Origin of the sequence: uncultured Ilumatobacter sp. (genome assembly GCF_963980585.1) — a bacterium.
Lineage (GTDB): Bacteria > Actinomycetota > Acidimicrobiia > Acidimicrobiales > Ilumatobacteraceae > Ilumatobacter_A.
Genome location: NZ_CAXCAM010000004.1, coordinates 1 through 56,296, shown reverse-complemented (window position 1 = coordinate 56,296; position 56,296 = coordinate 1). Strand labels below are relative to the sequence as shown.

At 63.4% G+C, this 56,296-nt stretch carries 58 protein-coding genes and 1 tRNA gene (1 of these 59 cut by a window edge); 28 read left to right on the top strand and 31 right to left on the bottom strand.

Annotated elements, in window-relative coordinates:
* Positions 1-541, bottom strand: partial view of a homoserine dehydrogenase gene (locus ACH2DW_RS02375; RefSeq protein WP_394928108.1) — the beginning only. It extends 932 nt beyond the left edge of the window; the window shows 541 of its 1,473 coding nt (coding positions 1-541); it begins with the start codon at positions 539-541; its stop codon lies off the left edge, out of view.
* On the opposite strand from ACH2DW_RS02375, the gene ACH2DW_RS02370 reads away from it, so the two are divergent.
* On the top strand, positions 480-1,070 hold the full coding sequence (locus ACH2DW_RS02370) for a TIGR03086 family metal-binding protein (RefSeq protein WP_394928107.1): 591 nt from the start codon (positions 480-482) through the stop codon (positions 1,068-1,070). The genes ACH2DW_RS02375 and ACH2DW_RS02370 overlap by 62 nt on opposite strands.
* 21 nt (positions 1,071-1,091) lie before the next feature.
* Here ACH2DW_RS02370 and ACH2DW_RS02365 read toward each other — a convergent pair whose 3' ends face one another.
* The 4 genes from ACH2DW_RS02365 to argS all read right to left on the bottom strand — a co-directional run bounded on the left by ACH2DW_RS02365 (position 1,092) and on the right by argS (position 5,301).
* On the bottom strand, positions 1,092-1,655 hold the full coding sequence (locus ACH2DW_RS02365) for a TIGR03086 family metal-binding protein (protein ID WP_394928106.1): 564 nt from the start codon (positions 1,653-1,655) through the stop codon (positions 1,092-1,094).
* Between the two features lie 52 nt (positions 1,656-1,707).
* On the bottom strand, positions 1,708-2,199 hold the full coding sequence (locus ACH2DW_RS02360; RefSeq protein WP_394928105.1) for a type II toxin-antitoxin system PemK/MazF family toxin: 492 nt from the start codon (positions 2,197-2,199) through the stop codon (positions 1,708-1,710).
* A gap of 29 nt (positions 2,200-2,228) precedes the next feature.
* Positions 2,229-3,506 (bottom strand): diaminopimelate decarboxylase, encoded by a 1,278-nt coding sequence (lysA, locus tag ACH2DW_RS02355; RefSeq protein ID WP_394928104.1) that lies wholly within the window; start codon positions 3,504-3,506, stop codon positions 2,229-2,231.
* Positions 3,507-3,570: 64 nt separating this feature from the next.
* The gene (gene argS, locus ACH2DW_RS02350) at positions 3,571-5,301 is read right to left on the bottom strand and encodes an arginine--tRNA ligase (protein ID WP_394928103.1); all 1,731 of its coding nucleotides are present in this window, start codon (positions 5,299-5,301) and stop codon (positions 3,571-3,573) included.
* A 146-nt stretch (positions 5,302-5,447) separates the two neighbouring features.
* Here argS and ACH2DW_RS02345 point away from each other — a divergent pair, with 146 nt between their 5' ends.
* Both ACH2DW_RS02345 and ACH2DW_RS02340 read left to right on the top strand, forming a co-directional pair.
* Positions 5,448-6,476 carry a potassium channel family protein gene (locus tag ACH2DW_RS02345; RefSeq protein WP_394928168.1) on the top strand — a complete coding sequence of 343 codons (1,029 nt, stop codon included), beginning with the start codon at positions 5,448-5,450 and terminating at the stop codon, positions 6,474-6,476.
* A gap of 76 nt (positions 6,477-6,552) precedes the next feature.
* A tRNA-Arg gene (locus tag ACH2DW_RS02340) sits at positions 6,553-6,625 on the top strand.
* 73 nt (positions 6,626-6,698) lie between these two features.
* On the opposite strand, the gene deoC is transcribed toward ACH2DW_RS02340, so the two are convergent.
* Positions 6,699-7,430, bottom strand: coding sequence for a deoxyribose-phosphate aldolase (gene deoC, locus ACH2DW_RS02335; RefSeq protein WP_394928102.1), 732 nt, complete (start codon positions 7,428-7,430; stop codon positions 6,699-6,701).
* A gap of 88 nt (positions 7,431-7,518) precedes the next feature.
* Here deoC and ACH2DW_RS02330 point away from each other — a divergent pair, with 88 nt between their 5' ends.
* The 6 genes from ACH2DW_RS02330 (at position 7,519) to ACH2DW_RS02305 (ending at position 15,525) form a co-directional block, all read left to right on the top strand.
* On the top strand, positions 7,519-8,601 hold the full coding sequence (locus ACH2DW_RS02330) for a LacI family DNA-binding transcriptional regulator (protein WP_394928101.1): 1,083 nt from the start codon (positions 7,519-7,521) through the stop codon (positions 8,599-8,601).
* A gap of 104 nt (positions 8,602-8,705) precedes the next feature.
* A complete protein-coding gene (locus ACH2DW_RS02325) occupies positions 8,706-10,058 on the top strand; it encodes an ABC transporter substrate-binding protein (RefSeq protein WP_394928100.1) in 1,353 nt (450 codons plus the stop codon).
* 150 nt (positions 10,059-10,208) lie between these two features.
* Positions 10,209-12,455, top strand: a complete 2,247-nt coding sequence (locus ACH2DW_RS02320; RefSeq protein WP_394928099.1) for a carbohydrate ABC transporter permease — start codon at positions 10,209-10,211, stop codon at positions 12,453-12,455.
* Position 12,456: 1 nt separating this feature from the next.
* Positions 12,457-13,425, top strand: a complete 969-nt coding sequence (locus ACH2DW_RS02315; protein ID WP_394928098.1) for a carbohydrate ABC transporter permease — start codon at positions 12,457-12,459, stop codon at positions 13,423-13,425.
* A gap of 109 nt (positions 13,426-13,534) precedes the next feature.
* Positions 13,535-14,437 carry an aldo/keto reductase family oxidoreductase gene (locus ACH2DW_RS02310; RefSeq protein ID WP_394928097.1) on the top strand — a complete coding sequence of 301 codons (903 nt, stop codon included), beginning with the start codon at positions 13,535-13,537 and terminating at the stop codon, positions 14,435-14,437.
* Positions 14,434-15,525 (top strand): LLM class flavin-dependent oxidoreductase, encoded by a 1,092-nt coding sequence (locus ACH2DW_RS02305; RefSeq protein ID WP_394928096.1) that lies wholly within the window; start codon positions 14,434-14,436, stop codon positions 15,523-15,525. The genes ACH2DW_RS02310 and ACH2DW_RS02305 overlap by 4 nt, the downstream gene beginning before the upstream one ends.
* Positions 15,526-15,605: 80 nt before the next feature.
* Here ACH2DW_RS02305 and ACH2DW_RS02300 read toward each other — a convergent pair whose 3' ends face one another.
* On the bottom strand, positions 15,606-16,778 hold the full coding sequence (locus ACH2DW_RS02300; protein WP_394928095.1) for an ABC transporter ATP-binding protein: 1,173 nt from the start codon (positions 16,776-16,778) through the stop codon (positions 15,606-15,608).
* Between the two features lie 218 nt (positions 16,779-16,996).
* On the opposite strand from ACH2DW_RS02300, the gene ACH2DW_RS02295 reads away from it, so the two are divergent.
* Positions 16,997-17,590, top strand: coding sequence for a hypothetical protein (locus tag ACH2DW_RS02295; RefSeq protein WP_394928094.1), 594 nt, complete (start codon positions 16,997-16,999; stop codon positions 17,588-17,590).
* 37 nt (positions 17,591-17,627) lie between these two features.
* Here ACH2DW_RS02295 and ACH2DW_RS02290 read toward each other — a convergent pair whose 3' ends face one another.
* The 6 genes from ACH2DW_RS02290 to ACH2DW_RS02265 form a co-directional block, all read right to left on the bottom strand.
* Positions 17,628-18,605: an aldo/keto reductase gene (locus ACH2DW_RS02290; RefSeq protein WP_394928093.1), complete on the bottom strand. Its 978-nt coding sequence runs from the start codon at positions 18,603-18,605 to the stop codon at positions 17,628-17,630.
* Positions 18,606-18,782: 177 nt separating this feature from the next.
* Positions 18,783-19,295: a methylated-DNA--[protein]-cysteine S-methyltransferase gene (locus ACH2DW_RS02285; protein ID WP_394928092.1), complete on the bottom strand. Its 513-nt coding sequence runs from the start codon at positions 19,293-19,295 to the stop codon at positions 18,783-18,785.
* The gene (locus ACH2DW_RS02280; RefSeq protein ID WP_394928091.1) at positions 19,292-20,812 is read right to left on the bottom strand and encodes an Ada metal-binding domain-containing protein; all 1,521 of its coding nucleotides are present in this window, start codon (positions 20,810-20,812) and stop codon (positions 19,292-19,294) included. Before ACH2DW_RS02280 ends, ACH2DW_RS02285 begins: the two co-directional genes overlap by 4 nt.
* Positions 20,813-20,889: 77 nt before the next feature.
* Positions 20,890-22,164, bottom strand: coding sequence for an MFS transporter (locus ACH2DW_RS02275; RefSeq protein WP_394928090.1), 1,275 nt, complete (start codon positions 22,162-22,164; stop codon positions 20,890-20,892).
* A 141-nt stretch (positions 22,165-22,305) separates the two neighbouring features.
* Entirely contained in the window at positions 22,306-23,253 is a 948-nt protein-coding gene (locus tag ACH2DW_RS02270) for a Gfo/Idh/MocA family protein (RefSeq protein ID WP_394928089.1), read from the bottom strand.
* A gap of 22 nt (positions 23,254-23,275) precedes the next feature.
* A complete protein-coding gene (locus tag ACH2DW_RS02265) occupies positions 23,276-24,520 on the bottom strand; it encodes an acyl-CoA dehydrogenase family protein (protein WP_394928088.1) in 1,245 nt (414 codons plus the stop codon).
* A 532-nt stretch (positions 24,521-25,052) separates the two neighbouring features.
* Here ACH2DW_RS02265 and ACH2DW_RS02260 point away from each other — a divergent pair.
* From ACH2DW_RS02260 to ACH2DW_RS02245, 4 genes are all read left to right on the top strand, one after another.
* On the top strand, positions 25,053-26,441 hold the full coding sequence (locus tag ACH2DW_RS02260) for an ammonium transporter (RefSeq protein ID WP_394928087.1): 1,389 nt from the start codon (positions 25,053-25,055) through the stop codon (positions 26,439-26,441).
* A 29-nt stretch (positions 26,442-26,470) separates the two neighbouring features.
* On the top strand, positions 26,471-26,809 hold the full coding sequence (locus tag ACH2DW_RS02255) for a P-II family nitrogen regulator (RefSeq protein WP_394928086.1): 339 nt from the start codon (positions 26,471-26,473) through the stop codon (positions 26,807-26,809).
* A 247-nt stretch (positions 26,810-27,056) separates the two neighbouring features.
* A complete protein-coding gene (locus ACH2DW_RS02250) occupies positions 27,057-28,265 on the top strand; it encodes an ammonium transporter (protein ID WP_394928085.1) in 1,209 nt (402 codons plus the stop codon).
* A 65-nt stretch (positions 28,266-28,330) separates the two neighbouring features.
* Positions 28,331-28,669, top strand: a complete 339-nt coding sequence (locus ACH2DW_RS02245; RefSeq protein WP_394928084.1) for a P-II family nitrogen regulator — start codon at positions 28,331-28,333, stop codon at positions 28,667-28,669.
* 310 nt (positions 28,670-28,979) lie between these two features.
* On the opposite strand, the gene ACH2DW_RS02240 is transcribed toward ACH2DW_RS02245, so the two are convergent.
* The 4 genes from ACH2DW_RS02240 to ACH2DW_RS02225 all read right to left on the bottom strand — a co-directional run bounded on the left by ACH2DW_RS02240 (position 28,980) and on the right by ACH2DW_RS02225 (position 32,825).
* Positions 28,980-29,963 carry a 3-hydroxyacyl-CoA dehydrogenase NAD-binding domain-containing protein gene (locus ACH2DW_RS02240; protein ID WP_394928083.1) on the bottom strand — a complete coding sequence of 328 codons (984 nt, stop codon included), beginning with the start codon at positions 29,961-29,963 and terminating at the stop codon, positions 28,980-28,982.
* Entirely contained in the window at positions 29,956-30,846 is an 891-nt protein-coding gene (locus ACH2DW_RS02235; protein WP_394928082.1) for a 3-keto-5-aminohexanoate cleavage protein, read from the bottom strand. Before ACH2DW_RS02235 ends, ACH2DW_RS02240 begins: the two co-directional genes overlap by 8 nt.
* An 82-nt stretch (positions 30,847-30,928) precedes the next feature.
* Entirely contained in the window at positions 30,929-32,092 is a 1,164-nt protein-coding gene (locus tag ACH2DW_RS02230) for a clavaminate synthase family protein (RefSeq protein ID WP_394928081.1), read from the bottom strand.
* 40 nt (positions 32,093-32,132) lie between these two features.
* Complete coding sequence (locus ACH2DW_RS02225; RefSeq protein WP_394928080.1) at positions 32,133-32,825, bottom strand: sterol desaturase family protein; 693 nt, start codon at positions 32,823-32,825, stop codon at positions 32,133-32,135.
* Between the two features lie 104 nt (positions 32,826-32,929).
* Here ACH2DW_RS02225 and ACH2DW_RS02220 point away from each other — a divergent pair, with 104 nt between their 5' ends.
* Positions 32,930-34,159 (top strand): Coenzyme F420 hydrogenase/dehydrogenase, beta subunit C-terminal domain, encoded by a 1,230-nt coding sequence (locus ACH2DW_RS02220; RefSeq protein WP_394928079.1) that lies wholly within the window; start codon positions 32,930-32,932, stop codon positions 34,157-34,159.
* A 31-nt stretch (positions 34,160-34,190) separates the two neighbouring features.
* Here ACH2DW_RS02220 and ACH2DW_RS02215 read toward each other — a convergent pair whose 3' ends face one another.
* Positions 34,191-34,514, bottom strand: coding sequence for a hypothetical protein (locus ACH2DW_RS02215; protein WP_394928078.1), 324 nt, complete (start codon positions 34,512-34,514; stop codon positions 34,191-34,193).
* A 31-nt stretch (positions 34,515-34,545) separates the two neighbouring features.
* On the opposite strand from ACH2DW_RS02215, the gene ACH2DW_RS02210 reads away from it, so the two are divergent.
* Complete coding sequence (locus tag ACH2DW_RS02210) at positions 34,546-35,505, top strand: alpha/beta hydrolase (RefSeq protein ID WP_394928077.1); 960 nt, start codon at positions 34,546-34,548, stop codon at positions 35,503-35,505.
* A gap of 14 nt (positions 35,506-35,519) precedes the next feature.
* Here the strand turns inward: ACH2DW_RS02210 and ACH2DW_RS02205 are convergent, their stop codons facing one another.
* Complete coding sequence (locus tag ACH2DW_RS02205) at positions 35,520-36,218, bottom strand: uracil-DNA glycosylase (protein WP_394928167.1); 699 nt, start codon at positions 36,216-36,218, stop codon at positions 35,520-35,522.
* A gap of 236 nt (positions 36,219-36,454) precedes the next feature.
* Here ACH2DW_RS02205 and ACH2DW_RS02200 point away from each other — a divergent pair, with 236 nt between their 5' ends.
* From ACH2DW_RS02200 to ACH2DW_RS02185, 4 genes are read left to right on the top strand one after another with little or no spacing between them, the layout of a single operon-like run.
* Positions 36,455-37,057: an MSMEG_4193 family putative phosphomutase gene (locus ACH2DW_RS02200; protein WP_394928166.1), complete on the top strand. Its 603-nt coding sequence runs from the start codon at positions 36,455-36,457 to the stop codon at positions 37,055-37,057.
* A complete protein-coding gene (locus ACH2DW_RS02195) occupies positions 37,057-37,560 on the top strand; it encodes a DUF3090 family protein (RefSeq protein ID WP_394928076.1) in 504 nt (167 codons plus the stop codon). Before ACH2DW_RS02200 ends, ACH2DW_RS02195 begins: the two co-directional genes overlap by 1 nt.
* A 5-nt stretch (positions 37,561-37,565) precedes the next feature.
* Entirely contained in the window at positions 37,566-38,387 is an 822-nt protein-coding gene (locus ACH2DW_RS02190) for an SCO1664 family protein (protein ID WP_394928075.1), read from the top strand.
* 55 nt (positions 38,388-38,442) lie between these two features.
* On the top strand, positions 38,443-39,426 hold the full coding sequence (locus ACH2DW_RS02185) for a hypothetical protein (protein WP_394928074.1): 984 nt from the start codon (positions 38,443-38,445) through the stop codon (positions 39,424-39,426).
* Between the two features lie 76 nt (positions 39,427-39,502).
* Here the strand turns inward: ACH2DW_RS02185 and ACH2DW_RS02180 are convergent, their stop codons facing one another.
* From ACH2DW_RS02180 to ACH2DW_RS02170, 3 genes are all read right to left on the bottom strand, one after another.
* On the bottom strand, positions 39,503-39,817 hold the full coding sequence (locus ACH2DW_RS02180) for a ferredoxin (RefSeq protein ID WP_394928073.1): 315 nt from the start codon (positions 39,815-39,817) through the stop codon (positions 39,503-39,505).
* Between the two features lie 97 nt (positions 39,818-39,914).
* Positions 39,915-40,883, bottom strand: coding sequence for an electron transfer flavoprotein subunit alpha/FixB family protein (locus tag ACH2DW_RS02175; protein ID WP_394928072.1), 969 nt, complete (start codon positions 40,881-40,883; stop codon positions 39,915-39,917).
* Between the two features lie 12 nt (positions 40,884-40,895).
* A complete protein-coding gene (locus ACH2DW_RS02170) occupies positions 40,896-41,663 on the bottom strand; it encodes an electron transfer flavoprotein subunit beta/FixA family protein (protein WP_394928071.1) in 768 nt (255 codons plus the stop codon).
* A 200-nt stretch (positions 41,664-41,863) separates the two neighbouring features.
* Here ACH2DW_RS02170 and ACH2DW_RS02165 point away from each other — a divergent pair, with 200 nt between their 5' ends.
* The gene (locus ACH2DW_RS02165; RefSeq protein WP_394928070.1) at positions 41,864-42,805 is read left to right on the top strand and encodes a diacylglycerol/lipid kinase family protein; all 942 of its coding nucleotides are present in this window, start codon (positions 41,864-41,866) and stop codon (positions 42,803-42,805) included.
* On the opposite strand, the gene ACH2DW_RS02160 is transcribed toward ACH2DW_RS02165, so the two are convergent.
* Positions 42,768-43,454 carry a glycerophosphodiester phosphodiesterase gene (locus tag ACH2DW_RS02160; protein ID WP_394928069.1) on the bottom strand — a complete coding sequence of 229 codons (687 nt, stop codon included), beginning with the start codon at positions 43,452-43,454 and terminating at the stop codon, positions 42,768-42,770. The genes ACH2DW_RS02165 and ACH2DW_RS02160 overlap by 38 nt on opposite strands.
* Before the next feature lie 213 nt (positions 43,455-43,667).
* On the opposite strand from ACH2DW_RS02160, the gene ACH2DW_RS02155 reads away from it, so the two are divergent.
* Positions 43,668-43,973 (top strand): WhiB family transcriptional regulator, encoded by a 306-nt coding sequence (locus ACH2DW_RS02155; protein ID WP_394928068.1) that lies wholly within the window; start codon positions 43,668-43,670, stop codon positions 43,971-43,973.
* 45 nt (positions 43,974-44,018) lie between these two features.
* On the opposite strand, the gene ACH2DW_RS02150 is transcribed toward ACH2DW_RS02155, so the two are convergent.
* From ACH2DW_RS02150 to ACH2DW_RS02135, 4 genes are all read right to left on the bottom strand, one after another.
* A complete protein-coding gene (locus ACH2DW_RS02150; RefSeq protein WP_394928067.1) occupies positions 44,019-45,560 on the bottom strand; it encodes a sensor histidine kinase in 1,542 nt (513 codons plus the stop codon).
* A 61-nt stretch (positions 45,561-45,621) separates the two neighbouring features.
* A complete protein-coding gene (locus ACH2DW_RS02145; RefSeq protein ID WP_394928066.1) occupies positions 45,622-46,791 on the bottom strand; it encodes an ArsA family ATPase in 1,170 nt (389 codons plus the stop codon).
* Positions 46,792-46,801: 10 nt separating this feature from the next.
* A complete protein-coding gene (locus tag ACH2DW_RS02140) occupies positions 46,802-47,767 on the bottom strand; it encodes an ArsA family ATPase (protein ID WP_394928065.1) in 966 nt (321 codons plus the stop codon).
* 79 nt (positions 47,768-47,846) lie between these two features.
* Positions 47,847-48,080, bottom strand: a complete 234-nt coding sequence (locus ACH2DW_RS02135; RefSeq protein WP_394928064.1) for a DUF3107 domain-containing protein — start codon at positions 48,078-48,080, stop codon at positions 47,847-47,849.
* A 113-nt stretch (positions 48,081-48,193) separates the two neighbouring features.
* Between ACH2DW_RS02135 and ACH2DW_RS02130 the strand changes: the two genes are divergently transcribed.
* On the top strand, positions 48,194-48,832 hold the full coding sequence (locus ACH2DW_RS02130) for a DJ-1/PfpI family protein (RefSeq protein ID WP_394928165.1): 639 nt from the start codon (positions 48,194-48,196) through the stop codon (positions 48,830-48,832).
* An 81-nt stretch (positions 48,833-48,913) separates the two neighbouring features.
* Here the strand turns inward: ACH2DW_RS02130 and ACH2DW_RS02125 are convergent, their stop codons facing one another.
* Positions 48,914-49,666, bottom strand: coding sequence for a helix-turn-helix transcriptional regulator (locus ACH2DW_RS02125; protein ID WP_394928063.1), 753 nt, complete (start codon positions 49,664-49,666; stop codon positions 48,914-48,916).
* 61 nt (positions 49,667-49,727) lie between these two features.
* On the opposite strand from ACH2DW_RS02125, the gene ACH2DW_RS02120 reads away from it, so the two are divergent.
* The 5 genes from ACH2DW_RS02120 to ACH2DW_RS02100 all read left to right on the top strand — a co-directional run bounded on the left by ACH2DW_RS02120 (position 49,728) and on the right by ACH2DW_RS02100 (position 54,441).
* Positions 49,728-50,882, top strand: coding sequence for an Mrp/NBP35 family ATP-binding protein (locus tag ACH2DW_RS02120; protein ID WP_394928062.1), 1,155 nt, complete (start codon positions 49,728-49,730; stop codon positions 50,880-50,882).
* 14 nt (positions 50,883-50,896) lie between these two features.
* Positions 50,897-51,235 carry a metallopeptidase family protein gene (locus ACH2DW_RS02115; RefSeq protein ID WP_394928061.1) on the top strand — a complete coding sequence of 113 codons (339 nt, stop codon included), beginning with the start codon at positions 50,897-50,899 and terminating at the stop codon, positions 51,233-51,235.
* A gap of 32 nt (positions 51,236-51,267) precedes the next feature.
* Complete coding sequence (locus ACH2DW_RS02110) at positions 51,268-53,016, top strand: DNA polymerase (RefSeq protein ID WP_394928060.1); 1,749 nt, start codon at positions 51,268-51,270, stop codon at positions 53,014-53,016.
* 87 nt (positions 53,017-53,103) lie between these two features.
* Positions 53,104-53,934 (top strand): DUF4328 domain-containing protein, encoded by an 831-nt coding sequence (locus tag ACH2DW_RS02105; protein ID WP_394928059.1) that lies wholly within the window; start codon positions 53,104-53,106, stop codon positions 53,932-53,934.
* Between the two features lie 12 nt (positions 53,935-53,946).
* Positions 53,947-54,441: a SixA phosphatase family protein gene (locus ACH2DW_RS02100; RefSeq protein WP_394928058.1), complete on the top strand. Its 495-nt coding sequence runs from the start codon at positions 53,947-53,949 to the stop codon at positions 54,439-54,441.
* Positions 54,442-54,466: 25 nt separating this feature from the next.
* On the opposite strand, the gene ACH2DW_RS02095 is transcribed toward ACH2DW_RS02100, so the two are convergent.
* From ACH2DW_RS02095 to ACH2DW_RS02085, 3 genes are all read right to left on the bottom strand, one after another.
* The gene (locus tag ACH2DW_RS02095) at positions 54,467-54,868 is read right to left on the bottom strand and encodes a DUF4190 domain-containing protein (RefSeq protein WP_394928057.1); all 402 of its coding nucleotides are present in this window, start codon (positions 54,866-54,868) and stop codon (positions 54,467-54,469) included.
* 73 nt (positions 54,869-54,941) lie between these two features.
* On the bottom strand, positions 54,942-55,766 hold the full coding sequence (locus ACH2DW_RS02090; protein WP_394928056.1) for a hypothetical protein: 825 nt from the start codon (positions 55,764-55,766) through the stop codon (positions 54,942-54,944).
* The coding region (locus ACH2DW_RS02085; RefSeq protein WP_394928055.1) for a cytochrome c-type biogenesis protein CcmH at positions 55,763-56,296 on the bottom strand (534 nt) is incomplete at its 5' end. The genes ACH2DW_RS02085 and ACH2DW_RS02090, both read right to left, overlap by 4 nt.

The following is a 56,296-nucleotide window of genomic DNA, read 5'->3' as shown; positions in this document are numbered from 1 at the left end:
CCGCTGCGTCGGCGGCGGTGTAGAGCTCGGCACCGACGTTTGCAAGCAGTTCCTTGTTGGCAGTCACCACCGGTTTGCCGTGCGCAAGTGCCGCGAGGATCAACTCGCGGGCCGGCTCGATGCCGCCGATCGATTCCACAACGATGTCGACATCCGGATCGGTGACCACGGCCATGGCATCGCGTGTCAGGACACCCTCGGCGAGGTCGACGTCACGCGGCGCGGACATGTTGCGCACTGCGACTCGCGTGACTTCGAGGTCAATGCCCGTGCGCTCGAACACGCTCACGCGCTGGGTGGCGACGAGGTCGACGAGGGCAGCGCCCACGTTGCCGCAGCCGAGCACCCCGATCTTGAAAGACGTTGCTTCGCTGGTCACGGGCCTGAGGCTACTGGCTGCGATCGATCCGATCAGGGTGCGTTGCCGAACGGCGCACGCCACATCGGCGTGCCCTGCCAATGCCGGTACCGTGCCACCGATGACGAGCGCGTCCGACCTGCTCCAGACGGTCAGCAACGAGTTTCGCGATGTCGTCAGCATCGTGACGCCTGAGCAGTGGAACCTTCCGACTCCCTGCCCCGACTGGACGGTGCTCGAACTCATCGGACATGTGGTCGGTGGCAGTCAGATGGCAACGTCGCTGGTCGGGGGCGCCTCACGCATTGAGGCGATTGGCCTCCTTGCCACCGACTTCGTTGGCACCGACCCGCTGGGCGCGGTCGACGCCGCTTTGGCCGCGCAGCGCGAAGCGTTCGACGAGGTCGATCTCGAGAACCTCACCTGTCAGCACCCTGCAGGCGACATGCCCGCAGAGCAGCTGCTGGGCCTCCGAATTGGCGACCTCCTCATTCACCGCTGGGACCTCGCCCGCGCGATCGGTGCCGACGAGCAGCTGCCCGCCGATGCGGTGCAACGCGTCTGGGACGACACTGCCCCGATGGCCCCGATCATTGCGCAGCTCGGCGTCTTTGGAGACGGCCCCAGCGGCACCGTCCACGATGACGCGCCGCTCGCTGAACGACTGCTCGACTTGATGGGCAGGCGCGGCATCAAACCGAGGTCGGCCTAACCCGCGGAGCGGGGCATCGCGTCAGGCGACGTCGCGACCGAGGAATGCTGCAAGCTGGTCCGCGGCGCTTGCACCGTCGGGGCACTCGCGCTCAAGACCAAACGGTGCCGATCCCTCTTCGCCTCGGAAGCCTTCCCGGATCGACGACTTCGCCTGATCGAGAATCTGAGCGGCAAGCTCGGGCGCGATATCGGTCGACTGACCGGTCGCCTTGGCGAGGTCCCACCCATGCGTGAAGGTGTCGTTCATCGCCAGGCCCATCACGGCCGCCGCCGGCATTTCACCGAATGGCATCTTGACCGTGCTCTGCATGACGCCGTCTGCTTCGAAGCAGGCAACGAGCGCAGCGGTGGCCTCGTCGTACGCGGCAAGGTAGTCACCCGCCGCAAAGTCGCTGTCGGCGCCAATCGGAGGCTGGCCCTTAATGCCAGCAGCAAAGAAGTGCTGGGCACCAACGAGGTGGTTGATCAGACCGGCGACGTCCCAGGACGCACACGGGGTCGGGTTCTGCATCTGATCGGACGTGACGTCAGCGAGGACGCTCCGAGTGGACGCGTTGACTTGCTGCAGGGGTCGTGTACTCATGTCCGCAACCTAGTTGGGGACCGATGGATCGCCGACGTCGCCGGCAACAACCTCAGCGCCGCACGATGTCGTGATACTTGTCGACGTTGCCGACGACGTCGTTGAAGCGGTTCTCGTCGAGGACCGCTCCTTCCCGACGCACGTCGTCCGGGTCGATGGTGAGCAGCCGATCCACCTTCGCGAAACTCGGACGCCGCTTCGGGTCCCAGGCGCCGCTGCCAACGGCAATGTGTTCACCCCGCTGCTTGTCTTTTGAGGTCAACTGCACGCCAGCCAGGTCGTCACCGATCCGTCCGATGATGACGACTGGCCGATCCTTGCCCTGATTCGGATCGTCCTCGTAGGGCACCCAGGTCCACACGACCTCACCCGGGTCGGGATCGCCGTCGAGGTCGGGCGAGTACTCGATACGAACGTCTGGCTCGACCCGCCGAGTCCGAGGCGCCGGCTTCCGGACCGTTTTACCCGTTCCTCGCTCGCGCTCCTTCTGCGCTGTTTGGATCTGCTTGAGCAGGTTGAGGATGGTGTTGATCCACTTCGTCATGCTGATTCCAATTTTCGGGGAGGGGCGTTTTAGCCGATGTCCGCGCGGAGCAGATCGTCGTAGGTCTCGCGACGCACGACAAGGCGCGCATCGCCGTTGGCCGCGAATACGACTGGCGGGCGCGTGATCTTGTTGTAGTTGGAGCCCATCGAGTGGCCGTAGGCACCAGTGACCGGCATGGCGAGGAGGTCACCCACTGCGGTGTCGGCCGGCAACTGCGCCGCGAACGATAAGACATCGCCAGATTCGCAGTGCTTGCCGACCAATCGAGCGGTCATGGCCCGCTCGTCGGTGACGGCTCGGGGCAGGAAGGACTCGTAGCCGGATCCGTACAAGACGGGTCGGGGGTTGTCGCTCATCCCGCCGTCGACCGAGATGTAGGTGCGGACACCTGGGATGTGTTTGACGGTGCCGACGCTGTACACGGTCATCGCCGCGGCTGCGGCAATCGCTCGGCCTGGTTCCACGCTGACTTTCGAGCGCACGCCAAGTGCCTGGCAGGCATCGAGCAGCACGTTGCCCCAGTGCGCGATCGTTGGCGCTTCTTCGCCCTCGATGTATGCGACGCCGAGGCCACCACCGAGCACCAGCTCGGGAAGGTCGAGCGGGACGGCGAAATCGGCCATGACTGCCGCTGCCTTCGCAAACGATGACGCCTCGAACACGTTCGAACCGATGTGACAGTGCACACCGACGAGTTCGACTGACGTCGATCGACGCGCTCGGTCGACGGCTTTGAGCGCATCGCCGTTGCCGAGGTTGAAGCCAAACTTCGAGTCGTCTTGACCGGTCGCGATGAATTCGTGCGTGTGCGCCGACACGCCAGGGGTGATCCGCAGCAGCACCTTCGGAACCGGTCCCAACTGTTCGGCAGCAAGGACGTCGAGGCGGTCGAGTTCGTCAAACGAGTCGACGATGATGTGCCGCACTCCTGCCGTGATCGCCTCGCGCAGTTCCGTCATCGACTTGTTGTTGCCGTGCAGTGTGCACACGTTGGCGGGCACACCGGCAGCCAGTACGACGGCCAGTTCGCCACCCGACGCAACGTCGAGCAGGAGCCCCTCGTCGTACACGAGCCGAGCCATTGCTTTGCACAGGAACGCCTTAGTGGCGTACACGACCTGTTGGTGACCGAACGCGGCAACCGCCTGTTGGCAACGAGCCCGAAGGTGCGCTTCGTCGTACACGAACACTGGCGTGCCGTACTCCGCAGCGATCTCCGCGATCGAACATCCCCCGACGCTCAAGTTTCCGTCGGGGCCGACCGTCGCGTTATCGGACAGCAACTGCATCGGAATCGCGCTCATCGTCGATCCCCGCGCGCGCGAACGACCTGATGACGTTGTCCCGTGTGGGTGGGGGTGAAGATCATCACATCTGCTCCGGAGCGGTGATGCCGAGCAGGCCGAGTGAGTGTTCGAGCACTCGTGCCGTGAGGTCAGCGAGGGCCAGGCGACTTGTGCGCACCGGCTCATCCGACTTGAGGATCGGGCACTCCTGGTAAAACGACGAGAAGTCGGACGCCAGCTCGTACACGTACGTGCAGAGTTTGTGCGGGCTATACGAGTCGAGCGTGGTGTCGATCGCCGACGGATAGGCGAGCAGGCGCATCGCCAGCGCTCGCTCCTGCGGCTGGTCCAGGGTGATGTGTGCCGACCGCACCGATGCCCGGTCGATGCCGGCACGGCGGAAGATCGAACAGATCCGAGCATGCGCGTACTGCAGGTACGGGCCGGTGTTGCCCTCGAAGGCGAGCATCCGATCCCAGTCGAACACGTAGTCCTTGATGCGTTCGGTGGACAGGTCGGCGTACTTCAAGGCTCCGATACCGACCATGTTGGCCACGACGAGCCGCTCCTCGGGCACGATGTCGGGGTTCTTCTCAGCGATCGCGGCTGCGGCGCGCTCGACCGCCTCATCGAGCAGGTCGGCGAGCTTGACCGAGTCGCCGGCCCGGCTGCGCATCATCTTTCGGTCCTCGCCCAACACATTGCCGAACCCGACGTGCACCGCTTCGGTCGGCTCCGTCAACCAGCCAGCCATTCGACACACCTCGAACACCATCTGCAAGTGCTGTGCCTGCGGTGTTCCGATGACATACAACATCAGATCGGCGTCGAGCCGCTCGACACGATCGACCACACACGCCAGGTCGCTGGTCGCATACATGAACGCACCGGTCTGCGACTTCGCAATCATCGGAAGTGGGTCGCCATCGCGGTTCTTGAAGCCCGGTGGGTACACCACCATCGCACCGGCGTCTTCGTGCAGCAAGCCGGCGGTCTCGAGTCGTCCGTACACACCTTCCATCAGTGGCTGGTAACGACTCTCCCCCGCCAGATCGTCGTCGGTGAGGAGGACATCAAGCTTGGTGTACACCCGGTTGAAGTAGGCGTTGGACATCTCGACAAGGCGACGCCACAGCACCAGCGTTGCTTCGTCGCCCCCTTGCAGCAGCACCACCCTGGCCCGGGCGCGCTCCTGAAATTCTTCAGAGTCCTTGAACTTCGCATTGGCCTCTTTGTAGAAGCCATCGAGATCGCCCTGCGACAACCCGTCGCTCGCCACGTCCTCGCCGAGGTCAAGCAGGTGTTCGATGAGCATGCCGAACGGCCGGCCCCAGTCGCCGATGTGGTTCTCGCGGATCACTGTGTGCCCGAGAAACTCGTGGAGCCGAACGAGCGAGTCACCGATCACGGTCGAACGCAAGTGGCCGACGTGCATCTCCTTCGCGACGTTCGGCGCCGAGTAGTCGACGACCACGATCTTCGAGTCGGAGGCAGGCTCGACGCCAAGCCGGCCGTCGCCGACCACTGCTGCGAGCTGTGACTCGAGAAAGGACGACGAGAAGGTGACATTGATGAAGCCCGGACCTGCCACCTCGAGGTCGGTGGCGACATCGGTCAGGACGCCCGAGTCGACGACCTGTTGCGCCAGATCACGCGGGTTCGCCCCCAACCGCTTCGCCAACGCGAGCGCGCCGTTGATTTGGGCGTCGGCTCGGTCAGACGGTCGCACGGTTGGATCAGCAGGTGCACCGCCATTGAGATCGGCGAACAACGGTGCAAGCAGCGTCGAGAGTGAGGCGAGTGGATCGGACATGCGCCGTCCATTGTGCCCGATGCAAGCCGCTCGTCCCCTGATCATTCGGCGCGGAATGCTCAGTCGACGGATCCCATCGCAGACTCGTGCTGGCTCTGCGATCCTTGACGGGCACTAGCCTCGTCGGTGATGAGTCGGTGTCCACGATGAGGTTCGGTCGCGGTTCCGCTCGGGATCCGGTCGACTTGGTTCGACTGCCCTCATCCCCGCGAGCACCGCTCGCCGCCATCGGACGGCGAATCGGATTTGCCCTCGGGCTCCTGGTCTTCATTGCGATGGTCGTCCTGATCGGCCGCAACGGCTACACCGATTCTGCAGGCGGCGAATTGGGCCTGATCGACGCGCTGTACTACGCGTCGGTCACCGTCACAACCACCGGCTACGGCGACATCAGCGCCGTCACACCCTCAACTCGCCTGGCGGCCCTACTCCTGATCACCCCCGCCCGCATCCTCTTCCTGATCCTCGTCGTCGGCACGACCGTCGAAGTGCTGACCGAGCGGTCACGCACGCTGCTGCAGACCCAACAATGGAGACGAACCGTGAACCATCACCACCTGATCTGCGGATACGGATCGACGGGACGCGCCGCCGCACGCGCGCTCGTCGCGCAAGGCGTCAAGATGATCGAGATTGCGGTGGTCGACATCGACGAGCAGGCGCTTGCGTTGGCCAGCCAGGACGGCTTCATCGCGATTACCGGCAACGCCTCCAAAGTGTCGGTGCTCAAGCAGGCCGCAATCGATCGCGTCGAGTCCGTGGTCGTCACCCCGAATCGAGATGACACCGCGGTGCTGATCACGCTGACCGCGCGCGAACTCAACCCGAACGCGCGGATCGTCGCCACGGTGCGCGATCGCGAGAACCTCCACCTGCTCCGTCAGAGCGGCGCCGACTCAGCCATCGACCAGGCTGCAGCCGTTGGGCGCCTGGTTGGTATCGCAACACGGACTCCCCAGGCGCTCGATGTGATCGACGACCTGCTGGAGGCTGGCGCCGATCTGGAAATCGTCGAGGTTGCTCCGATTGTGATCGACGGTGTCCATGTCGCTCCCGCCCACGTACGTGTGCTCGAAGTGGTTCGAGATGGACGACGGCTTGCATTCGACAATCCGAAGATCGGTGCGCTCCGCCCTGACGACCGGCTCATGGCGGTGAGTTCCGCCACGTCGTGACCGGTCGAAAAGGCAGGCGATTCCGCTGGAGCGACGAGCAATGCCCGGTAGCTTGCCCGAGTAACTTGAACACCCCGCCCTCGTAGCTCAGGGGATAGAGCACTGGTTTCCGGAACCAGGTGTCGTAGGTTCGAATCCTACCGAGGGCGCAATTTCGTCGCCTCAGTCCGGGCCTCGCCTGGCCGATTGAATGCTGTCGGCCGAGCTCGCGAGCACTGCTCTTTAGCGGTCGGCGACGATCTCGGCCAGCAGCGCATCGAGGAGGCCGGATGCCCCGAAGCGGAAGGTCGACGGCGTCGCCCACTCCGGTCCCATCATCTCCGCCGCCAGGTCGAGGTACGCGACGGCGTCGTCGTAGGTCCGGATACCGCCAGATGGCTTGAGGCCAACGGTGCGATCGGTGGCAGCGATCACCTCGAGCATGATTCGGGCAGCACCGAGGGTCGCGCTGACATCGGTCTTGCCGGTCGAGGTCTTGATGAAGTCGGCACCGAGACCGACCGCTAGCTCGGCTGCACCGCGGATCGCCTCGTCGTCGAGTTCGCCGGTCTCGAGAATGACCTTGAGTACGCCGGGCGGGGCAATGATGTCGCCGACCGCCTCGATCAGGCTCGCCGTCGGTTTGACGTCGCCATTGCGGAACATTTTGTACGGCAGTACGACATCGATTTCCGTCGCTCCGTCCGACAGCGCTGTCAAGGTCTGATCGAGCACAACGCCGGTCTGTTGATTGCCCTTGGGGAAATTGACGACCGTCGCAATGCCCACATCGGAACCGTCGAGCAACTCCACGCAACGCGCGACGTATTCGGGCCACACGCACACTGCCGCTGTGCCATATTCCGCGGCGCGGGCGCACAACGCATCAATGCCATCGGGGGCATGGTCGTCGGACAAGTCGGTCAGGTCGATCAACGAGATCGCATGACGGGCAGTCGCAGCAGAAGCGTTCATGAGAACGCCATCGTCGCGCAGACTTGCCGTCCACGTCATCTCAGCTTTGTGTAAGCGCTTACACTAGAGCGACGCCAGGGAGCGGGACATGGGGACCACGAACGACACAACGCGCAACAAGCGCCCAACGATTCAAGACGTTGCCTCCGAAGCAGGCGTCTCGGTCGCGACCGTCAGCCGAGCGATGCGCGCGCTTCCCAACGTGGCAATCGCAACGCGCCACCATGTCGTTGCCGTGGCAGAACGCCTGGGCTATTCGGCCGATCCGGCTGCATCCCGGCTGGCCGCTGGAACGACGAGGACCGTCACGATGGTCATCCCCAATCTCAGCGGCTGGTACTTCTCCACCGTGGTGGCCGGAGCCGAGACAGTGTGCGCTGAAGCCGGATACGACGTCCTCATTGTCGGCGTCGGCAGCCAGAAGGATCTCAGCCGCATCCTGAGCGAGCAGTACCTCCTTGAGCGACGCACCGATGGCCTCGTGGTCATCGACGTCGTCGTCACCCCCGACCAGGCCACGTCGATCACGCAACGCGGCGTCGCGTTGGCCAGTATCGGAAACCGAACGGCCGGCCATCCGAGCGTGCAGATCGACAATGAGATGGTGGGGCGACTTGCCGCCGACCATCTCATCGGGCTCGGCCACGAACGCTTCGGGATCATCGGTGCGCAGAACGACAACCCGTTGAGTTCCGATGTGCCTTCGCTCCGCCACTGCGGCTTCGTCGGCGCGCTCGCCAGTCACGGCTTGGCATTCGATGACGACCTCCTCGAGCGCGGCAATTTCGGTGTCGACGGCGGGCAGGAGGCAATGGCCGCGCTGCTCAATCGCCATGAGCCGCCGACCGCGGTGTTTTCGATGTCAGACGAAATGGCCTTTGGGGCAATCATGGAACTCAACCACCATGGACTGGTGCCCGGTCGAGACGTATCAATCATCGGCGTCGATGACCACGAGTTCGCACGCGTCGTTGACCTCACTACCATTCGCCAATCGGTCGCGAGTCACGGCGCGGAGGCAGCAAGGTTGCTGATCGACGCGATGCAACAAGATGAGCACCAGATCATCACCTTCGACGCCGCGAGCCCGATACCGGAAGATGCTCACGAGATCGTGGCACCAGTCGAGCTCGTCGTTCGGGGATCCACGGGACGCACCGGTCAGATCTGAGTCGGAAATTTGCGCTGGGAGACTTGACTGCCGAGCCCAATTATGTAAGCGTTTTCATTGTCGCGGCTTTCGCGACGTTCCACAAACCTTCAGGGGGAGGCCCTATGAACAAGCGCTGGCTCAAGCTGGCAGCTGTCCCGATTACACTTTCGTTCGTTGCCGCAGCATGCGGTAGCGATGACGATGGTGACGCGGGCAGCAGCGAAGACACAACCGCAGCCACCGAGGCTCCGGCCGAAGGCAAGACCGAGATCACTGTCACCGGACCCGAGCGAGACGAGAGCGAAGTCGGTGGAATCCAGGCCGGCCTTGACGTCTGGGGCGCCGAAAACGGCGTCGAAGTCACCTACATCGGCGACGCCGACTGGGAAGCCAACGTCAACACCCAGGTCGAGGGTGGCAACCCGCCCGACATTTCGTTCTTCCCGCAGCCCGGCAAGCTTGCCGGCTTCGCCCGCGATGGCGTGCTGAAGCCGCTCAATGACGATGCAGCCGCCGCCACTGCAGCCAACTGGCCCGACGCATGGAATGCCTTCGGCAACGTCGACGGAGTCCAGTACGGCGTGCCCGGCTCAGCCAACCTGAAGTCTCTCGTCTGGTACCAGCCCGACAAGTTTGAGGAAGCTGGCTACACCGTGCCCACCACGTTCGATGAGTTCACGGCACTGGTCGATCAGATCACCGCTGACGGCGGACCCAAGGCACTCTGCGTCGGCATTGAGTCCGGCCAGGCCACCGGCTGGACCTATACCGACTGGGTTGAGGACATGGTCCTTCGCCAGCACGGCCCGGACGTCTACGACCAGTGGGTTGACCACGAGATCCCATTCAACGATCCCCGCATTGTTGACTCGATGGACACCGTCCTCGGAATCTTCGCTGAAGAGAACGTCTTTGCGAACAGTGGCACCATTGCTGCGACCGCATTCCAGGACAACGGTCAGCCGCTGGTCGATGGCGACTGCTTCATGCACCGCCAGGCGTCGTTCTATACAGCTTTCATTCCCGAAGGTACCGCCTTCGCTGATGGCACCCCTGGGGCAGTCGACGTGTTCTACTTCCCGGACATCAACGGCGACGCTCCGGTGCTGGGTGCAGGAATCCTGGGAGCTGCCTTCAACGAGGATCCGAATGTGCATTCCTTGTTGGCCTGGATCTCGACGCCTGAATACGCCGAGGCCCGTCAGGTAAAGCAGCAGGAACTGAAGGGTGGCGGTCTCGCTCTCTCCGGATTCCTGTCAGCAGCCAATGGACAGGACCTCAGCCTGTACCAGCCGCTCGAGAAGTCGTTCCTCGACATTCTCGCCAGCGCAGCCATTGTCCGCTTCGATGCCTCTGACCTGATGCCCGCCGAAGTCGGCGCCGGCACGTTCTGGACAGAAGGCACCGCTGCGGTTAACGGTGACAAGACAGCACAGGAAGCCGCTGACGCCATCGAAGCGTCATGGCCGAGCTGATCTGCAACTGCAGACAAAATAACTACACATCAACTTGATGTGACACCATGAGCGGGACGCTGACAGCGATGTCAGCGTCCCGTTCTGGTTACCGGGGAAGACAACACATGACATCATCATCTGATGACGGCGTCAGATTAGGGGAACTGCGTGACAACGCTCGAAGCAACCGACTCGGAGACGCCGACAGCGCCAGCAGGTGACAGCGCTGTCGCTCAAGATCCCAATGAACTCAGCCCGGCGCGAATACTCGCCGGCCGGATTGCCATGGGCATTATTGCCGTCTCGCTCGCCTACGGCTTCATCTTCGTCCCCAAGATTCGCAGCACCATCATCCTTGCCGTTGCCGCCGTCGCGATCACCGGCGGCCTCTGGATTGGGGCCAACCTCCTCTTCGATCAGGCAACCAAGCGGTGGGCTGCATTCAACGCCGCGCGTTTCGGACTCACCGCCTTCGCAATCACCGGCATCATCTCTGGCAACCGTCTCACCAACGACGGAGGCAATGGCGAATTCTTCAGCGATCTGGTGAACTGGATCTGGTTGCCATTGGTCATCGGCGGCATCATTGCCGCGGTTGGTTTCTTCCTTAGCGGGCTCACCGAAAGGACTCCGCGCATCGCCCTTGGCACGCTCGGTTTCGGGACAGCGGGCGCAATCATCGGCGCGCTTCTCCAGGAATCGGTTCGGCCCGAAACCGACATCGTCGTCACGCTGATCTGGACGGCGGCCTTCGCCGCCCTTGGCGCAGGCATTTCAGTACTCCGGCAACATCCACCGCTCGGCGGTGCCATGAACGGCGGAGCAATCGGCTGGCTCATCGGCAGCTTCGGTGCAGTCGACCTCGGAACGGGCAGCGTCGGTTGGGCCGTCGTCGCTTCGGTTCTTCCTGCCGCGGTCATCGGTGCTCGCATCGGCATGACGGCTCCAGCGACGGCGGCCGACCGCAACGAGGTCGATCGGCGTGCCCGGCCGATCATCTTCATCGGGCCAGCCGTGTTGTTCCTGACCACAATGCTCGTCATTCCCGCCATCCGGACGCTGTACTTGTCGTTCTTCGACCGCGACAGCGAAGACCTCGTGTGGTTCGAGAACTACATCGAGACGTTCACCGACACGACGTCACTTGATCTGTCGGGATTCTGGGACGCCTTCTTCAACTGGCCGATGCGCATCGGCCTCATCCTGGTCGTCATCTTCATTTCGGTTGGCAAGAAGATGAAAGATCGCACCGGCAAATGGGTCGAGCTGGGCAGCCCGAGCCTCGGACCGCTTGTGCTCGGCGGGATGTTCTTGGCATTCGCATTCTTCACGACCAGTCGCGGCACGATCGTCAACAACCTCTGGTGGGTTCTCGTCGTCACCCTCGTCTCAACGAGCCTCGGACTGGCAGTTGCTGTGCTGGCCGACGGTGCCAAGTTCGAAAAGGCCGCTAAGTCACTGATCTTCATGCCGATGGCCATCTCGCTCGTCGGCGCATCGGTCATCTGGCGATTCATGTACGTCGCCCGCGATTCGTCGAAGGAGCAGACCGGCGTCCTCAACGCACTCTGGGTCGGGCTCGGGCGACTGAGCACGGGCCGGGGTGTCGCGGCGACGCTGCTGATTTTCATTCTTGGGCTCACCGCCCTGGCGATGGTCTTAACTGCCATCACGAAGAAGCAGTGGGCACGGGCGCTCGCCATCGTCGTTCTTGCACCGTTTGCCCTGTGGGGTGCCGCCTGGGCCTGGGCGCAGCTCGGCGGCAATGCACAGCGAATTATCGTTGGTTTCTTCGTCTCACTGTGTTTCGCAGCCTTGTTGACCGCCGTCGTTAAGGCCGTCCAGCGCAAGGAGTACGGCGCCGCCGCGGTTCCGACCATCGCCAGCCTGCTCCTCGGCTGGTTCCTGGTCCGCTACTGGGGCATCATCGGAGGTGGCGTCGGCGGCTTCGAGACGAACCCCGCAGGCAACGTCGTCGGCAGCCCGATCAACTTCATTCAGGAATCGCCCTACAACAACATCTTCCTGATGGTCGTGTTGATCTGGATCCAGACGGGCTTCGCCATGGTGATTCTGTCCGCAGCAATCCAGGCCGTTCCTGACGATGTGCTCGAAGCAGCACGCGTTGATGGAGCAACGACATCACAGGTGTTCTGGAGGGTCACACTCCCGCAGATTGCCCCGACCATCGGCGTCGTCGTGACAACGATCATCGTGCTCGTGATGAAGGTCTTCGACGTCGTGAAAGTGATGACAAATTCAAACTTCGGTACCCAGGTGTTGGCCAACGACATGTTCAACCAGGCCTTCAACGCTGCAAATACGGGTCGAGGGGCCGCGCTGGCAATGCTGATCTTCATCTCAGTGATGCCCGTCATGGTCCTCAACATCCGCCGCATGCAGAGGGAGGACTGACATGTCCGAAATCAAGCTCGCCGAAGACACGGCCGCCGAGTCGACGCTCCATAACGGAGGCGTCATCAGCCGCTTCATGGATGGTTTCCGAGCCATCCCCAGAGTCGTGCTGTGGTTCATCGTGGTGGTGTGGGCGACGCCCACTGTCGGTCTGCTCATCAGCGGTCTCCGAACCCGAGATGATCAACGTTCGAGTGGTTGGTGGACAGGACTCAACCCAACCGAGTGGACCTTTGAGAACTACGACACAGTCTTTGGCGCCTCGGCGTCAGGCTCACTCGGTGACTCACTGTTGAACTCGTTCGCCATCACGATTCCCGCCACGATCATTCCCATCGCTGTTGCCGCCTTCGCTGCGTACGGCTTCGCATGGATCGACTTCAGAGGCCGCAAGGGGCTGTTTATTGCAACGGTGTCACTGCTCGCGATTCCGCTGCAGGTGGCACTCATCCCGCTGCTCCAACTTTTCGTCGGTGGTGCCCACCTCACCCTGCCAATCATCGACAAAACGATCACGATCCTCCCAGACCTCGACTTGGTGAACACCACCACGGCGGTCTGGATTGCACACTGCGGCTTCGCGCTGCCGTTCGCCATCTTCTTGTTGCACAACTACATCTCCGGGCTCCCCAAGGATCTGTTCGAAGCCGCACGCATCGACGGCGCCGACCACTTCACCATCTTCTGGCGACTCGTGTTGCCGCTCTCGGTGCCCGTCCTAGCCGCATTCGCAATCTTCCAGTTCCTGTGGACGTGGAACGATTTCCTTATCGCAAACACGTTCGCCGGCACCAACCCGGACGCCCGCCCAACCACGATCCTCATCGCCAACCTGGCCGGGGACTTTGGACGGAACGAGCATCTGCTGCCCGCCGCCGGATTCGTGCAAGCGTTCTTCCCCTTGGTCGTATTCTTCGCACTGCAACGCTTCTTCGTCCGCGGACTCCTGGCCGGATCTGTCAAGGGGTAACGGCAAAGAGCACTTCTTTCCGAGGCCAAAACTTCTCGCGGCAAGAACGGGTGCAGAAGAGTACGTTCGACCCGCCTCGGGTGACTCCTCGGATGGGTAGGTTGGCCGTGTGACAACTCTGGTCGATTCTTCTCCTCGCTCGCTCGGATCGCTCGCCAACGTCGGACCGCTGTCTTTTGGGCTCTGGCGATACACGAACACCGATCTTGCCACTGCTCGGCGAGTCCTCGAAGCAGCGTTGGACGCTGGAATGAACCTCGTCGACAACGCGGACGTCTACGGCTTCGACTGGGGTGGCACAGGCTTCGGCCAGGTCGAGGAAATCCTCGGCTCCGTGCTCGCCGGGGCACCGGGGTTGCGCGACCGCATGGTGCTCGCGACCAAAGGCGGCATCCTGCCGCCACTCCCCTACGACTCGTCGCCTGCCTACCTCCGGACTGCATGTGAAGCGTCGCTCACGCGAATGGGTGTCGACGTGATCGATCTGTACCAGATCCATCGGCCTGACCTGTACGCCCACCCAGCAGATGTCGCTGCGACGCTCACCGAATTGCGCGTCGCTGGCAAGATCCGAGAGGTCGGAGTCTCCAACCACACCCCGGCCCAAGTCGCAGCGCTGCAAGCACACCTCGACTTCCCCATTGCGACCAACCAACCCGAGTTTTCCGCTCGCCGCCTGTACCCAATGCGCGATGGCACCTTCGACCAGTGCATGCAGCTCGGTATCACCCCCATGGCATGGAGCCCACTCGCTGGCGGGTCACTCGCCACCGGCGATGGTGTCGCTCCCGAGTTGCTCGCCGAACTCGATCGACTCGCTGAGCGCGAAGGAGTCGACCGCAGCCATATCGCGATGGCATTCGTGCTCGCGCACCCGTCGCGGCCGATCGCCATCGTCGGATCCCAGAACATCGATCGCATCACCGACACTGTCCGCGCGCTCGCCGTCCAAATCGACCGCAGCGACGTCTACGCCATCGTCCAAGCATCTGAAGGGGTCCCCCTGCCATGAGTTCGATCACCGATCCAACCATTCCCGAAATCTCCTGGTTCAGCGCTCTGTGCGACGACGACTACGAGTTCCTCGGCCAGCCCGACCCTGCACTCGCCAGCTCATGGATGCACTGCTCGAACATCGTGCAGACAGCGGATCGCAACGGCTTCGACAACGTGCTGCTGCCCTCTGGCTACACGCTCGGCATCGATTCGACGGCCTTTGCCGCCGGTATAGCCACACAGACCGACCAGATCAACCTGCTGCTGGCCGTTCGAATGGGCGAGATGCATCTCCCCCAGCTCGCCCGTCAGCTGGCCACCATCGATCAGATGGCTGGCGGCCGGCTCTGCATCAACATCATCAGCTCCGACATCCCGGGTGAAGCGCTTGACTCCGCACCGCGTTACCAGCGCACTCGGGAATGGATGCAGGTCCTGCGTCAATTGCTCAACGGTCAGGCTGTCGACTTTGACGGAGAGTTCGTCGATCTCGAACTTGACCCGCCACGGATCGTCGAGGGCGCCACGTCTCCCCCGTTCTACTTCGGCGGATTCTCTCCGGCGGCCAAGGACGTCGCAGCCGCCGAGTCGGACGTCTTCCTGACCTGGCCTGACACCGTTGCCGCAGTGGGCGACACGGTGAACGAAATGACGACGTTGGCCGCCGAGCGCTACAACCGCGAGCTCATCTACGGTCTTCGCGCCCACGTGATCGTGCGCGAATCCGAAGCCGAGGCGCGCGCCGCAGCCGAGCACCTGGTGTCGAAGCTCGACGCCGATACCGGCGATGCAATCCGCAACAAGTCGCTCGACGCCGCCTCATTCGGTGTGGCCCGTCAAGCAGCGCTCCGCGAAGGCGCCGCTGATGACGGCTTCGTCGAAGACAACCTGTGGACAGGCGTCGGCCGGGCCCGAAGCGGCGCCGGCGCAGCGATTGTCGGCAATCCGGATCAGGTAGCCGCCAAGCTGCAGGCATACCAAGGCGTAGGGATCGGCGCATTCATCCTGTCCGGGTACACCCATGCCGCCGAATGCGACTTGTTTGCCGAGCATGTGCTGCCGAAACTCGCGCACGCGCCGATCAAACCCCGATTTACGCACTGACCATCGCACCGTCCTGTCGACTGCAGGCGATCAAACAGAATTGCGCAGCGGTCCTCTTCCTCAACTCGGCGAGGCGAGCTTCAGGACCAAATAGCTTTGCGGGTCTCAGCGTCGAAGAAGTGGACGTTCTCTATAGCCACGGCAATGTCGATGTTCTCACCGATGCGGGCTCTCGAACGCGGATTGAAGCGTCCAACAGCATTCGCTGCGTTCCCGCTCGTCGACTCCTCGACAGCATCAGGGTCACCTGAATCAACGGTCTTGGCATCCAACCGGAAGTGCACCATGACCTCCGAACCGAGCGACTCAATCAGCGACACTTTGGATGTCAGGCGTCGGTTCTCAGGTGCGCCGTCAACCATCGCAGCATCTTCGAAGTCTTCCGGGCGGATACCGACGATGACCGGCTTGCCGTCGTATCCCTTGAGACCCGGCCGCGCTGCGAGTACGTGCTCGTCAAGACCGATCGTGTGCGAACCGAACGTGACGCTGCCGCCATCGCCAGAAATGTCGGCTCGCCCCTCGTAGAGGTTCATCGAGGGCGACCCGATGAACGCACCGACAAACACGTTGTCAGGGCGGTCATACAGATTCTGCGGCGTGTCGACCTGCTGGAGGTATCCGTCTTTGAGCACGGCGACCCGGTCGCCCATCGTCATCGCCTCAACTTGATCGTGGGTCACGTAGACCGTGGTAACTGCAAGCTCGCGCTGGAGCGCTGCGATCTCCGCGCGCATCTGAACCCGCAGTTTCGCGTCGAGGTTCGAGAGCGGCTCGTCCATCAGGAATGCTGCCGGCTGGCGAACGATGGCGCGACCCATTGCGACACGTTGGCGCTGGCCGCCCGACAGCAAGCCGGGCTTGCGGTCGAGGTACGAGTCGAGTTCGAGGATTGCCGACGCCTTGCGAACACGGACGTCGATCTCTTCCTTGGGAACCTTGGCCAGCTTGAGCGCGAACCCGATGTTGTCGTACACGCTCATGTGCGGATACAAGGCGTAGTTCTGGAAGACCATCGCGATATCGCGATCCTTCGGCTCGACATCGTTGACAACACGGTCGCCGATGCGGAGTTCGCCGCCCGAGATCGACTCAAGGCCGGCAACCATGCGCAACGCGGTGGACTTGCCACAACCCGACGGGCCAACGAGGACCAGGAACTCTTTGTCCTGAATGTCGAGACTCAAGTCATGAATGGCGTGATACCCGTTGTCATAGATCTTCTCGACGCCGTCGAGCGACACTGTTGCCATGATTCCTCCGATGTCCCCCTCGTGACCGCCTCCAAAAGTCGGACGGCACGAACATGTAAGCGTTTACAGAATAGGTCGGATGAGGGTCGCACGTCCAGAAGGCATCGAGACAAACCGCCTGCAACCTCGGCAATATCACTGAAGTTGACGGAGTCGTCGGCAACCCGGACTCGGGTCCCGTACTGCTCGGCTTGTTTTCAGCGGTAGCGTCGCTGCCCGTGAATCACGTGAAGAACCGCATGCAGGCTCTGGGTCTGCTGGACCGCTCGATCAAGGCCGCAACCGACGACGAAATCACATCGGGCATCGAGGCGTTGGACGATGATCACCGTGAGGGACTCGAGTCATTTGTCGAAGGTGAACTCGATGCCGACTCATTGCGTGCCGGAGTCAAGGCCGGTCGTATCGACGGCAGCATGGAAGCAATCGCGGCCATCCTGTCTGACGCTTGTCTCACCGATTGCATCGAGGGACTCGGCGAAAATGCCGACAACCCGTCGACTGATCAGCTCAAGGAAGTGCTGCCCGGACTCGTCGAACGCCACGGGCTCGCCGTCACGCGCATCATGCTCGCTGCCACTATTGCGGGCGAGGCTCCGGCATCGGCGATCATCCGTGACCTGCTGAAGAACGACGAAGTGCTTGCTCTGCCCAAGACCGAGGAGCCGCAGCTCGCTCCGGTGCTCGACACCGCCAAGCGCTCCGACGACGAGCAAGCGAAGCTGCGCGAACAGCGCAAGGCCGCGAAGGCCGCCAAGAAAGAAGCTGACCGCTCGCGCAAAGCCCAGTCCACCGCCGCTCGCCGCAAGTAGTTCCGGTTCTTACTGCTGAGGCAGGATCTGGATCACGTCACGCGAAGCCGACAATGGGGTGTGGGACGTACGGATCTTCGAGGGTCTTGACTTCGTCGTCGGTCAGTTCAAGTTCGACGGCTGCCACCGCGTCATCGATGTGATGCGGCTTGGTTGCTCCGATGATCGGCGAGGTAACCGCCGGGTTGCGCAACACCCACGCCAGCGCCACCTGTGCCCGAGGAACGCCGCGTCCCTCAGCAACCGCCGCGACCGCATCGGCAACGGCGCGATCGGATTCCTCCATGCCGTAGAGGTACCGGCCGAACTCATCGCTCTCGGTGCGGTTTGTCGATTCATCCCATGCCCGGGTCAACTTGCCACGAGCCATCGGGCTCCACGGGATCACGGCGATGTTCATGTCCACACAGAGCGGGAGCATCTCACGTTCCTCTTCGCGGTTGATGAGGTTGTAGTGCGGCTGCATGCTGACGAACCGCGTCCAACCATTCGCATCGGCCACGTACTGCGCCTTGCTGAACTGCCAGGCATACATCGATGAGGCACCGATGTGGAGCACCTTGCCCATCTTGATCAGATCGTGCAGCGCCTCCATCGTTTCCTCGATCGGCGTGCGGTGGTCCCATCGGTGGATCTGATACAGGTCGATGTAGTCGGTTCCGAGTCGCCGCAGGCTCTCATCGACTTCGTGCATGATCGCCTTGCGCGACAGACCCTCTCCAAAACGTCCTTCACGCATTCGTCCGCGGACCTTGGTCGCGATGATGACGTCCTCGCGGTTCGTCATGTCCGCCAACGCTCGGCCGATGATCTCTTCGCTCGAGCCAAGTGAGTAAACGTTGGCAGTGTCGAAGCAGTTGATACCTGCCTCGAGCGCTTGCTCGATGAACGGTCGGCTGGTGGCCTCGTCCATGCTCCAGGCATGCGTGCCCTTCCCCGATTCGCCGTAACTCATGCAGCCCAGCGTGATCGCGGAGATCGACAGTCCAGTGTTTCCGAAGGGGACGTACTTCATCTCGCCACCCTGCCACACCCCTCCCCCGAAAAATGAAGGGAGGTGCCCGCTCAGCGACGTTGATCCCACACAGAACGAAGACCCCGTCGCACCTCAACCGAAATGTGCAGCAAAATCGTCGCTCAGCGACGCTGAACCAACATTTTTCGTGGTGAGTTTCGTGGTGAGGCCGGCTGACTAGAGGTTGAGGGTGTGGCCGGCGACGCGGCGCTCGTGGGTGAGGAGCCAGTCTTTGGTGTCGATGCCTCCGGCGAACCCGGTGAGTGATCCGTTCGATCCGACGACGCGATGGCAGGGCACGATGATCGAAATGGGGTTGCGCCCGTTCGCAGCACCGACGGCACGCGCCTTGCGCTTGTCACCCATCTGTTCGGCCTGCTCGCCATAGCTCACTGTCGTGCCGAACGGAATCGTCCGCAACGCGGTCCACGCCGACTGCTGGAACTCAGTTCCGGTCGGATCAAGCGGGAGGTCGAAGTCTTGACGATGCCCGTCGAAGTACTCGCCGAGCTGCGTCACGGCACTCGACAGCACGGGATGATTTTCACGGGGTTCCACGTCGCCGAGCGGCACTCGCTTCGGGTTGTCGGTCGGCCAGAGCACAGCGCGGATGCCTGCATCCGACGCGATGATCGTGAGCTGCCCAACGGGGCTACTCATCGTGGTTGAGGCAAGGGTGGTCGCCGTCATGACACTTCCGTTCTCGTCGTTGCGGTTGATGGTTGGCCAAGTGTTGAGCTGGCAGCAGAGCGTGCAGCCGAATCGAGTGTTCCGAGGCTCGCCCACAGGTGATGCAGGGCATATGAGCGCCACGGCGCCCACCGCACGGCGTCGGCGGGTTCAAGGCCGAGTGCTCGCAGTGCATTCACTGCGACCAAGTCGGTGCCGAGGAACACGTCGGGATGACCGAGTCCACGCATCACCACGTAGTCGGCAGTCCACGGGCCGATGCCCTTCAGTTCGAGCAGCCGCGCACGAGTCTCGACATGGTCGACACCGGCGTCGAGGACGAGCGCACCGTCCGCAGCCGCAGCGGCAACTCGTCGCACGGTGTCACGACGGGCCGTCGGCATCGCGAAGAATTCATCAGGAGCATCGGCGAGTTGCTCGACGGTCGGAAAAGCATGCGTCAGCGCGGTTGCGCCAGCCAGATCCGCGTCGATTGGCGCTCCCAGTGCAGCGACGAGTCGACCTGTCACGGTGCGCGCGCCAGCAAGCGACACCTGCTGCCCCACGATGGCCCGGAGAGTCGTCTGGAACGGATCGGCGCTCGCCGAAGCGCGCCGTCCAGGCATCGCGTGGACCAATCGTCCGAGCGCTGGTTCGATCCTCAGCGCTTCGTCGATCGCAATCGGATCGGCATCGAGATCGAGGAGACGCCGGAGTCGTTGCACGGCACTCGACAGATCAGCCCAGTTGACGAGTCGCACTCGGGCCTCGATGTGATCGTCATGTGCGCGCAGCGAAGCGGTGCCGTGACCGTGCGGAAGCGTGAGCACCAACGCGAAGCACTCGCCGTCCCACGACTCGAGGCCGGGAATCGCGTGCGCTCCGAGGAACGCCAGCAGCTCAGCACCCGCAAACGGTTGCCGCGCAGGGAGGCGAAGGACCACTTCTCCTCCTGGCCCAGCGCCCGCGACACTTCCGCGCTTCGCTCGAAGATCCGTCGGCGACGATGCGAAGACTTCACGCACCGTGTCGTTGAATTGACGCACGCTGCCGAATCCAGCGGCAAAAGCGATGTCGATGAACGACATCGATGTGGTCTCGATGAGCAACCGCGCCGTGTGCGCGCGGTGAGCTCGGGCGATGGCGAGCGGTCCCGCTCCCAGCTCGTCGGTCATCACTCGATTGAGGTGCCGCTCGCTGTAGCCGAGTTGCCGGGCCAGGCCGGGAACGCCGTCACGTTCGATGGCGCCGTCAGCAATCATCCGCATTGCTCGGCCGACGACGTCTTGTCGCAGATTCCATTCCGGCGACCCAGGCGACGCGTCGGGGCGGCATCGTTTGCACGCCCGAAATCCGCGTTGCTGCGCTGCTGCAGGTGTGTGGTGGAACTCGACGTTGGTCTGCTTCGGGGTCATTGCGGGGCAGCTCGGCCTGCAGTAGATCCCCGTGGTCCTCACCGCCGTGACAAACACTCCGTCGAACCTGCGGTCACCGCTGCGAACGATGCCGTAGCAGTGGTCGTGGTCGAGCGGTGGCATGGCTCCATCATGGCGGAGCATCGACGGCATCACCAGCGGAAATCAGCCACCGCGATAGGCGTCTGATTTCCGCTGCCCTAGGCGGGCACGATCGCCGGCCTCGGTTCGGCTGGTGCGACCTTGACCCGCAACAGCCAGAGCCCAATCAGGCAGAACGCCACTCCGCCGAAGAAGCCGTACTGCTTGCCGACGAGCTGCGCGAGGACACCGATGGCGAGTCCCGCGCCGGCCGAACCGATCTCGAAGAACATCGTGAACGAACTGATCGCGGAGGCCCGCTCAGCGTCGCTCGCGTTGTTGACGGTGAGCGCCATCAATGACGGGTAGTTGAACGCAGCGCCAAGTCCGATCAGCACCGCTCCTGTCCAGAGGCCGGGCACGCTGGGGAAGAGCGCGAATACGGCCAGACCGGCCGCCATCGCACTCAGGGCAATCGACACCGAGCGACGCGGCCCAAGACGCTCCGGCAGCTTTGCTCCGAACAGGCGGATGACAAGTGAGACGAGCGCATAGGCAAGGAACAGGCCGCCCGAACTGGTGAATCCATGATCCCGGGCGTAGTCGGGGATGAACAGGAAGAACGTGGTGAGCCCGCCGATGCCAAACGCAAGAACGGTCCCCGGCAGGATCGCCGCTGGGTGGACGAAACTGAAGACCCCGCTCTCCGCAAGAGCCTTCATCGGCGGGGCGCCGCGACGCGTCGAATCAACGGCTGTCGCTTCGTTGTCATCAGGTGACTCGACACGGGCGGGAGCGAAGACAGCAATCGCTGCCGAGATAATCGCGAAGGAACCGGCAGCGATGAAGGTGCGCTCGAAGTTGACGTCATCGAGGAGCCACTCGCTGAAGACTGGGCCCATTCCGAGACCGCTAAACACCGCCACGGAGAAGTAGCTCGCTCCCTCGGCTCGACGCTCACGCGGCGAAAGATCAGCGATGAGTGTGGCGGCGCCCACGAACACTGCCGCCTCGCCCACTCCAGTGAGCACTCGCAGGAACATGAGCACGCTCAGAGAGTCGGTCTGACTCATCAGCATGCCGCCAGTCGCCGCGGTCAACGCTCCTCCGATGATGATCGATCGCCGGCCGTAGCGATCTGCCAACCGACCGAGCACCGGCCGAGCGAAGATCGCTGCAGTCGCGAAGACCGCCGCATTCAAACCGAGCGCAAACTCACCGCCCTTGAGAGGACCCTCGATAAACAGCGGAACGAGCGGCACCAGGGTGCCGATGTACATGAAGAAGGCGAACGCACTCAGCGTCACGATGACAAACGGGCGCGTGACCAGCCGCTCTTCTTCAACCGGCCCAGCCGAGTCGAGATCGCGAGGGCCTCGCCCGGTCACTGCCATCTCCCAATCATGCCGACCGGGCGTTGGAACGTGCGGACCCGCCCAGCTGCCTGGCCGGAAGTCACAAAGAACTGCCGGTCCCAACGACGGCACGATCCACTTTCACTCCGAGGCAAAACAGACGAGGCAAATCAGACGGGATCAGACTTGCTCGCGCTCGCCGGAGACCGCCGAACGAATCGCCGCGTCGACCACCCGCTGCGCTGTCAACCCATCGACCGAGGTGGGTCCGCGTACCTCACCAGCCCGAATGCCGGCAATCCAGTCCTCCGCCTCGAGTCGGTATGCCTCACTGAAACGGCCGAACCAGTCATCTCCGACGTGCTGATGGGCGGCGCCTTCGGATCGCACGACGGGCTGTGCTGGTTGTGGCGCGGTGACCATGCCCCGCTCGCACGTGACTTCTAACTCGACGTCGTAGCCGTAGGCCGCCTCGACGAACTCGATCGTGACCGTGGACCCATCTGCCATCACGCCGAGCAACACCACGTGTTCAACCGGTCGCGGTCCACTCACCACCTGCGTTGTGATCGAAGAGAACTCCGTTCCCGTCAGCCACCGGGCGGTGTGCACGTCGTGGATCAGCGACTGCGACAAGACCAGATCGAGTGGGCGTTCCCATTGATGATTCGTGTTGCGATGCACAGCTCGAACGTGGCGAACCAACCCGAGATCATTCATCGCTGATCGAACCTGCAGGTGTGCCGGGTCGTACTGGCGCATAAAAGCCACCTGCACCAACGGCCGGCCGGCGGTGGCTTCCGCAGCGACGACGCGCTCGGCATCGGCGACGACGCTCGCCAAGGGTTTCTCGCACAGGACGAATCTGCCTCGCTCGACCGCCACAATCGTCAAATCGGCGTGCGTGTCATCAGGCGATGCGATGACCACACCGTCGAGCCTCGAATCTGCCGCGACGTCGGCCGCGTCGGTCGACGCTGCAGCGTCACAGAGCCCGGCTGCGTCGAGCGCCGCGGTGGCATCGATATCGGCGACCACCATGACCTCGACGCCGTCGATGGCGGCGAGATTCTTGATGTGCTCGCGGCCCATGCCACCCGCACCGATCACACCGATTCGGATTGTCATGATTGAGATACTACGAGGCCGCTCAGTCGCCAGTCGGCGGTTTCGGCTCCTTCGGCAGCCCGAGCACACGCTCGCCAACGATGTTGCGCTGGATCTGGCTCGTGCCACCCCAGATCGTCTCGGAGCGGGAGAAGAAGAACGACGACATCATCGGACTCACCGGATAGCCCTCACGTCGCTGGTCGCGGCTCGCGCCCGGCCAGCCGCCCGCTTCGGGGCCAGTGTCAATCAGCATGGAGTCGCTGCCATAAATGTCGAGCGCGAGTTCCATGGAGCGTTGGTGCATCTCGGTCCAGAACATCTTGTTGGTTGCGCCGAGGGCCGCAGTTCCCATGTCCTTGCTTTTGTTGAGCGTGGCGGTGAGATTGCGGAGGCCGTTGAAGCGCAGAATCTCGATCTTTGAGTAGTACTGCATCAACCGCTGCCGGATGTGCGGATCGTTGATCGACCCGTTCTCGTTCGCTTTCTCGACGAGGAGTCGATATTCCTCGGCGAATCGACGGAAGCCGGTCGTCGCCGACTGCCCACGCTCGAATCCGAGCGTGGAGTTCGCCACCTTCCAACCGTTGTTGATTCCACCGACAACGGCGTCCTTCGCGCAGCGGGCATCGGAGAAGAAGACCTCGCAAAACTCGGCCGTACCGTCGGGCTGCGTGATGCCGCGGACTTCGATGCCCGGTTGGTTCATTGGAACGAGCATGTAGGAGATGCCGGCGTGCTTCTTGACGTCAGGATCGGTCCGGGTGAGCAAGAAGCAGTAGTCGGCGTGGTGTCCCTGGGTCGTCCAGACCTTCTGGCCGTTGATAACCCATTCGTCGCCATCGAGTTCAGCGGTGGTCTTGATCGACGCCAAGTCAGAACCAGAGTCGGGTTCGGAGAATCCCTGACACCAGCGAGTCCGACCCTGCAGGATGCCTGGGAGGAACTCCTTCTTCTGTTCCTCGGTACCCCATTGCAGCAGCGTCGGGCCGACCAGGGTGTCGCCGAAGAAGTCGCCGCGCATCGGTGCCTTCGCGTTGGCGAATTCTTCTGAGAGCGCAACGCCCTGCATCGTGCTCAGGCCTTTGCCGCCGTACTCGGCTGGCCACGTCGCACAAATCCAGCCACCCTCGAAGAGCTTCGTTGGCCACGTCGCGTTGAACTCCTTGCGTTCCTCGGCCGTCATCTCGAAGCCGTCATCGAACCAGCCGTCGGGCAGGTTGTCGTGCAGCCACGCCTTGATCTCGGCGCGGAACTCTTCGGCTTCGTTCGGGTACGTCAGGTCCATCCCACCATTCTTGTGCGCAATGGGTGGAGGCTTCGAATCACAGCGGTGTGCCACCCGTCCCGTGAGCTCCCCCGGTTCCAGCATTGGGCATTCCGCCGCTGTTCAGTTGACTGGTTCGCAGCTGTTCACGAGTCGTTCACCAAATTTGCATAGTTGCGCAACATCGCTCTCGTAGCTTGTTTTGGACGGTCGCCTCGCCCCTTCAGCCAGCAACTCACCCCCCTCCGAGCCAGCTGGATCCCCCTGGGGGCGGGCGATCGTCCACACAGGTCGTTGCACCCCAGCGAGGTGGTTGCACCCCGGCGGGATGACGTTCTCCCTCTCAGGAGAGGGCGATCGTCTCCGGGACATTGCGGTGCCGACACGCCGTCACCGTGATTCGCTTCGGTCACCCCTCCGACCAATTCACGCACTGGAAACACTGCGGCGATGAGCCCGCAACTCGAGGTCCGTAGCTTGCGCCTCGCAATCCGGACGGCAACGGCGCCACTGGATTCTCCAAGCAAATCCCATTTTCCCCTACCCCAATCCTTTGGAGGAACCCGTGCGCAATCGAGCGCTTCGAATCATCTCCGGCATCGGTGGCGTCACTGCCCTCGTTGCCCTCATGCCCGGCACCGTCATCGCTCAGGAAGCATCCGAGGTCCAAGCGGTCCTCGACAACATCTGGGTGTTCATCGCCGGCTGTTTGGTCTTCTTCATGCAGGCGGGCTTCGCGCTCGTCGAGGCAGGCCTCACTCGTGCCAAGAACGTCGTCAACATCTTCGCCAAGAACATGGCTGACGCGATCATCGGCATCCTCGCCTTCTTCTGCACCGGGTACGCCCTGGCATTCAGCGGCGGCAACGACTTCTTCGGTACCGAGGGCGGCGCCTTCTTCATGAAGGATCTCGACATCAACGCCATCGGCGGAAGTGGTGTCATCAACCTGTCCCATGGAACGTTCTTCTTCTTCCAGGCCGTGTTCGCCGCCACAGCAGTCACCATCTGCTCGGGCGCCATGGCTGAGCGGACGAAGTTCACCTCGTACCTCATCTTCGGTGTGTTCATGTGCGCCATCATCTACCCAGTCGTGGTGCACATGACCTGGGGTGGCGGCTTCATCGCCGGCATTTCGATCGGTGATGCGGTCTACTCCGACTTCGCTGGTTCCGGTGTCGTCCACATGACCGGCGGCATCGCCGCTCTGGTCGGAGCCAAGCTGGTCGGCGCTCGCAAGGGCAAGTTCGCCGCAGACGGCAGCGCACGAGCGATCCCGGGCCACAACATCCCGTTCGCCATCCTTGGTGTGTTCATCCTCTGGCTCGGCTGGTTCGGCTTCAACCCCGGCTCCGAGCTCGCTGCGGACAACCTTGTGACGGGCATTGCGCTCAACACGATCCTTGCTGCGGCTGCTGGCGGTCTCACGACTGCTGCGGTGATTTGGATGAAGACCGGCAAGCCCGACGTTGCCTTCGTCGGCAATGGCGTGCTCGCCGGACTCGTTGCCATCACGGGACCATGTGGCACTGCGACTCCGATCATGTCGATCGTGATCGGTGCCATCGGCGGTGTGATCGTCGTCTTCTCGGTGCTGTTCTTCGACAAGATCAAGATCGACGATCCGGTCGGCGCCATCAGCGTCCACGGTGTCGTCGGCATCTGGGGCGTCCTCTCGATCGGGCTCTTCGCCCGCTACGACGATGCGTTCCTCGGTCGTGACGACGCAGGCCTCTTCTACGGCGGCGGCTTCGAGCAGCTCGCCGTGCAAGGCCTGATGGTGCTCATCATCATCGCCTGGGTCAGCGTTGCCAGCCTGATCGTCTTCGGAGCACTCAAGGCCACGATCGGCCTGCGGGTCGACGAGGAAGAGGAAGTCGAAGGCCTCGACGTTCCCGAGCACGGCATGGCCGGCTACTCCAACGACCCCTCCTACGCCTGAACGACTGACGAAGAAAGAGAGAGACCAACATGAAACTCGTGACTGCAATCATTAAGCCGTTCAAGCTCGATGACGTCAAAGACGCCCTCAAAGCTGCCGGTTCTGCCGGCATCACGGTGAGCGAAGTCCGCGGCTTCGGCCGTCAGGGCGGACACACCGAGACCTACCGAGGAGCGGAGTACAAGATCGACTTCGTACCAAAGGTCAGCATCCAAGTCGTCGTCGACGACGCCGACGTCGACTCGATCGTCGACGCCATCACGGCGTCGGCTGCGACCGGCAAGATCGGTGACGGCAAGATCTGGATCACCGACGTCGATCGGATCGTTCGGATTCGCACAGGCGAGGAGGGCGGCGACGCCGTCTGACCGCTGCAATCTGAATTGCCGTGAAGATCGGCGATTCGCAACGTAGCGAAGCGCTGCACTGATTCCCCGGGCTCTCGCAGTCCGGGGAATCAGTCGTTTTCGGGCCACGCTCCCCGTTTGCGTACCGCTCAGGCTGCGCCCGCGACATATGGCGGGCTCGCAAACGTGGATTGAGCGTGTTTCCACCTTGTGAACATCGCGTTTCGCCCTGTCGCGAGCCGGGCAGACGTGCATACGTTCCATGGCCATGTTTGCTCTCGACTCTGGTGACACCGCGTGGGTACTGACTTCCGCGGCCCTCGTGCTCTTCATGACTCCCGGCCTCGCCTTCTTCTACGGCGGCATGGTTCGGTCGAAGAACGTGCTCGGCATGCTCATGCAAAACGTCTTCGCGATGGGCCTCGTGTCGACGATCTGGGCCATCGTCGGGTTCTCGCTGGTCTTCGGTGACAGCGGCAACGGCTGGATCGGCAACTTCGACTTCTTGTTCCTCGCTGACGTCAAGAATCTCGACGGCGACATCCCGGGGATGGCACTTGTTGCCTTTCAGATGATGTTTGCCGTCATCACACCGGCCTTGATCACGGGTGCCACAGCAGATCGGCTGAAGTTCGGCTCGTACGCAGTGTTGATCGGATTTTGGTCACTGCTCGTCTACGTCCCGGCTGCCAAGTGGGTCTTCAACGGTTGGTTGCTCGACATGGGTGCCCTCGACTTCGCCGGCGGCACCGCCATTCACATCAACGCAGGAGTCGCCGCGCTCGCCGTGGTCATCGTCATCGGCAACCGCAGGGGGCACGGAACCGTCGCGATGCCGCCGCACAACTTGCCGCTCACCATGCTCGGTACCGGCATCTTGTGGTTCGGCTGGATCGGCTTCAACGCGGGTTCTGGCCTGGCCGCCGATGGCGTCGCTGCTCAGGCGCTCGTCAACACTCATCTCGCAGCAGCGACGGGCATGCTCGGCTGGCTCCTCGTCGAGCGACTCAAGTCAGGTCACGCGACCACGCTTGGCGCAGCCTCGGGTGCGGTTGCCGGATTGGTCGCAATCACCCCCTGCGCCGGTTTCGTCGGCGGTCCCGCACCACTGATCATCGGCGCTGCGGCCGGCGTGCTGTGCTTCCTCGCACTCGGCATCAAGGAAAAGATGGACTGGGACGACAGCCTTGATGTCATTGCCGTCCACCTGATCGGTGGCATCGTCGGAACCCTGCTGCTCGGCTTCTTCGCTGACACCGCAATCAACGGCGAGTTCGACGGGCTCTTGTACGGCGGCGGGCTTGAACTCCTGAAGGATCAGTTCGTTGCCGCCCTCGTCGTTGGTGTCTTCTCGTTTGTGGTCACCTTCATCCTGGCAAAGATCATCGACGGGACGATGGGCTTGCGCGTCGACGAAGACGCCGAACTGCAAGGCCTCGACCAGAGCCAGCACGCCGAGTCGGCCTACTCAAGCTGACGCTCTCCAACTACTGACCTTCGCCCCCAGTCCACTTCGACCAGCGCACTACGATCAGGACCGACATGAAACTCATCACCGCCGTCATCAAGCCCTTCAAGCTCGACGATGTGAAGGACGCCCTCAAAGCCATCGACGTCACCGGCATCACGGTGTCCGAGGTGCGCGGCTTCGGCCGGCAGGGCGGACACACCGAGACCTACCGGGGCGCCGAGTACAAGATCGACTTCGTACCGAAGGTCAGCCTGGCCACAGTCGTCGACGAGAGCCGCGTCGACGATGTGGTCGACGCGATCACAAAGTCAGCTGCCACCGGCAAGATCGGTGACGGCAAGATCTGGATCACCGACGTCGATCGCGTCGTGCGTATCCGCACGGGCGAAGAAGGCACCGACGCCATCTGACGATCCTGGCGACCGTTTGTGTGCGGTCACGGACCTGGAACCACCGCGCATCGAGGTCACCGCGCACGCCGGGCAAGAACGTTGTTCATCGAGATTGGCGTCGCTCCGCTCGGCGCGTTCTCCAATTCCGGAACTCACCTCGGAGCGCAACGAGGCCCGCGAGAATGATCAACCCACCGATGATCACGACCGGCCAGGCAATGCCACCGCTGGATGTCGAGATCGCTTCCTCGGGTCGCATCTCCACATCTTGACGTGTTTGTGTCGGGATTTCTGCGGACCGGTCCGCAGAAATCCCGACACAAACGACTCAGGAGGGTTGCTGGAGTTCGCGCAGTTGGGCCAAGGTCTGGCCGGCGCCCGCTCCAACGCTTTCCAAGGCGCTGAGGATGGCGACGAGGTTCCGGTCACGTTCCTGCGCCAGGTCGCGGATCGACCGGTCCCCGGCCTGAGCATCAGACTGGTCGGCGATGGTGTCGATCAAGTCATCGGTCAGCTCAGGTGTGTCCATCAACTTCGTCCACGGCCACTTGAGGGCCGGACCGAACTGCGCCATGAAGTGGCGCATGCCGCCCTCTCCCCCGGCGATGCGATACGTCTCGAACGTCCCCATCTGCGCCCAGCGGAGGCCGAATCCGAAGCGGATCGCATCATCGATCTCCTCGGTCGTTGCGATGCCATCGTTGACGAGCCACAGGGCCTCCCGCCACACCGCTTCGAGCAGGCGATCGGCAATGAACGCGTCAATTTCCTTGCGGACGTGAAGCGGGTGCATGCCGAGCGCCCGGTACGTGTCCATTGCCCGGTCGATCGTTCCGAGCGACGTCTGGACACCGCCGACAACTTCGACAAGTGGCAGGAGGTACACCGGGTTGAAGGGGTGCGCCACGACGAATCGTTCGGGGTGGTTCATTGCCGTCGCGAGGTCTGATGGCTGGTAGCCCGACGTCGACGATGCAATGAGCGCGTTGAGAGGAGCGACATCATCAATCGCTGCGAGCGTGCTGTGCTTGATGTCGATCCGTTCTGGTACCGACTCCTGAACGAGACCTGCCCCGTCGACAGCCTCGGCAATCGAGTCGACGATCGTGAGTGACCCCACCTGATCGGTCGCGAGGCCGAGCGCCGCCCAGGCCAATACCGCATCGGCCATGACCGCATCAAGAACCTCACTCGCAGTCGGAGACGGGTCGTACACAGCGACGTCGACGCTGCGCAAACGCATCCGAGCCGCCCACGCTGCACCGATCACGCCACACCCGACGACGGCGGCCCGGGCAGGAAGCTCAGCCATGCCGGGTCAGCTGCATCTTCTCGCGCACGTCATCGGCATTCATGATGTCGATGTTCATTCCGCTCAGGATGGCGACCGCTCGCTCGACGAGGTCCTGGTTCGTGGCCAGCTGACCGCGATCGAGATACAGGTTGTCCTCAAGGCCAACGCGTACGTTGCCGCCAGCAATCGCGGCCAGCGCGACGTACTCCAGCTGCTTCCGGCCGATCGAGAACGCACTGAAGGTCCAGCTCTCGGGAATGTTGTTGACCATCGCCATGAACGTGTTGAGGTCGGCGGGCGCACCCCACGGAATGCCCATACAGAGCTGCACCATTACCGGATCGGCGATCAGACCCTGTTCGACCAGTGACTTTGCCTGCCAGAGGTGTCCAGTGTCGAATACTTCGATTTCCGGTCGCACCCCCAGCTCTTGCACCTGACGCGCCATTTCGGCGAGGACCGACGGCGTGTTGGTCATGACATAGTCCCCCTCGCCGAAGTTCATCGAGCCGCAGTCGATCGTGCAGATCTCGGGCAGGATCTTGCGAACATGGTCGAGCCGTTCCGTCGCGCCGACCATGTCGGTGCCTTCCTCGGCCAATGGCAAAGGTCGCTCGACCGAGCCGAACGTGACGTCGCCGCCCATCCCCGCCGTGAGGTTGATGACCGGATCAACGTTCGAGGATCGGACCCGGTCAACGACCTCTGCGTAGTACTCGACCTCACGCGACGGCGCACCCGTGATCGGGTCGCGGACGTGAATGTGCACCACCGCGGCACCTGCCTTTGCCGCAGCAATACAGTCGTTGGCGATGGCTTCGGGTGTGAACGGCACTTTGTCGGACTTTCCGACGGTGTCGCCGCTGCCCGTAACAGCACAGGTGATGAAGGCAGAACTCATTGGGGTCTCGTTTCGTTGTGTGGAGATAAGGGTGGAGATGAGGGTGGAGATGGGAGAGCAGCTGAAAGAGCCGATGGATGCGTCACTCGGCCGTTGCACCGTTGCGTCGCAGGACGCGTAAGCGCGACAGCACGTCGTCGCGGTCGATGTAACAGCCGCGCAGGACTCGGCGTCCGACGCCGGGATCGTACGCGTCGCGGCCGTGCAGAATGCGCCGGTTGTCGAAGCCGACAAGGTCGCCCGGTTCGAATCGGTTCGACAACATCAGTTCCGGATCGTGAGCGACCGCCGAAAACACGCGCATCGCGGCGTACGCCCGAGGGACGTCAACTGGCGCCATGTGCGGCGCAAGGCGAACGGGATAGAACGCGCGCATCGTGAGCGGACTGTGGGTCGTGCCGTGGTCAATCATCGGTCCGATCCACCGGTGGTCACCGTCTTTCGCTCGGTTTGCAAAGACCCACTCGAGGGTGGTGAGCGCCTCGTAGTGGTCGCGATGTTCGGCACGCAACCGCTCGACGACGGCGAGCCCGTCGGTCATTCGCGACGCACCACCCGCCACCGTGTTCTCGACGCAGTGAAGAAACTGAAAGCCTGGCGGCGTCTCTCGGGTCGGGAGATCCGCATGTTGTCCGAGGTTGGCGCCGGTGTTGGCGAGCGAGTCGGCCCGGTCGAAGATTGCCTCGACGGTAAACACGTCGCCAAAGTTGGAGCCTCGGATCGGTCCAATCCGCCGCCCAATCATCTCCATCGCTTCGCTGTTGGCCGACGTATTGCGCAGCCGAGCCAGTCCGTGTGTGACGAGTGCGGTCAGCCACGCCTCAAGTACCGAGTCATCGTCGAGGACCGCTGAGCCATCGAACGTCGGTGGCTCCTCCATCGTTGCGGTCCACACCGTCGGAGCGCCCGAAACGGCATCAGGCAGATGCTTGGTGTCGGCAATCGATCGCAGCCATCCGGGGTGGACGTGTGACTCGGTCCCGTCGATCCAGGCGACCACGAGTGCACCATCGGACCCGATGTGTGCCCCGGCGAGCACTTCTGGACCGGGCAGGTCGAACGGGTCAACCGTGGACTCACGGGTGATTGGGTCGATGGCGACCGTGTTCTCATAGAGCCACAGCGAAAAACAATCGAGCCGCACCCCGTCGGCCCAGTGGACCCGCACCATCGGCAACTCACGCGTGACGCGTGCAATCGATGCCCACCGATACGTGTCGAAGTCCGGCGTCACCACCACGGTCACGGTTCCAAACACTACTCACCGCGGACCCGGCGACGGTTCGTCAGAACGCGTCAGAGGCGGCGGCAAGCGGAGCGCGCACGGTGTCGCTCATCGGAACCGCATCACGATCGACCGGCAACGTTCGCGCCAGCCGGTCGCCAACATCGACGGTGACACCGAGCCAGTATCGCTCGTTGCGGAAGTGGTGCAACCGATGATTCCGATCGAGATGGGCGTAGTACCGCGAGGTCGGCCGGTACTTGGAGTGCACGAGCAAGTGGACCCACTCATAGTGGGCCAAAGCCAGCAGGCCAGCAACCATCGTCGACGCCGCTGTTGCTCGAGCAACCTCGGGCGAGACAAGCTGAAGCGAACCGAGCACCAGGGCAGCCGCTCCGAGCGGTAGGACAATTGCCAGACACGAGCCGATCGCATTCGGGCGTCGCAGCAACAGCCAGTCGAGGTCGTCTGGAACGCGGTGGTGACGTTCGTGCGAGTCACGGGTGCCGAGCAACTCGGCAAGGCGGTTGGTCGGCTGGGCATGCAAGAGCATTCGATGGATCATCCACTCGACCGGACCGAGCAACACGATGACCACAGCAACTGCGGCCAGGTCGCCCCAGGTCAGGCCACCCATCGCTGCGCGGAGTACCACTGCCAGCATCAGGAACGCCGCAATCACCCGCGCCGACGACGAGTCCACGAAGGCGCGTGCAACCTCTCGTCGAGTGGCAAGGTCACGCGCCGACGTCATCCCGATGACCGTATCGCACCGCCCCCGAGCACCGCCCTCGGCACATCGATCGGGTGTCTCGTGCAGTTGAGTGGCAGGAGCATTGCTGACGTACAGTCAGCGGCATGACGACCATCGAATCGGACCCGCCTGCCGCTGACGCGCCGGTCAAGAAAGAACGCTGGACGGCGCAGTGGAAAGAGCTGTACCACGAGGTCATCACCAACAACCTGTGCACCGGTTGTGCCGGCTGCGTCGTCACCTGCCCGCATGACGTGATCGGGTACGAACACGAAGAGGGCAAGTACATCCCCTTCCATCTGGAAGAAGAACTCGGGCTCGACGACTGTGTCCACGGTTTCGGCTCCGGCGGCGGTTGCACCACGTGCACCCGTGCCTGCCCGCGCTTTCGTGCTTGGGAGCCAGCAGCCGACATGCACCTGTTCGGTCGTGTGCGTGAGCCCGACGAGATGGCGGGCATCTGGCGCCAGCTCTATCTCACGCGGGCCAGTGACGAGATGGTGCACAAGATGGGCCAGGACGGCGGCCTCGTCTCGGCGATGCTGATCTGGCTGCGCGAGCACGACTACATCGACGCGGCGCTCGTCTCCGGCGTCGAAGAAGACGACGCGTGGAAGGCCAAGCCGGTCGTCGTGTCGACTCGCGAGGAGATTCTCGCCACCGCCGGTTCGCGCTACACATACTGCGCCAACCCGCTTGCGCTGCGCGAAGCCAAAGAGCAGGGCCACGAACGCCTCGCACTGGTCGGCATGGGTTGCCAGACCTCCTCGCCGCCAGTCATGTGGGACCGCAAGGCCGGCAAGGTGTCCAAGCCCTTCCTGTTCAACATCGGTTTGCTCTGCTCGAAGACTTTTGATGACGCCATTTTCGAAGAGCTCTTCGAGGCCAAGTACGGCTTGAAGAAGCAGGACATGGTCAAGATGAACATCAAGGGCGCCTTCCAGATCTGGATGAAGGATGGCTCGTATCACGAGATCAATCTGAAGGAATGTCACGCCTGGACTCGCGAGGGCTGCAAGAGCTGCCCCGACTTCGCGGCTGAGCACTCCGACGTCGCAACGGGCGGCATCGGTGAAGACAATGACTGGACGCTGACCATTGTCCGCACAGAGTTGGGCGAAGAGGTCATCGAGCGGATGATCGCCGACGGCTCATTGATCGCGCGCCCGGCTCAGACCGACGAGACGGCGATGCGCCTGCTTCGTCTGCTCTCGATCGTCAGCCGTCGCCGCTGGCCCAAGGAAGCCGATGCTGCACCGGCCATCGGTGTCCCGCCACCCAAGAAAAAGAAGGTTGTCGCGGTCAAAACCGACGAGGTCAAGCCAAAGGAGTAGCCGACGACTTGGTGCCTGGCACCAAGTCGTCTTACTTGCAGGCGGCGAGGTCGGCTTCGAAGAGTTCGATCGCGGTGCCGGGGCCGGCGTCGCCAGCGGACTCGGTGATGGCGTCGAGCTCGTCTTGGCTGTACTGCTCGACTTGATCGAGCATGCAGTCGCCCTGCGCCTCGGTGAGATCACCTTGGGTGACCGCGGTCTTGATGATGTCCTCGGCCACTCGCTTAGAGCCGGGGTCCGAGTTACATGCACTCAGGCCGAGCACGGCGACGGCAAGCACCGCGAGGGTGCGGCCCAGCGGGCGCTTCGGTGTCGCGCTGGTGCTGATCTCGATGGTGGCGAGCTCTGAGTTCACAGTGAACGGAGGCTACTGGCACGATGTCGGGATGCCGCTCAGCCAACCTCTGAACCAGTCACAGCATCGATCGCTCAACTGGGAGGCGCAGACGCTGCTTGAGCTGATGGAGCGAATCGGTGCGCCCGCGCTCGATTCCCAAGAACCGGCCATGGCTCGCGCAACGCGAGCCGAACTCGCTCCCGAGCCGACCGAAGATTGCCACGAGATTCGGTTTGTTGACGCAGGCGGCGTGCCGGCCCGTCTGTACCTGCCCACGCCCACTGACACCCTGCCTGGTCTGCTCGTCTTCTTCCACGGCGGCGGCTGGGTCATCGGTGACCTCGACAGCCACGACAACATCTGCCGGTCGCTCACGAACCGCAGCGGTCAGGCGGTGTTGAGCATCGACTACCGATTGGCGCCTGAGGACCCGTTCCCAGCTGGCCTCGGCGATTGCATCCAGGCAACGCGCTGGGCCCATGCCAACGCTGCCGAACTCGGCGTCGACCCTGATCGCCTCGCGGTCGGCGGCGATTCTGCCGGCGCGAACTTCGCGGCGGTCGTCGCGCACGTCGCTCCCGCTCCGATCATGTTCCAGCTGCTCGTCTACCCGGTGACCGACTGCAGGATGAATACCGAGTCGTATGAGCAGAACGCCGAGGGCTACTTCTTGACGAAGTCGTCGATGCAGTGGTTCATCGACCACTACCTGGCCGGCGAACGAGGAAGCGCCGAAGATCCGCGGGTCTCGCCCCTGCTCGTCGGCGACGACGTCCTCGCGCAAAGCCCACCGGCGCTCGTTATCACCGCCGGTTTCGATCCGCTCCGCGACGAAGGCGTTGCTTACGCCAATCGCATGGCGGCGCTCGGCGTCAAGGTCAGCCATGTCGAGTTCACCGGACAGTTCCACGGCTTCTTCTCGCTCCCACACATGCTCGGCGACGCCAGGGCCGCTCACGCGCTCGCTGCAGAATCCCTCCGTCTCGCCCTCGCCTCAGGCCGTCCCTGAGCCGTCACTGGCCATCACTGGCCATCACTGGTCCGGTATTGGTCAGCGAGTTGGACCGCACGGCTGAACACGGCGTCGAGCATCGGCTCCGTGAGGCGCTTGGTGAACGTGTTCTGCTGACTGACGTGGTAGCTGCAGACAATGGTGAGTGACCGTCCATCGAGTGAGGTGACGGGCACTTCAAGTCCGTGACCAAACTTGGGGCGAGGTCGGACGCCGAAGAAGTGGCACGCGGCGTTGTAGCCGAACGTCCCGAGGCAGATCACGACGGCCGCCTCTGAAAGCGCCTCGAGCTCACGTTCGAGGAAGGGGCGACACGCGTCGCGTTCATCGGTGGTCGGCTTGTTCAGCGGCGGGGCGCACTTCACGGCTGACGTCACCCAGGCATTGGCCAACTCCAGGCCATCGTCGGCACTGACCGACTCGGCCTGATTTGCGAGTCCGGCTCGATGCATTGCCCGAAACAACCAGTCGCCGCTGCGATCGCCCGTGAACATGCGTCCGGTCCTGTTGGCCCCGTGGGCAGCCGGTGCAAGGCCCAGAATGACGATGCGGGCCGACGGATCACCGAAGCCCGAGATCGCCTTGCCCCAATAGTCCTCGTCGCGAAACGAGGCGCGCTTCTCCACAGCCACTTGTTCGCGCCACTCAACCAACCGCGGACACTCACGACATTCATGAATCTCGTGGGTCAGATCGCGCAGCGCCAACAGCGACTGCTTCTTGGAGGGCTTGTTGGAGGGCTTCTTTGGGGGCACGGAAGGATTCGCCACAGACATCGACAGTAGGTTGGCCCTCGGTAGCGTGAAAGGCAATCATGGCAACAACGACACGCAAGAAATCAGCATCCTCAGCAGCCACGAAGCCTGCGCAGAAGGCTGCTGCGCGAACCACCACTGCTTCGAAGAAGCGGGCTGCCAAGCAGGGTCCGAAGCCGACCACGATCCTCATGGTCCGCCACGGCCAGACGCCCACCACCGGCAAGGTGTTGCCCGGCCGGGCCAAGGGGCTGCATCTCGCCGACCTGGGCCACGAACAGGCCAAGATCGCCGCGCTCCGCATTGCAGAGTTGAACATCGATGCCGTCTACAGCTCGCCGCTGGAACGAGCCAAGGAGACCGCCGCTCCGATCTCTGCGGCATGCGGCCTCAAAACACAGATCGAGCGAGGGCTCTTCGAGTGCGATTTCGGTGACTGGACCGGCAAGCAGCTGAAAGACCTGATGAAGCTGCCGGAGTGGCAAACGGTGCAACGCGCTCCGTCGACGTTCCGTTTCCCCAACGGCGAGAGCTTCACCGAGATGCAGACGCGCATGGTCAACGCACTCGACAAGCTTCGCAAGCTCCACCCTGGCGGCACCATCGTGTGCGTTTCGCATGCCGACACGATCAAGGCAGCGGTCGCTCACGCGATGGGCACACATATCGATTTGTTCCAGCGCATCGTTATCAGCCCAGCCTCGATCAGCGCCGTGACATGGCATGCGGGTGGCCCCATCGTGCTCGCCGTCAACTCCACCGGCCGACCTCTGACCGAGCTCAAGCCGGCCTGATGGGCGTCTTCTACGAGTTCGACGACGTCGACGCGTTCACGACGGGCACCGTTGGCGAGCCGGGCAACAGGACGTTCTACATGCAGGTCCGAGCCGACGGTCAACGGGTCAGCGTGAAGTGCGAGAAGCAGCAGACGGCGGCCATCGTCGATTACCTCCGCAAGGTGCTGAGCGACCTCCCACCGCCAGAAGACCGACCGATGCCAGGGGCGCTGGAACTCGCGCCGCCACTTGACGCGTCATTCGTGCTCGGCCCGATCGGGCTTGGCTACGACCGTTCCAATGACAAAGTGCTCATCCAGCTCGAAGAAGTCGGCGAGGTGGACGAAGATGGCGAATTCCTTGATGACGACCGCGGTCACGTCCGCCTGTACGTCAGCCGTGGTCAGGCTGCAGCATTTTGCGACCACGCCGACCGAGTGGTCGAATCCGGGCGGCCCGACTGTCAATGGTGCAACCACCCGATCGACCCCGATGGGCACGCCTGCCCACGCATGAACTGACCGACGTGGCGGACGACGATCTGGACGACGACATCGTCGACAACGACGAAGCGAGCGACGAGGCAAGCGATCAACAGGGCGTCGAGTTGCGCATCGACGATGTCGAGGACCCGATGACGCACCTGCTCCTCGGCGAGATTGAGGTCGAGGGGCGAATGCCGTACAGCAGCAATGCCACGTTTCTCGTCCACGTCACCCATGAGGGCAAGTCGCACCCGGCTATCTACAAGCCAATGCGGGGCGAGCGACCACTCTGGGATTTCGAGCCCGGATTGCACCGTCGTGAGGTGGCGACCTATCGAATGAGCGAGGCCCTCGGCCTACACGTCGTGCCGCCGACGGTGCTGCGCGACGGTCCCGTCGGAGAAGGTTCCGTGCAGTGGTTCGTCGCTGGCGACTTCGCCGAGCACTACTTCACGATGATGGAGTCTCGTGTCGACCTGCATGATCGTTTTCGTGCCTTGGCGCTCCTCGACATCATCTGCAACAACACCGACCGCAAGAGTGGGCACTGCATTCTTGTCCCCGAGCGCAACGCTGACGACGGAACTTTGCTGCCAGCCGAGGTATGGGGTATCGACCACGGCCTGTGTTTCGCGGCCGAGTACAAACTCCGCACCGTCATCTGGGAGTTCGCCGACGAGGAGATTTCCGAGCCTCTGCTCGATCGAGTGAACCGCCTCGTCGATCGTGTCCCGCTCGACATCGCCACCCTGCTGAGTGACGACGAGGTCGAAGCAATCCAGGGTCGTGCCGCCTGGTGCGTCAAGCACCGTCGCTTCCCGACCGACCCGACCGGCCGCCGCTATCCCTGGCCACTGGTCTGACCTGTCCGTCTGAACTCGGGTGTCACCCGGACTTGTTCCGTGCGAGGATGCTCATATGTCTGATGACGACCTCGATGATCTGATTCACGCTGCAGATCTCGACGGGCTCGTCCGGATGATCGACGACCGGTGCGCAACCGGCGACTGGGATGGACTACTGCGGGTGCGCGATCGTGCCCGGAGCGCAGTGAAGACGGGGCGACAGCTGTGGCCGGCTGCAACGCTGGCCGAGTACCGGTTGGCGCTCCTCGCTCCACCCCACCATGTCGCTGCCGTCCTCGATGAGACCGATGGGCTATCAGGCCAGTTCACCATCGGACCGCTGACCGAGGTTGCCGCCCAACACCACACCTGGGATGCTTTGCGCACGGAACTCAATCCGTCGCCGCGAGCAGCATTCGTTGCCCACGAGCGAGCGATTCGAGGCGAAGTCGTCGACGACGACATCGCCGACGTGCTCGACATTCCACTCGAGCTCGAAGGCTGGGAGCCGACGTACGCCGTCGCGAAGTATCGCGATAACGATGCTGACTTTCCCGCTCCGAGGCTGCCCACAAATTGGGAGGAAATCGAGACGAGCAGCGAGGCCGAACGGCTCGATGACGATGTCGAGCTCGCAGTTCAGCAGCTGGTCGAACCGTGGCTTTCCGGTTCGAACGGGACCGTCGAGGTCGTGTGCGTCGAGGGTGACGTGGGCGACGCGATCGGCGCACTGGGGCCGCACCGGGCGCGGGTCTGCGAACTCGACGTTCGCACGGCCATGGCCTGGATGGCCTGGGCAGGAGCGAGCGGAGGGGCCCACGGCCGGCGACGCGGCGCTGCGACCGGACGCTTCGGTGCGTGGTGGATGCTCGCCGCGATCGGCGACTTCATTGACGACTGGCCGGTCAACCCCGACGCGCTCGGTCAGTTCGCGAACGAACTCAACTGGTATCGCTGGGACGCTTTCGAACCTGCACTCGGCTGGACGCTGCAGATCGCGATCGAGGACGAGTCAGAAGGTGTCGCTTGGGCGATCAGCGCCCGCGACTCCACGTAATCGCAACGAGGGTGTGATCGCAGCCACCGGTTGATGGCAGCGACGGCCAATCCGCGGCCGCCACGGTGCGACCCGCTCAGACTCCGCGGGCAGAAATGACGGCCTGATCGATCGGCTCGATCATGATGCATTCGCCCGGGCATTCTTCGGCTGCATCGACGGCGGTGTCGATCTGTGAATCGGGAATGCGTGCGACGCCATTGCCCATATCGGGACCGTGGCCAGCGCCCTCACCACCATCGAAGAGAACGGTTGTACCGAAGTGTGAGGACTCTTCCTTGACAATCCAGAGCCCGTCATCGCGGGCCTGGAACACATCAGGGCAAATCTCTGAACAGATGCCGTCACCTGTGCACAGGTCTTGATCAATCCACACCATCAACTGAGCCATGGCCGAAAGGTTACGAGAGGCTGAGCCAGAAAAAGCAAAGAGCCGGACCTATCACCCAGGCCTGGCTCGTCGCTCGTTCAGTTGTGAGTGCGGAACCTCAGCCCCGGGCCTCCAAGGCTGCGATCAAGGCGGGCATCACCTTGTGGACGTCGCCCACGATGCCGAGATCGGCGACACCGAAGATCGGCGCCTCCTTGTCCTTGTTGATCGCGATGATGTTCTTCGCGCCTTTCATGCCGACCATGTGCTGTGTGGCACCAGAGATGCCCGCAGCGATGTAGACGGTGGGCTTGACGACCTTGCCGGTCTGGCCGACCTGGTAGCTGTAGGGAACCCAACCGGCGTCGACAATGGCCCGCGATGCGCCAGGCGCACCCTTCAGCAGCTTGGCGAGCGTCTCGACCATGTCGAACTTGTCGGCCTCGCCGAGGCCGCGTCCGCCCGAGACGACCACGGCCGCCTCGTCGAGCTTTGGACCGCTGGTCTCCTCGACGTGCACCGCCGTGACGGTGGCTCCACCGGTCGAACCGAGATCCGGGACCGGAGCCGAAGCGAGTTCGCCAGCAGCGCCAGCGCCGCCGGCGGCCTCGAAGCTCTTCGGACGGAATGCTGCGAGGAACGGTGCCTCACCGGTGAACGTCGAGTTCACCAGCTTGCTGCCACCGAAGATCGGCGTTTGCACGGTCACCGAATCACCGTCGACGGTGATATCGGTCGAGTTGGTGAGCACGGTGCGGTCGAGCTTGACCGACAGGCGGCTCAGCACGTCGCGACCTTCGTAGTTCTGCGGGAACATGATCAGATCGGGGACGTCGCCACCGTCGATCACTGCCTGCATTGCAGCCGAGACAGCTGCGCCCGGGAGAGCTCCGGCAAGGTCGCCGGTCTCGTAGACCTTGGCGGCGCCATGATCAGCGAGTGCAGCAACTGCACCACCGGCGACGCCTGCCACGAATGCCGTGACGGTGCCGCCCAGCGAGCGGGCCTTGGTAAGCAGTTCGAGCGAGGCCGTGGTGGCCTCGTCGCCGTTGGCCTGTGAAAAGACCCAGATGTTGTTAACAGCCATGATTCAGACTCCTCAGATGACCTTCAGGTTGTCGAGGAAGTCGACAATCTTGTTGAACGTTTCGCCGTCGTCTTCGATGATCTCGCCGGCCTCGCGGGCGGGCGCATCTTCGACGGAGCTGATCGACTGTGCCCACGACACCGACTCGACGCCGAGGTCGGCGGCAGTGACGGTCTCGACCGGCTTGCTCTTGGCAGCCATGATGCCCTTGAAGCTCGGGTAGCGCGGCTCGACGACACCAGCGGTGACGGAGACCACGGCGGGGAGCGAACAGCTGACCTCGTCGTAACCGGCTTCGGTTTGACGATCGACCTTGACGGTGCTGCCGTCGACCGCAATGGTCTTGGCAAAGCCGACCGACGGCAGTCCGAGGACTTCCGCCATCTGCTCGGGCACGGTGCCCGTGTAGCCGTCGGAAGACTCGGTACCAGCGATGATCAGGTCGTAGTCACCCGCCTTGCCGACGGCGCCCGCAAGCACCTTGGCCGTGGTGAGCGCATCAGCACCGGCCAGCGCCGGATCAGAGACGAGCACGGCCTTCTCGGCGCCCATGGCGAGGGCGGTACGCAGACCGGACACCTCATCATTCGGGGCCATCGAGACCAGGGTGACAGAGCCTTCGCCAGCGGTGTTAACGAGCTGGAGCGCCATTTCGACGCCGTAGCTGTCCGACTCATCAAGGATGAGTTTCCCGTCTCGCTTCAGCGTGTTGGTCGAGGGATCCAGCTCACCCGGCAGTGCCGGATCAGGGATCTGTTTCACACAGACGATCACGTTCATAAGGCTCATAAGTTACCGCCGGGTCAACTAGCTCACAAAGCGGGAAACCAAGTTCACCGGCGATGTGTCCCGGATGACACATCGCCCTTCCCGTTTCACCCCCGTGAAGATGGGGCAGGCGAGACCAGGCCGGCCGACGCGATGTCGCCTGCCAGAAACCCCGGCCGGGTACCGTGGGGGTCCTTGGTGGTGGTGCTGCGGTGAAAGTTCTTCTGATCGTGAATTCGTTCGCGTCGTCGGTGACCGCACGCAACACCGTCGTCGTCCACCGCCGACTGAGCCAGGGCCACGATGTCGAGATCGTCGAGACCAATCGACGCGGCCACGCGACACGTTTTGCCCACGACGCCGCCCGACGTGGCGTTGACGTGGTGATCGGGTACGGCGGCGACGGCACTCTCAACGAGGTCGCCACCGGCATTGCGGGCACCGACACAGCGCTCGGCGTGCTTCCTGGAGGCTCCACCAACGTGTTCGCACGCACGCTCGGTCTGCCGAACGATCCACTCGAGGCTGTCGAGTTTCTGGCACGCGGCATCGACGCCGCTGATTTCCGACCGATTGGTCTCGGCCAGGTGAACGGGCGGTACTTCTGCTTCCACACCGGCATCGGGTACGACGCGGCCGTGGTTCAACAGGTCGAGCGGCGCGGTTCGCTGAAACGCTGGCTCGGCCACCCCCTCTTCATCTACGCGGGCCTCTCCACCTGGCTCACGGGCTACGACCGCAAGCATCCGCACTTCAGCATCGACGGCGACGGCACGTCAACGGCGGGCGGCAAGGTCGACGACGGCTATTTCACGATCGTCCTCAACACCAACCCGTACACCTACTTGGGCAACCGTCCGCTCGACCTTTCCCCCGCCGCCACGCTCGACCGGGGCCTTGTCGTCATCACCTTCCGCACGATGCGCGCGACGGCGATCCTCAGTTCACTGGCCGGCGCGCTGAAGGGTGGCGGAGTCAGCCCCGCCGACCACCTCGACATTCGTACCGACGTCACCCACTTCGTCGCCGAACATCCGACACCGTTCCCCTATCAGGTCGACGGCGATGCGCTCGGCGAGACCTCACGGCTCGAGTTCGTGCACGTGCCCAATGCGGTCAAGCTGGTGTTTCCCACCGGACCTCAGCCGGGCTGATCCGCCGCCCGAGTGCGGTGAGGGCGATGTCCGGCACATCGGTGCATGCCCCGTCCACGCCCCACTCGGCTAACTCCTTGAGTCGGTCCGGGTCGTTGCAGGTCCACGTGTTGATCGCCAGTCCCGCGGCGTGGCATGCCGCGACCGTCTCTGCGGTGACCGACTCCTCATCAGGATGCACGGCAACGTGGCCTGCCGAAGCGGTCTGCTCAATGACATCGGCAGTTGCTTCCATCACCAGATAGGCCGTTGCGATATCCGGTGCGGCTGCGCGGCACCGTTCGATCGTGTCCCAATCGAAGGACGAGATGATCCAGCGATCGATCGATCCGTGCAGCCGCATCTCGGCAATGGTCGGCTCGACGACTGCTCCACTCGGGTCATGACCCGGCTCGTCGGCAGAATTCTTGATCTCGACGTTCACCAGCATGTCCCCGCAGACCGCCAGCACCTCGCGCAGCTCGGGATACCCCGCAAGGTCGCCTGACGCAGTCGGCAACGGGTCGTGCTTGACGAGCAGCCGCCCATCTGGCGCCAGCCGAACGTCCAGCTCGACACCATCGGCACCCATGGCATCAGCCAGCACAAAGGCCTGCACAGTGTTCTCTGCAGCGGCGACAGATGCGCCTCGGTGTCCGATCACGAGCATCCCCAAGTATGGCCGCGCCCGCGGAGCAGCGCCCCCTCAGCACGCGCGAGCACACGACGTCAAGGGGGCGCGCGTCACACACATCACCTCTTGTGTCACCAACGGGTTGCGCCTACGGTGACGGCGCCGAGCGGGCGGCAACCCTCACACCCACCATCTGCGCTGTCTCAACCCGTCATCACAGCGCCCTGACAACCTCCTTGGAGCACACCCGTGACGATCCTTGCGTCCAGCATCACCTTGGGAGCCGCTCCGGCAGATTGGCGCGACGACGCGCTCTGCCGTGACACCGACCCGGAACTTTTCTTCCCCGTCGGAACCACCGGAAATGCACTGGTCCAGATCGACAACGCCAAGGAAGTGTGCGGCGAGTGCACCTCGTCGCAGGGATGCCTCGACTTCGCGCTCGACACCAACCAGGACTCCGGTATCTGGGGCGGCCTCACCGAAGAAGAGCGTCGGGTCATCCGCCGCAAGCGCGTCGCTGCCGCTCGCGCCGCACGCTCCGCCGCGAGCTGAACCCTTTCATCTGGCTGCGGCCGGCTGGCCCCAGATCAGCGCGAGTCAAACAACCGTCGGGACGCTGAGTTCGACAACGGTGCCGTGCTGATGGCTGGAGGCGTCGCCCAACTTGGCATCATCAAGATCCTGGGTTCGAGCCGGGCGCATGTCGATCGTCCCGTTGAGTTCGGTCGTCACCAATGTCCGCACGATAGACAGGCCCAGACCCGTACTGGCGTCGAGGTCAAAGCCCGGAGCGACACCGCGGCCGTTGTCGATGACGCGGACGTCGAGTCGGTGCTGATTCTGGGTGAGCGCCACCGACACCTGCCCACCGGCACTTCCTTCGGGGAATCCATGGTCGACGGCGTTCTGCAACAGCTCGGTGAGCACGACAGAAAGCGGCGTTGCCGTGTTGGCCGGGATCCGTCCGCCGTCACCCGTGACCGTGAAACGGACGGGGCGGTCGGGCGACTGGAGGCCCTCTTCGGCCAGTCGGAGCAGCGGACGAACGATCTCGATGAACGCGATATCTTCGCCGGGCTCACGAGAAAGCGACTCGTGGACCAGAGCAATAGTGCGGATCCGTCGCACCGATTCCTGCACGGCCGCCTTCGCTTCCGGATTGGTCAGACGGCGCGCCTGCAGCCGCAGCAATGACGAGATGGTCTGCAGGTTGTTCTTCACCCGATGGTGAATTTCGCGAATGGTCGCATCCTTCGACAGCAAGAGACGGTCGCGCTTCCGCAGTTCGGTGACGTCGCGCATCAGCATCAGACCGCCCACGACAACCGGACCGGATTCTGTGTCGTGAACGAGTGGGACACATCGGCTGAGCAGCGTGACGTCGGCGCCTTGCTCAAACTCCTCAACAACCGGCTCGAGGCGCTCGAATGCCTGGCGAACCGGGCCGTCGTGGAAACCGAGTTCGGCGAGGCGCATCCCCACCGGGTTGGCCTGAATCCCAACGCGGTGCAGCGCCGAGTTGGCGTTGGGCGAAACATAGGTGACCGTGCCATCGGCGTCGAGGCTGAGCACACCGTCGCCCACGCGCGGCGCCGCACTGGAGTCGGCCACGCGGCCGGCGAACGGGAACGTCCCGGTCTGGATCATGACAACGAACTTGTCGAAGATCTCCTTGTACGACCGTTCCAGCTCACCGAGGGTTCGCCCAGATCGGACTTCCCATTCTTTGCTGAGGATCGCAATGACTCGGCCGTTGCGAGCGACCGGAATCGCCATCATTCGCGTCCGGGCTCCGTCATCAGGCGTATCGAGATCGGCTTCGATGATCGTGTTCTCATCGGCCGCTTGCGACAGGACGGCGGCACCCCACTGCGCCCACGTACCGATGTAGTCGGTGACGTACATGGTTTGGTTCGTCGCGGGGCGGACTTGATCGACCACGACCCACTTCGCGTCGGTCGAACGGACATACAGCAGCAGGTCGGCAAAGCACAGATCGGCGAGGAACGCCCATTCGGCGCCGAGCCGATGTAAATGATCAATGTCGTCTTGATCGAGCGACGAATGCTGCCGTGACAGGTCGGCCATAGAGGTCATCGCTGCTGATTCTGCCGCATCGGAGACTGCAGGATGCGCCATACCCGCAGTTCGTACCGAGCAGGGTGGACCGCAACGGTTTCACCGACCGGTTCGACAGGTCTCAGATCTCGGTCAAGTCGACGCGCAAGCGATCGACGAGTCCGCCTAATCCAGCAATGTCGTGGATGTCTCCAGCGAGCCACGGCACGTCGAGCATCACCGGCGAAAGCGAAGCCAACTCCGCGCGTCGCTCTGTCTCGCGGGCAGCAACCAATGCAACATCGTCGAAGCGTTCCGCCAATTGGGTCAGCACCGTGTCGACCACTGCGACCGGCGCATCATCGAGTTGCGCGGCGAGTGACTCAGCGAGCTTACGTCCAGACCGGTAGCGCAGCGCCTCGGCGCTGTCGGCAGCAGCGGCGCCCGCCAACTCGTTTGGGAGCACTCGGTTGGCCACGATTGCACCAAGGGTCATGTTCCGCTTCAGCAGCTCTTGGGCCAGGAATCGCGCCTCGTGACTGGGCGCCGTCTCCAGGGTCGTCACGACAACGAAGGCCGTGCGCGCGTCTGCGAGGAGCGCTTCCACTGACCGCGCGCGTTTGACGAACCCGCTCTCCATGGCCTGGAACAGGACAAAAAATTCGGCGATGTCCTGCAGGAACCGTGAGCCGAGCACACGGTCGGCCACTTGATAGAAGGGCTTCGACGCCACCGTGAACAGGCGCGACCGGTAGGGCACCGTCAGCCACCGCAGCAGTCGGCTCCCGAAAAAGTCGACCATGCGACCGGGCGCATCAAGAATGGACAGTGCATTGCGCGACGGTGGGGTATCGACGATGACGAGGTCGAACTCGCCGGTTGCGTGCAGGTCGTGCAGTTGCTCCATCGCGAGGTAGTCGTGACTGTGGACGAATCGGCTGGTGATGTTCTGGTACAGCGGGTTGGCCAGCACTGCGTCGCGCACTTCATCATCAGGCGCGTGGCGACGAATCAGTTCGTCCCACCCTGCTTTCGTGTCGAGCATTGCCACCCACAGTTGACCGCGAACCTTCACCCCTGCCTGCTTGAACACCGCCGGCTTGATCCGGACCGGCGTGTTGCCGACTTCTTCGAGCCCCAGCGCCGTCGCTAGTCGGCGGGCCGGGTCAACGGTGAGGACGAGGATCTTGCCCTTCTGACGTTGTGCAGCAGCGATACCCATGGCGGCGGCGATTGTCGTCTTGCCCACACCGCCCGAACCAGCAACGAGCACCATCTCGCGGCTGGCGAGCAGATTGTCGAGGTCACTCATCGCACACCGATCATCCCAACTCGACGTCGAGTTCCTCGGCCAGACCGTCGGCAATCAGCGACACCACACGACGGCCAGGCGCCCGGGAGAAAAGCTCAGGCACCGTGATGATCGGCAGGTCGGCATGGATCGCGTCTCGTTGCAGCTCCGTCTGCAGCCAGCGGAGGTGTTCTGCGCCGGTTCGACGGCGAGCGTCGGTCAGGCGAGCCGCTTCGAGCACCATCGGCGCGCCCGGACCGATGGCCGCGGTCAGCGTCGGCAGGGCGGATTCGAGCTGTTCAACCACGACTTGCTCGCGCCGATCGAAGAGCATCGGCAACACCCGGTTCGCAATAACGGCGGAGGCATGGGCGCCGGTCTCGGCGGTGAGTCGCTGCAACAACTCGGCCGACTCGGTGACCGGCATCTCTTCGGGTGTGGTGACCACGGCCACGCCCGTCCGCGCCGGATCATTAAGAATGTCAAGCATCCACTGCGTCTGATCGCGCACGAGGCCGACCTGCACCAGATCCGCTATCACCTTCGGCGCACCGATCTGACTCACGATGTGGCCACTCGCCTCAGCGTCGATCACAACCAGGTCATAGTGCCGCTCGCGCACTTCGAAACAGAGCTTCCCGACGCCGAGAATTTCCTTCACGCCGGGCGCGGCATCGGCCACGAAGTCGAACGTCGTGGCCAGCGGGCCGATACGGCCGATGAGCGGGATCTTCACGAAGAGCCGCAGATACTCCCGCAGCGCATCTTCGGTACTCATCGTCATCGCGTGCAGGTTGGGCGAGACCTCGGTGGGTTCGAACCCCAGGTCGTCTTCACCGAGTGCAGCAGCGAGGGCGCCTTTGGCATCCATTTCACAGACGAGCGTTCGACGTCCGCTGCGCGCCGCAACGTCGGCAAGCGCTGCAGCAATCGACGTCTTGCCGACGCCGCCCTTGCCGGTGACCCAGAGCATGTCGAGGTCGAGGAGGGCGGTCATGTCGTTCAGCGTCGTGTCACCCGGTGACACGAGACCAGCGTGACACGGCAGTCACGTCTGTACCCAGTCGAGCTGTGGCTCAGTCGCCGAAGCCAATCTTGCGCGTGCTCTCAGCGGAACCGAGCTCGACGTAGGCGATCTTGGCGGACGGCACCGCGACATCGTTCCCGCGCTTGTCGGTGATCCACAGCGTGTCGGTGGCGCCCCCGAGGGCCGCCTCGATGCGCGCTTTCAGATCGTCGCGGTCTGCGTCGTCGGCGAGTTCAAGATTGATCTCGCGAGGGGCTTGGGTCACTCCGATGCGTACGTCCACGTGATCGAGGCTACCGCCGCGCTGCCGGGACAGACTGGGCCGTCGGCGGCGGGAATGGTTGGCCGTGCCGTTGACGCCTGGGAGGGTGTCGAACATGCTGGAGGCCAGTGAGCATCCAAACCGTCATTCCACTCTTCCCGCAGTTCACTGCCCTCGACGGCATCGGCCCCTACGAGGTCCTCCAGCGCATCCCCGACATCGACGTCACTTTTATCGGGCATGAGCGCGGCGTCGTCCGTTCCGACAACGGCATGCTCGGCATTGAGGTCGACGGCACGTTCGAAGAATTTCCGACGCCAGACCTCATCGTCTTTCCGGGCGGTCGCGGCACACGGGCGCTCATGACGGACGACCGCGTGCTCGACTGGGTGCGCTCGGCGCATCAGTCAACCACCTTCACCACCTCGGTCTGTACCGGCTCACTGGTGCTCGCCGCGGCGGGACTGCTCGACGGATTGACTGCCACCACGCACTGGGGCGCGCTCGACGTGCTCTCCGCACATGGAGCGACGCCGACGGGCACGCGAGTGGTTGAGCACCTCGATCAGCGGCTCATCACCGCAGCAGGGGTCTCGAGCGGCATCGACATGGCGCTCCGGCTCGTCGAGATCATGTTCGACCGAGTGGCCGCCGAAGCCTCGCAGCTGATGATCGAGTACGACCCCCAGCCCCCGTTCGACGCCGGCTCGACTGCCAAGGCGAGCGAAGCCGTCGTCGCCCGCGTCATCGAATACGCCCAACACCGCGCCTGACCCCACCACTGCCCGTTTGCGTACCCAGGGGGTGTCCCCGGCGACACGTCCTGGGTACGCAAACGGAACTTGGTGGGTCGGTCAGACGGCGGTGGTGCAGAAGGTGTCGCCTGCGGCCAGCGAGGATTCGGTGGTGATCTCACCGAACTCACCGTCGGCGGCGTTGTAGAGCTCGCCGAGCATGCCCCGCACCATGCCGCGATCGACCGCACAGATCACTGGGTGCTCGGCGGCGACGTCGCCGAACGGGCAGTGGTTGTTGATGATCTTCAATTGGTTGTTGCGGCCTTCGGCGTGGGCAGCAAAGCCGTGTGCGGACAATGCGTCAGCAACCGCTTGGATGGCTGACCGCAGCGAGCGCTGTCCAGCCTTCAGTGCATCACCGGTCAGACCGGCAGCCATTGCTCGTCCGTACTCGGCACCCACTTCTTCAGCCATCTGCTCGGCTTCATCATGGGGGAGCTTGCTGAGCGTGCGCCCCAAGAGCGAGAGCAGCAGATCGTCGCTGCGTACCGGGAAGGCCGCGGTATCGAGCGCATCACCGACGGCCAGGTAGTGCTTCGACGGGCGACCTGCCGAGCGCTCGGCGTCGGGTCGAGCGCTCGCAACTTCGAGATATCCACCGGCCGCCAGTTTGTCGAGATGATGCCGGGCGACGTTGGAATGCACACCGATCTCAGCAGCCACCATCGAAGCCGTGACACCTGACGCATCGGCGTCGGCAGTCGCCTGCGAGTGCTCCCGTGCCATCAGGTAGATCGAGCGCCGTGTGGGGTCACCGAATGCGTCGGTGATGGCCGACACGGTGGCGGTGAATGCGGTCCCGGAACTCACGGGAGCAATATTACCTACGCCCGTAGTGCAAATCCCGCAGGGCGTCGCCACACTGGGCTCCATGAGCTCCCCCGTCGTCACGGAAGACCAGATCGTCGAGGCACTTCGCCCGGTCGAAGACCCCGAGTTGCACCGCTCGATCGTCGATCTCGGCATGCTGCGCGGCGTGTCGATCATGGACAACGGCGTCGTCGGCGTGTTGATTGCCCTCACCGTCCCGGGGTGTCCGCTCAAGGACGAAATCACCCGCCGCGTCTCCGAAGCAGCCACACAACTCGACGGTGTCGAGTCGATCGATCTCGAGTTCACCGTGATGAGCGACGAAGATCGGGAGAACCTCCGCAAGACGCTCCACGGCGATGCCGGCGCCACCGCTGGTCAGGGTCAAGCGCACGGGCACGCCGAAGGTCGTGTCGTCCCCTTTGCGAAGAACGATTCGAAGACCCGCCCGCTGCTCATTTCTTCGGGCAAGGGCGGCGTTGGCAAATCGACCGTCACCACCAACCTCGCCGTCGCACTGGCTGCGCAGGGCTATTCGGTGGGCATCATCGACGCCGATATCTACGGTTACTCGATTCCTCGCATGCTTGGCACCGACCGCGAGCCCGTGGTCATCGACGAGATGCTCATCCCGCCGGAAATGTACGGCGTCCGCGCCATCTCGATCGGCTACTTCGTGCCGCAGGGCGAAGCGGTCATCTGGCGTGGCCCGATGCTGCACAAGGCGCTCGAGCAGTTCCTCACCGACGTCTTCTGGGACGAACCTGACTTCCTCCTCATCGACATGCCGCCCGGCACCGGCGACATCGCGCTGTCGCTGTCGCAGTACCTGCCGCGTGGCGAAGTCTTCGTCGTCACCACGCCGCAGCCGGCTGCGCAAAAGGTCGCCGCGATGTCCGCGGCCATGGCTGAGAAGGTCAATCTGCCCGTGCGCGGCGTCATCGAGAACATGTCATGGTTCACCGGCGACGACGGCAAGAAGTACGAAATCTTCGGGTCCGGTGGCGGACAGGCGCTCGCCGACGACGTGGGCGTGCCGCTCATTGGGCAGCTCCCGCTCGTTCCCGAACTGCGCGAAGGCGGCGACGATGGCAAGCCCATCACCGCGGTCGACCCTGAGTCCGAGTCAGCCAAAATCTTCCACGAGATGGCTCGCCAGATCGCCGTCGACATGAAGCCGAAGAAGATCTACTCCCCCGAGTTGAAAATTCTCTAGTCCGGTTCCCCGTCATGGAGGTCGTGGCCAAGTACCGGTTTGAGCGCATGGTCGCGGCCGCCCTTGATGACCTCCCGGACGAACTCCAGCACGTGCTCGACAACGTCGTCGTGCAAATCCATGACCGCAACCCGGTCGAGCCGACGATTCTTGGGCTCTACGAGGGCGTCCCCCACACGGAGCGCACCGGCCACGAAGGACCGGACGTCGTGTCGATCTATCGACTTCCACTGTGTGCGATGTGTGAAGACATCGACGATCTCGCCGACGAGGTGTACGTCACCGTGATCCACGAGGTGGCCCACGCCGCGGGCATCGACGACGACCGACTCCACGAACTCGGCTGGGGCTGACACACCATCGGTCCGACTCTCCAGCTGCGAAGATGAACGCTGTGAGCAGCAGCGGATCGAGCCTCGGTGATCTCGCCACCGGCGCGATCGTCAGCGTGGCAATCGGCGATCACGCCGTTGCGTTCGCATCCGAGGGGCAGCCCGTCGTGCTGATCGACATTGGCGACGCACCTGATGTCTTCGCCGCAACAGAGGCAGCCGTCTCACCCCGCTGGACTTGGTGGTCGAATCGCACTGCGCTGAACATCATCGAGTGGGGTGTGCGGCCAGCAAAGTGTTGGGATCTCTCGGCAGCACACCGGCTGCTCTTTGGCGGTTGGCGTTGCGGACCCGACCAGATCTGGGCGCGCCTCCACGACCTCGACGTGGCCAGCATTCCCCACCGCATGCCGGTCAACTTGTTCAACCAGGCGCTCGATGCCGGAGACCTTGACGAGCCCATCGGGCCAGACGGCCATCTTCGGCCCGAATGGGTCGACGGTGACTGGTCGAAGTCTTCAGCCCAGGTGGCCTCGTGGGCCGAGACGGCGCTCGCGATGCAGCAATTGCAGTCGCGATACATCGTTGATCTCGGCCACGGTCCTCAGCTGCGGGCCACGGTGCTGTCGGAATCCGCGGCCGAGCTGCTCTGTGCCGAACTCGAAATCGACGGTCTGCCCGTTGACCTTGCCATCGCCGAGTCAATCATCGCCGGGTTCGTCGGTCCCCGCCCCCGCAATGCGGCCGAAGCCGCCGCTGAGTTGCAACGTCGAGATCACGACGTGCTGCAGCATCTTGCGCCCGGTATCACATTCGATCTGCGCAGCCCCGATCAAGTCAAGTCGCTGCTGCGCCGCGTCGGCATCGAGGTCCCCGACACGCGGGCGTGGCGACTCGAGGCGCTCCGCGACGCTCACCCGATCGTGGAACCGCTCCTCGCGTGGCGTCGCGCTGAACGCGTCCTCACTACATTCGGATTCGCCTGGCTCGACGAACACGTCGGCCCAGACGGCCGGCTGCGTGGATCGTGGTCGGGATCCGACGGAGCTGCCGGCCGCATGACCGCGAGCGCTGGACTGCACAATATGCCTGCCGAGCTCCGACCGGCTGTGGCCGCCGAGTCGGGTCACGCGTTTGTCCGCGCCGATCTCGGCCAGATCGAGCCGCGTATCCTCGCCGCCGTATCCGGCGACCCCAAGCTTGCCGCCGCGACCCAGGCGGACGACATGTACGCGCCAGTCGCCGAACAGCTGCGGGTCGAACGCGAGATCGCAAAGGTGGCCGTGCTCGGCGCGATGTACGGACAGACGACCGGCAAAGGCGCTGAGGCGCTCCGTGGGCTCGAACGCGAGTACCCGGTGGCGATGGGATACCTCGCGGATGCAGACCGCGCCGCACAGGGCAGCAACGATCTGCGGACCTACGGCGGCCGCCTCGTGCCGATGAGCACCACCAACACCAACGAGGTCAGCGATCGCGACGCCCGGTCGCGCGCCGCGGCACGCGGTCGGTTCGGTCGCAATGCGATGGTCCAAGGTGCTGCCGCCGAATTCTTCAAGACTTGGGCAGTGCTGATGCGGGCGCGATCCAATGGCCTCAACGCGCGCATCGTCTTGTGCCTCCACGACGAGTTGCTGATTCACGTCCCTGCAGACCGTGCTGAAGAAGCAGCCGCGTTGCTCGACCGCTGTCTGCAGGAAGCTGCGCACCGCTGGGCACCCGTGCGTTCAGGCGGAGTGCAACCGGTCCGGTTCGTGAGCGATACGAGCGTGATTCACGCATGGTCTGAAGCGAAAGGCTGATCGAGAGAACGCAGCAAATGTCTTCGCCGCTGACTTTGGGACCAACGGCAGCAGACAACGCCAGGCGACCGGGATAGCTTGGCCCGAGTGAGCGACGTTCCTCCCCCGCCTCCGGATCAAACCCCTCCCCCGCCCCCACCTCCCCCGTCGGGTCAGCTGGTTCCGCCGCCGCCTCCGGGCAACATGGCGCCGCCGCCCGGCTATGTGGCGTACGGGAGCGCACCGACGCCGACGCAGAAGGTCAGCCGGGTCAAGGGCCTGTCCACCGCCATCACCATCGTGGTTGCCATCGCTGGCATCGGCGGCCTCCTCAACGGAATCCTCCAGTCAGGCCTTCGATCGGATGCTGAAGACCTGCTTGCAGGTCGCATCTCCGAGAGTGCCTTCAACGACCAGCTCGTGTCATCATCGGCTTTTTCTGCGCTCTCCGGCGTCGCCACCCTCGCCTCGATGGTGCTCGTGATGATCTGGATGTACCGCATCTCGGCGAACCTGCGGGCGTTTGGCATGACGACGACGTGGCATCCGCTCTTCGCCATCTTCGGCTGGTTCTTGCCCCCGGTGGTGCTCTACGTCATCCCGTTCCTGATGCTGCGCGAACAGTGGACCAAGTCAAACCCAGGAGCTGTGGCTGGCCAGCCCGGCAGCCAGGTCGACGCCAAGTCCAACAACCCGGTGCTCTGGGTGTGGTGGCTGGCATTCGGCATCTGGCCACTGCTTGCGCTCTTCTTGTCTGCGGGCAGCCTCACGGGCAGCTTCGGCGACACCGGCGCTGAGGCGGTTGCCGAGAATCTTCTCGACACGAACCAGACCGTCACGATCATTGGCTCCGTCATCGGCCTGATCGCAGCGATCGCCTGGATCCTCTTCGTGCGACAACTCACCGCACGGCATCGATCGCTCACCAGCGAGAGCTAACAGGTTGATCCTGTGGAGCGTGCCGCGGTCATCTATTTCGTGCGCCATGCAAAAGCCGGCGAACGTCGCTTGTGGGAAGGCGACGATGTCGACCGGCCCCTCAGCAAGACTGGGTGGAAACAGTCGACCGCTGTCGCTCGGCGACTCGCCAAGAAGGACGTCGCTGCGCTCTACGCAAGCCCGTACATCCGCTGCATGCAGACGCTTGAGCCCCTCGGCGATCTCACCGGGCTCAAGGTGCAGGCCGATAGACGACTCTTTGAGGGCGAACCGTTCGAGCCGGTCCTTGATCTCTTGAACGAGGTCGAAGACGGCGCTGTTCTCTGCAGCCACGGCGACATCATTCCAGCGGTGATCACGGCATTGGTTCGCCGCGGCATGGAAGTGGAAACCCCGCCCGACTGGTCCAAGGCCAGCGTCTGGGTGCTTCGCCGCAAAGGCAGCCGTATCACCAAGGGCAAGGTCTGGCCGGCGCCCAAGTTGGCGGCCAAGTCAACGAAGAAGTAGCGCCCAGGCCAACCGGTGATTCAGTTCAGCTGACGAGGCTGAGCACGTAGCTGTTGAAGTCGTAGCTGAAGTCGCTGTCGCCCCCGACAAGAATCAGCAACACCAATGCGCCTCCAACGAGGCCGCAGACGAGTCCGGCGATTGCCAGACCCTTGCCGGTGTACGTCGGATCATCGTTGCACTGCTTGATCGCAATGGACCCGAAGATGATCGCCAAGATCCACGGGATGAACAGCACACAGAGGATGATTCCGACGATGCCGAGGACCAGCGACGCGACGGCGAGACCGTTGGTCCGCTGACCGCCGCCGGGTGAATCTTGGCCGATTGGCACGTAGCCAGGCGGCGGAGCGAGGGGACCGCCCGGGCCCTGCGGCGGATACCTAGGCGGCTGACCGCCCGGAGGCGGCGGCGGGTTCATGGCCATTGAGCCAGAGTAGCGACGCTGAGAGGCAGCCACCGGTGACGTTCGACCCCGGTGTGATGCGGTTTCGAAGCGATCAGCTTGCTGCCGCGCGGATGTCGGCAGCAAACCCGGCAATCAGGTTGGCGATATCAGCCGGCGGGTTGCCCGACTCGCATGCGACGACATACGGGAGCGCCGCGTCGGCATCGTCGAGGAAGGCGAACTCAATGATGGCGAGGAAGCAATTCGGGTCCGCGTAGTCCGGGTCGATCACCGTCGCCTGTTGGAGGGCGATCTGGGCTGCGTCGAGGCGAGTGTCGGTCGTCAGGTCAGCCGACTCCAATCGCGCTTGGAGGGCCAGGGTCCATCCGAAGTATGCGATGGCTTCGACGTTGTCGATCTCGCGATCGCGCTCCATCTGGACCACTCGTGCGAACAATCCGTTCGCCAATGCGAACTCATTTTCGTTGAGGGCATCGCGTGCCGAGGCCAGCACGATGCGCGCATCGTCGCCCGGATCGAAACCGGTGATTTCCTGATTGGCACCGCGTTCGCCGAAGGCATTCGCCAACGCAAACCCGATCGCCACGGCGAGCACGAGCACGGCTGACGTGATCAGGGCCAGCCGGCCCCAGCGACGCGTCGCCTTCGGGGCAAGCCACGCTCGACCAGAATCGATCTGACGGAGTACCGCAGCAGCGCGCACGGTATACCCGTCCCGGAGCGTTGCGTAGTCGGATTCGTCGACGTCACCGGCTTCAAATTCGCGTTCGAGGTCGTCGAGCGAACGGAGCAGGAACCGCCGTTCCTCTTCGAGTTCGGCAAGCCGATCGAGATGTGCGCCGCTGCGCAGGGGCGTGACCGCCTCTTCCGGCGCCGCCGTCGCGTCCGCGACAGAGCGGGGCATTTCGTCGGTCATGGGCGGTCGGCCCGTCGAGCGGCCGCAACAATGTCACGGTCGGCATCAGTCGGGTCTGCCATGCCGTCGGCCTCAACGCGCCACCGTCGGAACGCGACGGCGAGGCCCGCCACGCCAAACACGAAAGCCATCGTGGGCAGCACCCAAATCAACGCGTCGAATCCGGTCGCCCTGGGGACGAGCAGAATGTCGGTCCCGTAGCTGTCTTCCAGACCGGCAACGATCTGGTCGTCGGTCAAGGGGGTACTTCGAACCAACGAGTCGATCTCATTCCGAATCGCTCGCGAGGCGTTGTTCCGTGATTCAGCCACGCTCTCGCCGTTACAAACTGGGCACGCCACTCGCTTCGAAATGAGCTCGATCCGCTCTTCTTGGCTCTGCGGCCCGGATGCGCGAGTCGAGCCGACAGCAAGGACCGACACGACGACGACCAGGAGCAGCACCCAACCCGGCCAACCCTTCATCTTGTTGTTGATCTCGCTCAATCCCGAACTCATGCGGCGTCGGCCCTGTTGAAACTCATGCGGCGT

Coding starts and splice junctions, on each gene's coding strand:
- ACH2DW_RS02170 (WP_394928071.1), bottom strand. CDS start 41,663: ATGAACGTGATCGTCTGTGTGAAACAGATCCCTGATCCGGCACTGCCG.
- ACH2DW_RS02290 (WP_394928093.1), bottom strand. CDS start 18,605: ATGAAGTACGTCCCCTTCGGAAACACTGGACTGTCGATCTCCGCGATC.
- ACH2DW_RS02245 (WP_394928084.1), top strand. CDS start 28,331: ATGAAACTCATCACCGCCGTCATCAAGCCCTTCAAGCTCGACGATGTG.
- ACH2DW_RS02300 (WP_394928095.1), bottom strand. CDS start 16,778: ATGGCAACAGTGTCGCTCGACGGCGTCGAGAAGATCTATGACAACGGG.
- ACH2DW_RS02255 (WP_394928086.1), top strand. CDS start 26,471: ATGAAACTCGTGACTGCAATCATTAAGCCGTTCAAGCTCGATGACGTC.
- ACH2DW_RS02210 (WP_394928077.1), top strand. CDS start 34,546: ATGCCGCTCAGCCAACCTCTGAACCAGTCACAGCATCGATCGCTCAAC.
- ACH2DW_RS02250 (WP_394928085.1), top strand. CDS start 27,057: ATGTTTGCTCTCGACTCTGGTGACACCGCGTGGGTACTGACTTCCGCG.
- ACH2DW_RS02120 (WP_394928062.1), top strand. CDS start 49,728: ATGAGCTCCCCCGTCGTCACGGAAGACCAGATCGTCGAGGCACTTCGC.
- ACH2DW_RS02345 (WP_394928168.1), top strand. CDS start 5,448: ATGAGGTTCGGTCGCGGTTCCGCTCGGGATCCGGTCGACTTGGTTCGA.
- ACH2DW_RS02175 (WP_394928072.1), bottom strand. CDS start 40,883: ATGGCTGTTAACAACATCTGGGTCTTTTCACAGGCCAACGGCGACGAG.
- ACH2DW_RS02240 (WP_394928083.1), bottom strand. CDS start 29,963: ATGGCTGAGCTTCCTGCCCGGGCCGCCGTCGTCGGGTGTGGCGTGATC.
- ACH2DW_RS02270 (WP_394928089.1), bottom strand. CDS start 23,253: ATGACAATCCGAATCGGTGTGATCGGTGCGGGTGGCATGGGCCGCGAG.
- ACH2DW_RS02275 (WP_394928090.1), bottom strand. CDS start 22,164: ATGGCAGTGACCGGGCGAGGCCCTCGCGATCTCGACTCGGCTGGGCCG.
- ACH2DW_RS02150 (WP_394928067.1), bottom strand. CDS start 45,560: ATGGCGCATCCTGCAGTCTCCGATGCGGCAGAATCAGCAGCGATGACC.
- deoC (WP_394928102.1), bottom strand. CDS start 7,430: ATGAACGCTTCTGCTGCGACTGCCCGTCATGCGATCTCGTTGATCGAC.
- argS (WP_394928103.1), bottom strand. CDS start 5,301: ATGTCCGATCCACTCGCCTCACTCTCGACGCTGCTTGCACCGTTGTTC.
- ACH2DW_RS02195 (WP_394928076.1), top strand. CDS start 37,057: ATGGGCGTCTTCTACGAGTTCGACGACGTCGACGCGTTCACGACGGGC.
- ACH2DW_RS02220 (WP_394928079.1), top strand. CDS start 32,930: ATGACGACCATCGAATCGGACCCGCCTGCCGCTGACGCGCCGGTCAAG.
- ACH2DW_RS02110 (WP_394928060.1), top strand. CDS start 51,268: ATGAACGCTGTGAGCAGCAGCGGATCGAGCCTCGGTGATCTCGCCACC.
- ACH2DW_RS02185 (WP_394928074.1), top strand. CDS start 38,443: ATGTCTGATGACGACCTCGATGATCTGATTCACGCTGCAGATCTCGAC.
- ACH2DW_RS02235 (WP_394928082.1), bottom strand. CDS start 30,846: ATGAGTTCTGCCTTCATCACCTGTGCTGTTACGGGCAGCGGCGACACC.
- ACH2DW_RS02115 (WP_394928061.1), top strand. CDS start 50,897: ATGGAGGTCGTGGCCAAGTACCGGTTTGAGCGCATGGTCGCGGCCGCC.
- ACH2DW_RS02360 (WP_394928105.1), bottom strand. CDS start 2,199: ATGACGAAGTGGATCAACACCATCCTCAACCTGCTCAAGCAGATCCAA.
- lysA (WP_394928104.1), bottom strand. CDS start 3,506: ATGAGCGCGATTCCGATGCAGTTGCTGTCCGATAACGCGACGGTCGGC.
- ACH2DW_RS02280 (WP_394928091.1), bottom strand. CDS start 20,812: ATGCCACCGCTCGACCACGACCACTGCTACGGCATCGTTCGCAGCGGT.
- ACH2DW_RS02180 (WP_394928073.1), bottom strand. CDS start 39,817: ATGGCTCAGTTGATGGTGTGGATTGATCAAGACCTGTGCACAGGTGAC.
- ACH2DW_RS02145 (WP_394928066.1), bottom strand. CDS start 46,791: ATGAGTGACCTCGACAATCTGCTCGCCAGCCGCGAGATGGTGCTCGTT.
- ACH2DW_RS02265 (WP_394928088.1), bottom strand. CDS start 24,520: ATGGACCTGACGTACCCGAACGAAGCCGAAGAGTTCCGCGCCGAGATC.
- ACH2DW_RS02160 (WP_394928069.1), bottom strand. CDS start 43,454: ATGCTCGTGATCGGACACCGAGGCGCATCTGTCGCCGCTGCAGAGAAC.
- ACH2DW_RS02325 (WP_394928100.1), top strand. CDS start 8,706: ATGAACAAGCGCTGGCTCAAGCTGGCAGCTGTCCCGATTACACTTTCG.
- ACH2DW_RS02365 (WP_394928106.1), bottom strand. CDS start 1,655: ATGAGTACACGACCCCTGCAGCAAGTCAACGCGTCCACTCGGAGCGTC.
- ACH2DW_RS02095 (WP_394928057.1), bottom strand. CDS start 54,868: ATGGCCATGAACCCGCCGCCGCCTCCGGGCGGTCAGCCGCCTAGGTAT.
- ACH2DW_RS02140 (WP_394928065.1), bottom strand. CDS start 47,767: ATGACCGCCCTCCTCGACCTCGACATGCTCTGGGTCACCGGCAAGGGC.
- ACH2DW_RS02370 (WP_394928107.1), top strand. CDS start 480: ATGACGAGCGCGTCCGACCTGCTCCAGACGGTCAGCAACGAGTTTCGC.
- ACH2DW_RS02285 (WP_394928092.1), bottom strand. CDS start 19,295: ATGACGGCGACCACCCTTGCCTCAACCACGATGAGTAGCCCCGTTGGG.
- ACH2DW_RS02225 (WP_394928080.1), bottom strand. CDS start 32,825: ATGACGTCGGCGCGTGACCTTGCCACTCGACGAGAGGTTGCACGCGCC.
- ACH2DW_RS02330 (WP_394928101.1), top strand. CDS start 7,519: ATGGGGACCACGAACGACACAACGCGCAACAAGCGCCCAACGATTCAA.
- ACH2DW_RS02090 (WP_394928056.1), bottom strand. CDS start 55,766: ATGACCGACGAAATGCCCCGCTCTGTCGCGGACGCGACGGCGGCGCCG.
- ACH2DW_RS02315 (WP_394928098.1), top strand. CDS start 12,457: ATGTCCGAAATCAAGCTCGCCGAAGACACGGCCGCCGAGTCGACGCTC.
- ACH2DW_RS02200 (WP_394928166.1), top strand. CDS start 36,455: ATGGTCCGCCACGGCCAGACGCCCACCACCGGCAAGGTGTTGCCCGGC.
- ACH2DW_RS02305 (WP_394928096.1), top strand. CDS start 14,434: ATGAGTTCGATCACCGATCCAACCATTCCCGAAATCTCCTGGTTCAGC.